Consider the following 57,671-nt stretch of genomic DNA (forward strand, 5'->3'; position numbering starts at 1 on the left):
TTGGTATTGGTGGCTCTTCAATTATATCGCGAGCTTTAGGTAAAAATCATCAAGAAAAAGCACTGCAAACTTTTGGAAACCAAATTAGCATTACCTTATTAGTTACTGTTAGCATGGTTGTTATAGGTTTGGTTTTTATCGACCAGCTTATTCCTGCTTTTGGTGGAAAAGGTGAAATTTTTGAACCTGCCAAAATATACTACCGCATTGTTTTGTACGGCGTCCCTATCTTAGGATTAGCTATGATGGGCAACTCAGTTATTCGAGCTGAAGGAAAACCCAAATTTGCAATGGTTGCTATGATTATTCCATCGGTTGGAAATTTATTGATGGATTATATTTTTATCAATATTTTAGACTTAGGAATGTTTGGTGCGGCTTGGGCTTCAACAGGGTCTTATGTTTTATGTATGGGGTACATATTATGGTTTTTCCTTTCCAAAAATTCAGAATTAAAAGTAAAGTGGGAACATTTTAAACTCAAATTAAATATTTTAAAAGAAATTGGAGCGCTTGGCTTCGTTACGCTTTCTCGACAAGCTGTAGTTAGCTTAACTTACTTGCTTTTAAATAATATTCTATTTGAATTGGGTGGAGAATCTTCGGTAACTACTTACGCAATAATAGCCCGAATGCTCATGTTTGCGTTATTTCCTGTACTTGGTGTTACCCAAGGCTTCTTGCCAATTGCTGGATATAATTATGGTGCCGAACAATATACTCGGGTTCGCGAAAGCATTAACAAAGCCATATGGTATGCAGCGGCAGTCGCTATTGTTGTTTTTATTTGCATTATGACATTTTCAACTGAAATCGTTTCTGTGTTTACCCAAGAAGAAGCCGTGTTAGCTTCTACACCTAGCGCCATGCGATGGGTTTTTGCTGCTGTTCCAATTATTGCACTTCAATTAATTGGTTCAGCATATTTTCAAGCCATCGGAAAAGCCGTACCAGCCTTACTTCTTACCTTAACTCGACAAGGTTTCTTTTTTATTCCGCTCTTGTTAATCCTTCCTAAGTACTTTGGAGAACTTGGTGTTTGGTTATCTTTTCCATTAGCCGATTTAATTTCGACTATTGTTACAGGATATTTTCTGAATAAAGAAATAAAAAATACCTTAATTGAAACTGAAACTACAGAGCAGTTAGAATAGTTTACGATTTTGTACTTTTGCAAAAATTTAAACGCAAACTCATGTTTAACAATACCGAAGATAGTAAAACCAAACTTTCAGAATTTGGAGAATTTGGTTTAATCGATCACCTTACTAAACATTTTGTTATTCAACACAACAGCACCCTTAAATCCATTGGCGATGATGCTGCTGTTTTAGAGCATAAAAATCCAATAGTAGTTACCACAGACTTGTTAGTTGAAGGTATTCATTTCGATTTGAGTTATATGCCGTTGAAGCATTTAGGCTACAAAGCAGTAATGGTGAACTTATCTGATGTGTATGCTATGAATGCTGAAGCCACCCAAATTACCGTTTCTATTTCTTGCTCTAACCGTTTTACTGTTGAAGCTCTTGAAGAATTGTACGCTGGTATTCAACTAGCTGCACAAAACTATAAAGTAGATGTTATAGGTGGAGATACTACTTCGGCTGTAAAAGGAATAAGCATAAGTATTACTGCTATTGGTACAGCTCCAAAGGAAAAAATAACTTACAGAAGTGGAGCAAAACCAAACGATTTGGTTCTAGTTTCTGGAGATTTAGGCAGTGCTTTTATGGGATTGAAAGTTTTAGAGCGTGAAAAAGAAGTATTTAAAGTAAACCCTAACAATCAACCAGATTTAGAAAAATATACTTATTTAGTAGAACGCCAATTGAAGCCCGAAGCCAGAAAAGATATTCCTGAACTTTTGGAACAATTAGAAGTGTTACCAACAGCCATGATCGATATTAGCGATGGTTTGTCTTCAGAATTGATTCATATTTGTAAAAACTCAAGCGTTGGTGCCAATTTATTTGAAGATAAATTACCAATAGATCCAGCTTTAATTTCGGTTTGTGAAGAATTTGAATTAGATAGTACAACCGTAGTTTTAAATGGTGGTGAAGATTACGAGCTACTTTTCACCATTAACCAAAACGATTACGATAAAATTAAAGGCAATCCCAATCTAAGCGTAATTGGACACATTACTGAAGCCAGTGAAGGTATTCATTTAGTTACAAGAGCTAATACAAAATTGCCTATACAAGCTATGGGCTGGAATAGTATGGATAAAGAAAAATAAACTAAGCTTGTTCTGCAATTTCTACATAATCTACTTGGTCTAGTTTTTCTTTTAAAGGTTGAATAAACTCGAAGTAACTCGGCTTCATGTTTTCTTCCATAGGTTCAGCGTCGGGCAAATCTTGTTTATAAGGATCTACTTGCTTACCATTTACCCAAAAACGGTAACAAACATGCGGGCCAGTAGCTAATCCTGTGCTTCCTACATAACCTATTATTTCTCCTTGCTTTACGTAATCGCCTACCTTAACAGCACGTTTAGACATGTGTAAATATTGGGTAGTGTACTTATTGGTGTGTTTTACTTTTACATAATTTCCATTTCCTCTGGTATAGCTTGATTTTATAACCGTACCGTCTGCGGTAGACCAAATTGGCGTTCCTGTTGCTGCTGCATAATCTGTACCTTTGTGTGCTTTCCAGCGTTTTTGAACAGGGTGAAATCGTCTAGGACTGTAGCGCGATGAAATTCTTGAATACTGCAGTGGTGCTTTTAAAAAGAAACTTCGCAGCGTAACCGCTTCTTCATCAAAATAATCATAGCGACCTACTTTAGCATCTACTAGAAAATTAAAAGCATAGAATTCGCGACCTTTATGATTTAAAATCGCAGCATCAATCGATTCTACACCAGCAAAAATACTGTCGTTTATAAATTTCTCGTTGTAAATAATTTTAAATTGATCTCCTTTTTGAAGCCTAAAGAAATCGACACTCCATTGGTAAATATCGGCAAATCGACTTGTAATTTCATAGCTAATTCCAGCTTCATCTATAGCATTAGAAAGTGAACTTGTAATTACACCAGTAGCTATCTTTTGTTTTATAGTAACTGGTTTTTTTCCTTTTTCTGCATAAATACTATCTCCAAAAAACACTTTGGTATAATCTATTGCATTGTGCTCATAAATAAAACCAAGTGTTTTTGCAAGGGAATCTTTACTTTTTAAGAGTGTATACGGCCTTCCTACATTTATGCGTTTAAAATTAAAAATACTATCTGGAATGCTTTCGGTAATTTGATAAACTTTACCAGGCATTACTCCATTTTTATCCATAATATTTCCAAAAAAATCACCATTTTTAACGGTGTCTCTTTCAAAATTAAAATCGCTTAAAGTCATTCCATATTCCTGAACGACAACTGGTTTAAGCTTAGCTTTTTTACTTTTATTTTTAGTGATTAATTCAGCCTTTTCGGTGGGGGTTTTTTCATCTTCACAAGAAGCGAATAAAATAGCCATTAAAAAACTGAATACAAGAAAACTACTTTTCATGTTTTTTATAATTTAAAACATAGCAAAAATACTACATAAATTAAGGACTTAGATTAAAATGCGTTAATTTCTCTATTCATTTTGAAGAAGTGCTGTAAAAGGATAAGCCAGATTCTTGTACGAATCTAAACTTGCAGTAATAGACCCTACAGCCAAATCTGCTTCAATTTTTAGCGGTATTTTGTTTTGGTCTTTGCTAACCCAAATGGTTACGCTTTCTTCTTCTTTAAAAACTCGTTCTGCTTGAACATAGGGCCTAAAAACAAGAGTTTTTACTTTTCCGAAGTCTGTTTCTATAACTTCTTCTCTTAAAAATTTTGCTTTAAAACCAAAGTTTTCTTCATCGAAGAATAAGTTTAATAAAAAGACTTCACCTTCTTTTAAATTATTTTCATCTACAGTGTTTCGAAGGGTGTAGAGAGCGGAAAGCATGTCTTGTGTTTCTTTTTTAATGTAATGGGTAGATTTGGTTTTGCGTTTATAGTCATTTACAATTGCTGAATCTAAATGATGCTGAAACTGAATCATTCGATCTTTACGATGACCACCTTCGTTTGTTTTGCGTATAAATTTTAATGGAAAACCTGATTTTTGGTCTATATAACTTTCAAAATTATCACGTACTCTAAAAAACCAATCTAACATTCCTGTAGATTTTCCGTAGCCGTGAATGCGATAAACTGGCACACCATCTAAACTCGTGCTCGAAATACTTAATGTAGCTTCGGATGTTTTAAACCAACCATATTTTACTTTAAATTTAAGCTCTTCGCCCGATTTGAAAGCCTGTTTATTTTGTGCATTAGACGAAAAACCTATGCTAAATAACAAAAGCAAATTTAAAAAATATAAAAATTGAAATTTCATATAGAATAGGTTAATTACTTAACTCTTCAAAGTAAAATGAAAATATTCAAATAGAAAGTAGTTTTAATTAATATTTGATGTTTCTTTTTTAGTTACCTACAAAATACATTCCGCAAATTTTCAAAAAGTAAAAGCCATGAATGCATTAGTGTTTATCAATGCATTCATGGCATTTACTAGAAGTAAAAAAAATTACAGCGTGCCACGAAGTCCTTGTTCACGCTCTATCGATTCGAACAATGCTTTAAAGTTACCTGCACCGAATCCACGTGCGCCCATACGTTGGATAATTTCGAAAAACAAAGTTGGACGGTCTTGTACTGGTTTGGTAAAAATTTGTAATAAGTAGCCTTCTTCGTCTGCATCGACCATTATACCTAGGCTTTGTAAGGTTTTTAAGTCTTCTCGCAATTCGTGGCTAAACTCTTCTAATCTTCCTGGTATAGCATCGTAGTAGGTTTCTGGTGGAGTAGATAAAAATTCAACACCGCGGTATCTTAAATCGGAAACAGTTTTTACAATATCATCGGTAGCTACAGCAATGTGTTGAACGCCAGATCCTTCATAAAAATCTAAGTATTCTTCAATTTGTGATTTTTTCTTCCCTTCAGCTGGTTCATTGATTGGGAATTTAATTCTACCATTACCATTACTCATTACTTTACTCATTAAAGCAGAATATTCGGTATGGATTTGTTTATCGTCAAACGAAAGGAAATTTACAAAGCCCATTACATCTTCGTACCACTTTACCCAAGTGTTCATTTCGTTCCAACCTACATTACCTACCATATGGTCGATGAATTTCAGTCCAACAGGTTCAGGTTGGTAGGCTGATTTCCATTTTCTAAAACCAGGTAAAAAACTACCGTTGTAATCTTTACGTTCTACAAATAAGTGAACGGTTTCTCCGTAGGTATAAATTCCAGAACGGACTACTTGGCCATGTTCATCTTTTTCTACTGTAGGTTCCATAAAAGATTTGGCTCCGCGTTTGGTAGTTTCTTCCCAAGCTTGTTTGGCATCTTCTACCCAAAGTGCGATTACTTTTACCCCATCACCATGTTTAACTATATGTTGATTAATTGGATTTTTAGAGTTTAATGGTGAAGTTAATACCAGTCGGATTTTGTCTTGTTTTAACACATAGGACACACTGTCTTTACTTCCTGTTTCTAAACCTTTGTAGGCATGCGACCGAAAACCAAAGGCTGATTTATAAAAATGAGCTGCTTGTTTGGCGTTGCCCACGTATAATTCTACATAATCGGTTCCTAACAATGGCAAGAAATCCTGCGCATCTTTAAATATTTTTTCGAGTCCGTAATTTACTGATTCTACTTTTTTCATGATATTTTATTTTAATAGTTGAAAGACATTAGAAAAAAGACTATTCCAGGGTGTTTTGAAAGCTGGAAGTCATTTTATGAAATTCTTCAATTTTATCTTCTATTGGTTTAAATTGTGTTTCTTTTATATATTTTCTTATTAATGCTATTGATAATTGATTTAAAATATATTCTAGTAACAGCGCTTTACATTGTTCTTGAATTTTTGGCTTTGTTAGGTTCTCGACTCAGCTCGAACCTAAAACAAAAACCAAACATGATTACTTTTCAAATCATCAAATTAGCATATTCTTGAATTACAGCCAAGACTTAAAATAATCACCATCGGCAATTTTCATGGCATCTTCGGTTACTTTAAGCGGCCTAAAGGTGTCCACCATTACAGCTAATTCTTCGGTTTCTCTTTTTCCGATACTGCGTTCTGTTGCTCCTGGATGTGGTCCGTGCGGAATGCCGGCTGGATGCAAAGAAATATGTCCAGCTTCAATATCATTTCGGCTCATAAAATCTCCATCTACATAGTACAATACTTCGTCGCTATCAATATTACTGTGGTTGTAGGGAGCAGGAATGCTTTCTGGGTGGTAATCGTATAAACGCGGACAAAAGGAACAAACCACAAAAGCATCGGTTTCAAAAGTTTGATGCACCGGTGGTGGCTGGTGAATTCTGCCTGTAATCGGTTCAAAATCATGAATGGAAAATGCATATGGATAATTGTATCCATCGTAACCCACTACATCAAACGGATGAGTAGCATAAACCAAATCGATTAATTCATCTTGTTTTTTAATTTTCATTAAAAACGCTCCTTTTTCGTTATGGGTTTCTAATTCTTCTGGTCTTCGGATATCGCGTTCACAAAATGGCGAATGTTCTAAGAGTTGGCCAAAATAATTTCGGTAACGTTTGGGTGTGTAAATCGGTCTTCTTGACTCAACAATAAAAAAACGATTATCTTCTCCCTCAAAATCTAATTTATAAATGGTGCCTCGGGGAATGATTAAATAATCGCCATATTTGAAGTTTAAATTTCCAAATTGTGTACGTAATTTTCCTGTTCCACGGTGAACGAAAATCATTTCGTCTGCATCTGCATTTTTGTAAAAATACTTTTCAGTTGAAGCTTTTGGTGCTGCAAGAATAATACTGCAATCCTTATTGATTAACACCGTTTTTCGGCTTTCTAAGTAGTCGGAAATTTGCGGAACTTCAAAACCGCGAAAACGATAAGATTGAATGTTGTTATGGTCGGCAATTTTAGGGGCTACATTTTTTCGATTTCCAATTTCTTTTACCTGTGTTGGTCGATGTTCGTGGTATAGATTAGAAGACATTCCGTCGAAACCAATTGTACCAAATAATTGTTCGTAGTATAAACTACCGTCTGGTTTTTTAAACTGCGTATGTCGCTTGTGTGGTATTTTACCAAGTTTGTGATAGAAAGGCATATTTATTTGCTTTTCTACAAATATCGTGAAAATTAGGGAAACTTTTTGAGATTTTTATTAAAAACGATGCCCTAAACTAATAAACCAAAGAAAGGAATCTACTTCTGGTGAATAACTATATTTTAAATCCAATGGACCAATAAAAGTATCTAAACCATAACCCAATGCGTAACCGCTAAAATTTGGAGTTGTTAACCAGCTTTCTGTAGAATTGAACAAATCATTACCAACATTAGCGTAATTACCACTAAAAATAAGGTAATGTTCTTTATAAAAATTATAGAATACATCAAAACTTCCTTTAATATAGGCATTACCAGAAAGACTAATAAAATCGTAGCCATAAAACGGTCTGAAGTTATTAATAGGCCGATTACCAAAGCCACCCAAAAAGAAATTAAGTCCAGCGAGCGTTTCGTTACCAATGCGCAAGCCCATTTCTGTGCCAATTTTTAATGAAAGTCTGTTGGCAATTGGAAATGCATAATCTATCTGACCTTTAACTATCGAAAATTGAGAAATGGTATTGCTTTTTAAAATCGAAGTTAAATAAATATGCATATCTGTATAAAAGCGAATGCCTTTTGTAGGATAATACCCATGGTCTAAAGTGTCGAAGTTTATATACCCAAAAGCACTTAATAAATTAAACTCTTCAATTACAGTTTCTAACTCATCTTCTTGGTCTTCTGTATTAGCTAAAATAGTTTCTGTTTTTGCTCGAAGCAATTTTTGTTCTAGCCCTAAGCCAAATTGAAATTGATTTAACCATAAGGTTTCTACATAAATTTGATTGGTAAAATCTTGGTTAAGCAATTGTATTTTATTTACATTAAATTCTTCAAATGTATTTCCGATAACATCTTGTACAAACGAAAAATCTACGTTGTTTTCAAAACGGTTAAACCGTGACCGCAAACCAATGCTCCAATATTTTCCTTTATCGATATAATAGTCGAAGTTATACCTAAAATTATCGCCTAAAACAAAATCTATCGAAGCAATATCGTTATTAAACAAAAGTCCTTTTTGGGTAAAATTTACAAGTAAAGCAGATTTGTACAGGTCGTCGTAATGCACACCAAAACGCAATAAACGTTTAACTTTGGACTCGGTTACGTCGAGCTTTAATTTTGTGTTTCCAATTTCATCTTTTTCAATTTGATAATGAATTCGGTCAAAATTTTGAGTAGCCGAAAGATTGTTTAAACCATTATTGAAGTCTTTATAAGAAGTTTGAAGGTTTTCATTTAATTGAATTTTTCCTAAAATATAACTTCTAGGGTAAAGTGTATTGCCGCTAATATTTATATTATTTACTGTAAGCGAATCTTTTGCATGAATAGGTTTTCGATAAGTAGTTGTGTGTTTTTGTTGTTTAGCTATTTTTTGTAGACTTGCTATTTGTTTAGAAGCTGCAAAAACTCCATTTTTAATTATTTCTTCACCTCTATCGAAATCTAATACGGAAAATTCTTTTATATCGGGACGAATAAATACATCTACCAATTCTCTTTTATTTTTCATGGCATTGATCATTCTGAAATTAGATACTTGCGTCATTACATCCAGACCATTTTTCAACTTTTCTCTAGTATACAAACTATCCTGAACATCTACGCCAATAATAAAGTTTGCACCACGTTTTTTTAATTCTTCAACAGGAAAGTTGTTTACCACACCACCATCGGTTAACAATTCTTCTTCTACTTGTATTGGCCTAAATACCGAAGGAATAGCACCACTTGCCGAAATAGCCAAAGGCAATGAACCTTGATCCATTATTATTTCGGCACCGGTTTCTAGGTTAGTAGCTACACAAAAAAAAGGAATGGGTAAATCTTTAAACTCGTTGGTTTCTACATGAGCCGTTAGTTGAGCAAGAAAATTGTAAACATTTTGCCCTTTTGAAAGCCCAGAAGGTAGGCTAGGTTTAAAATTATCGAAATTTAAGCTCAACCCATATTTTTCGTCTTCTTTGCGTTCAAAATATGTTTTGGCGTTTCTGGGCAATTCGTCTCGAATTAATTTATTAAAATCGGTAGCATAAAAAATTGAATCGAGTTGTTTTGGTGAGTAGCCAGCTGCATACAAACCACCGATTATTGCTCCCATACTGGTTCCAGCAATATAATCGATTTGCACTCCTGCTTCTTCAATTACTTGCAAAGCTCCTATATGCGCCAAACCTTTTGCACCACCACCACTAAGTACTACGCCAACTTTTAATTTATCGGTAGTTAACTCCATACTATTTTTGTGTACTGTGTCCTGCTGACCAAACAAAATATGTACAGAAAAAAAGAATAATAAAACAAATTTAAATTTCATTGGCTTTTTGGTAATGTACTTTAATTAATTGAGCCTTAGCTTCACCTACAACAGATGCTATTTCTTTTTTAGAAGCCGATTTAATATTTTTTATAGAACGAAATTCTTTCAGCAAATTTACAGCAGTTTTTTCACCTATCCCTTCAATTTCTTCTAATTCTGTTCCCAATGCATTCTTGCTGCGCTTATCGCGATGAAAGGTAATACCGAAGCGATGAGCTTCGTTTCTGAGGTATTGAATAACTTTTAAAGTTTCAGATTTTTTATCGAGGTACAATGGATATTTATCGCCAGGATAGAACAATTCTTCTAAGCGTTTGGCAATTCCTATGATGGCAATTTTACCGCGCAAATCCAGACGTTCCAATGCTTTTACTCCAGACGAAAGTTGGCCTTTTCCACCATCGACAATTATGAGTTGCGGCAAAGCTTCATCTTCTTCTAATAAACGGCGATAGCGACGAAAAACCACTTCTTCCATAGAAGCAAAATCGTCTGGTCCTTCAACTGTTTTAATATTGAATTTTCGGTAATCTTTTTTGCTAGGTTTCCCATTTTTGAAGACTACACAAGCTGCTACTGGATTGCTTCCTTGAATGTTAGAATTGTCGAAACACTCTATGTGTCTTGGCTCTTGATGTAATCGTAAATCTTGTTTCATTTGTGCCATTAAGCGATTTACGTGCCGGTCTGGATCTACAATTTTCATTTGTTTGAAGCGTTCCATTCTAAAGTATTTTGCATTTCGAATGGACAAATCTACAATGGCTTTTTTATCGCCTAATTTAGGTATAGTTACCTTTATTTCTTCACCAGCTTCAACTGGGAATGGTACGTAAATTTCTTTACTAGGCGAATTGAATCGCTGACGAATTTCAGTAATGCCTAATTCTAATAATTCCTGATCAGATTCATCTAACTTTTTCTTCATTTCAATGGTATGCGAACGAATAATTGCTCCATGTGATAGTTGAAGAAAATTAACGTAGCCATAGCCTTCGTCACTAACTACAGAAAAAACATCTACATTGTTAATTTTTGGGTTAACCACCGTAGATTTTGCCTGGTATTTTTCGAGTACATGAATTTTTTCTTTGATGCGTTGTGCGTCTTCAAATTGCATATTTTCTGCAAGCTCTTGCATTTGCTGCTTAAAATCGTTTAACGAATCTTTAAAATTTCCTTTTACTATTTTCCGAATAGCTTCAATTTGTTTGTTATAACTTTTTTCGGATTGTAAATCTTCACAAGGACCTTCACAATTACCTAAATGGTATTCTAAACATACTTTATATTTTCCAGTTTGAATTTTTTCTTCTGCTAAATCGTACTTGCAGGTACGTAATTTATATAAGCCTTTAATAAGTTCCAAGAGTGTTTTAACGGTTTTAATACTAGGATACGGACCAAAATACTCACTCCCATCTTTAATAACTTTTCGGGTTAAAAAAACCCTCGGAAAACGCTCATTTTTAATACAAAGCCATGGGTAAGTTTTATCGTCTCTAAGCATGACGTTAAAACGGGGTTGCAGTTTTTTAATCAGGTTATTTTCTAACAGCAACGCATCGGTTTCAGAAGCAACAACAATGTGTTTGATTTCTTCTATTTTACTAACCATTACCGCAATACGATGGCTGTCGTGTTGTTTATTGAAGTAAGATGAAACACGTTTTTTTAAATTTTTAGCTTTACCCACATAAAGTATACGCTTATTTTTATCGAAATATTGATATACTCCAGGAGCGTTGGGTAAGGTTTTAATTTGCACTTCAATATTAGGCGTACTCACGTTTTATTATTTTATACCAAAAATACATAAACAAAATGGGGAGCTTACTTAAGCAAAAGCAAAAAAGTGAAGAAATTTGGACAAGCTTAATATATAAAACAAATTGGCGTAGAATTAAATTCTACGCCAATTTCTATAATTTTATTTTCAAAAATTTAGTGGGGCAATTTATTTTTAAGTAATCCGTACACAAAAGTTCCTAACAAAGCTCCACCTATAACAATTAAAATTGGATAGAAGCCTGCTCCCACCAAAACATACATGGGTCCTGGGCAAGCTCCAGCTAGCGCCCAACCTAAGCCAAATAAAATTCCGCCAAACAAATAACGAGAAATACTTTTGTCTTTAGGGGCTAAACTCATGTCTTGACCACCAATAGCTTTTATATTGAATTTTTTAATGAGTGCTACGCCCACAACTCCTATGGCAAGGGCTGAGCCAATTATACCATACATGTGGAAGGAGCCAAACTCAAACATTTCGTAAATTCTAAACCATGAAGCAGCTTCAGATTTATACATTATTATTCCAAAAAAGATACCTATAATTAAATATATAATTGATTTCATTGTATTGTTTTTTTAGTTGAAGATAATAGGATACAAAAAGTGAATCATTACTAAACCTCCAATAAAAAAGCCAATTACAGCTATTAAAGATGGAAGTTGTAGATTACTTAAACCGGAAATAGCATGACCAGAAGTGCATCCGCCAGCATATCTTGCTCCAAATCCTACAAAAAATCCGCCGATTAATAAAATAGCTAAAACTTTAGGATTAGTTAATTGTTCTGCTCCAAATAGTTCGGTAGGCAAGTAAGCCTCTCCGGCAGAATTTATTCCATAAGTTTCTAATTTTTCTGCAATTTCAGGATTAACAGCTACAATATTACTAGATAGATATTGGTTGGCAAGAAAGCCTCCAATTATAGCACCTGCAACAACAATTAAATTCCAACGTTGGCTTTTCCAATCAAATCTAAAAAACTCAGATACTTTTCCTGCCCCACCGATGCTACAAGCAGTTCTTAGATTAGAAGACATCCCAAATTGTTTTCCAACAAATAACAGCACAAACATAGTTAGTGCAATGAGTGGGCCAGATACATACCAAGGCCAAGGTTCCATTATTAAATCCATTCGCAGTTTTTTTTGCAAATTAACAAGATAAACCGCACATGAAGTGTAACTAAAGTTACTTTAATTATTCGCTAAAAAAGATTTGTTTTATTTAGTTTTTAATGCCAAAAAATTTAGATAAAATATCTTCTAACAAACACCATTTGGTAATAGAAGATTGTAACAAATTAGCACCTACAAAAGCGTTAAACCATAACCAATTGATGTTTACGTAAACAGAAAGCAACACGCTAATTAAAATAAAAGTTCCTGCCACGCCACGTACTATTCTATTTTTCATATTCATTTGTTTTTAAAAGTGTATCCTAATTTATAGAAAGAGTTGTTCTCTTATTTTTCTTTACACGAGTTAAAGGTTATTAAGGATACCAGTAAATTTATGTGCAAAATTAAATGCTGATTTTAGTTTTTCGGTAACTAAAGTCACTTACAGAAAACTATAGTAATGTTAACTTTTTTAATATTTGTTGAATCTTGCCTATATTAGTTAACAAATATTTGAATTATGGGTATTAAAAGCTTTCAAGGAAATCATGTAGGAAAAACACAATCGTTTACACAAAATATGAAAGTAGAAAACTGCATGCAAAAAAATATAGTAACTTTTACAGAAGAAATGAGCTTAGTTGAAGCTATGAAAATCATGATTCAGAAAAAAGTTTCGGGTGGACCATTTATAAATGATAAAAATGAAGTAATTGGTGTTATTTCTGAAGGCGATTGTGTAAAGCAAATTTCAGATTCACGATATTACAACATGCCAATGTCAGACGTAAGTGTAGGCAGTAAAATGAGTCGAAATGTGCAAAGCATTAAAACCGACGAGAATGTTTTTGACGTTGCTAATAAATTTCTTCATTTTAAACGAAGACGTTTTCCGGTAATTAAAGATGGTAAATTAGTAGGGCTACTAAGCCAAAAAACTTTAATGAAAGTTGCCTTAGAGTCTACAGGAAACCACTGGAAAAAATAATTTTTAATACCCCAGTTTAGCTCGTACCCTCTGTAAAACTTTGTTAGCAACTAAGCTTGCTTTTTCTGCTCCTAATTGTAAAGCATTATCTACTTCTTCCAGGTTTTGAATGTAATAATTGTACTTTTCTCGTTCTTTTTTAAAGCGTTCTACTATTAATTCGTAAAGTGCTTGTTTAGCATGGCCATAACCAAAATTACCAGCTTCATATTTAGCTTTTAATGCTTCTGTTTGAGTAGGATTTGCAATCAATTTGTACAATGCAAATACGTTGCATGTAGTTGTATCTTTTGGCTCTTCTAAAGGTGTAGAATCGGTTTCAATTTTCATAATGGTTTTGCGAAGCTTCTTGTCACTTTCAAAAATATTGATGGTATTGCCTTTAGATTTACTCATTTTTTCGCCATCAATACCGGGTATAATTTTAGCATCATCGCTAATCTTAGCATCGGGCATAACAAAAGTCTCTCCAAATTTAGAATGAAAACGGTTTGCCACATCGCGCGTAATTTCTAAATGCTGTAGCTGATCTTTTCCAACAGGTACAACCTCAGCGTCATAAAGCAAAATATCGGCCGCCATTAACATAGGGTAAGTAAATAAACCCGAGTTTACATCTTCTAATCGGTCGGCTTTATCTTTAAAAGAATGAGCCAGTGTTAGGCGCTGATAAGGAAAAAAACAATTTAAATACCAAGCCAATTCCGTTACCTGTGGAACATCGCTTTGACGATAAAAAACAGTTTTATTAATGTCAAGTCCGCAAGCCAACCACGTAGCAGCTGTAGAATAAGTGTTGTTTTTTAAAACAGAAGCATCTTTAATTTGGGTTAATGAATGCATATCTGCAATAAACAAAAACGATTCATTATCAGGCTTGTTAGCCATTGTAACTGCCGGTAAGATGGCACCCAATAAATTACCTAAATGCGGAGTTCCTGTACTTTGTACGCCGGTTAAAATTCTTGACATAGTCGATTTTAAATTTTGTTCAAAGATATAAGTTTTTGCTTCTTAAATTCGCTTGTTTTACTAATTTTGACACCTATGATAGTTGTAAATTTTTTAAGTCTTGTTTGGAGAATTTGGTTTTACATCTGGATGCTAATCGTCATTATTATCCTATTCCCACTTTTGTTTATTAGCACATTAAAAGAAAATTGGTATCCCTGTTTTTTTAAGGTTGCTCGTATTTGGGGTATGGCTATGTTATTTGGTATGGGATTTATACCAAAAGTAAAAGCAAAACAAAAAATTGAAAAAGGAAAAAGCTACATGCTAACTGCTAATCATACGAGTATGATGGATATTATGCTAATGCTTTATGTTTCAAAAAACCCATTTGTTTTTGTGGGCAAAAAGGAGTTAGCTAAACTTCCTATTTTTGGTTATTTTTATAAACGCACGTGTATTTTAGTAGACCGGAATTCTGCCCAAAGCAGGAAAGCTGTTTTCGAAGAATGTCAACGCCGCTTAAATCAAGGCACTAGTATTTGTATTTTCCCAGAAGGCGGAGTGCCAGACGATGAGCATATTACCTTAGCTCCATTTAAAGACGGTGCGTTTCGTTTGGCAATAAACCACCAAATACCGATTGTACCCATTTCGTTTATAAACAACAAAAAACACTTCCCTTATAGCATTTTTAAAGGAAAGCCAGGTGTATTAAAAGCTTATATTCATCCCTTCGTTCCTACAAAAAATCTAGAAGTAAACGACAAATTAAAATTGAAAGCTGATATATATCAAAGCATTAAAAGTAAACTTCAATATTAATTTTAAATGTAGTATAATCTTTAATTTATAAGGATAATATTCTATATTTGAAGTACAAACATGGTAAAACACTTCAATTGAAAACCTATTTATTAGCTTTTCTTTATTTTATCGGAACTTTTGGTGTATTAGCACAGCAGCATAAAATTGATAGCTTAAAGTTTCAAATCAATTCAATAAAGATTGATAATAATAAAAAAGTAGATTTATATAATGATTTAGCACATTTGTACACTAAATCTTCGCCAGATAGTATTAAGTTATTTACAGAAAAGTCTATCTCCTTAGCCAAAGAATTAAATTACAAAAATGGTATTGCTGATGCTTTAAAAGTTGAAGCTGTTTATCATTATTACCAAGGCAATATCGATCAGAGTTACAAAAACTTAAACCAATCTATTGCTATTTACAAAGAAGAAGATAACTTAAAAGGCTTAGCCAATGCTTATAATAATTATGGTCTTGTTTTAAATACCTACGGAGCATATAAAGAATCTTCAGAAAAATATAAACAAGCATTAGCAATTAACGAAAAAAGAAAAGATACAATTAGTATAGTTCGTAACTTAGTTAACTTAGGAAATAATGTTTCGAACCGATCTGAATATAAAGAAGCTAAAAGTTACTACGATAGAGCAATGCTGTTAGCTAATAGTACAAAAAATTACGAGCAACAAGCAAACATTTATAATGGCTATGCTATAGTTGCAGAGCGAACTGGTAATTTTGAAGAAGCTAAACAAAACATTTTAAAGGCACAGGAAATTTATGAAAATTTAAAAACTCCATCCTACTTGTTTATTACCTATAACAATATTGCTAACATTAATAGAAAGCAATCTGACTATGCTGAAGCTATTCGTAACTTTCAAAAAGCATTAGAAATTGCTAACAAAATTGAAAATAAACGTTACCAAGGCATCGTATTTAACAATATTGCCAGCTGTTGGTACAACTTAGAAAGCTATGATAAAGCTTTAGAAATGTATAAAGCATCTGCTGCTATTGCAGAACCTATTGATCAGAGAACCTACATGGCAAGCATCTCGAATATTGCTTTAATATATGAAAGAGATGAAGATAATTTACAGCGACTTCAAGATGCACTCAATCTTTACAAAAAAGCAGAAGCTTATTTTATTGAACAAAACTCGAATAGCGACTTAACCAATACGTACAATAACATAGCTAATGTTTACCTAAAACTTAAAGATACACTGGCTAGTAAAAATTATTACGAAGTTGCAAAAAAATTGGGTGAAAAAGTCTCAGCAAAGTATAGTTTAACCGACACCTATGCAAGCTTAGCTGAAATCTATGCGAATAAAAAACAGTGGAATAAGGCCATTGAATTAGCTGAAAAATCTATTCAAACAGCAGAAGAATTAAAAATTTTCAATGAAGTAATTTATGCAGCCAATATATTGGTAGAAGCTCATGAAGCAAGTAAAAATTATGCAGAAGCATTATATTATCAAAAAAAAATAAACGAAGTTTCTACAGAGTTATTCGATAAAGAAAAGAACAGAGAAATTGGTAGGCTAGAGGCAGAAATGGAATTTAAAGTAATTGAAGAAGAAATAAAGCTGGCCAACGAGACTGAAATTTTAAAAAAAGAAGTATCCATAAACAGGCAAAAAAATTTAATTGTTTTATTTAGCGTTATTTTATTAGCCCTAATTATAATTATTGGCTTGCTTATAAAGTTAAAAATCAACGAACAAAAAGCTTATCAAAGTTTGCAAAAAAGCCAAGAAAAAATCGAAAATCAAAATCGTGAATTAAAAAAATTACACGATGAAAAAAACAAACTTTTTTCAATAATTCCACACGATTTACGAGGTCCACTAAAAACATTAAAATCCTTTTTCGAAATGAGTATTCGCAATGAAATTTCTGAAAAAGAATTAAAAACAATGGTGCCAGAAATAGATAAAAATCTTGAACGGATTATAATTTTAACCGATAATTTATTAAACTGGTCTAGCAAATTGATAAAAAATGAACAAAGCACAAAGAAACTTGTAGCTATCCTAGATAAAATTAATGAAGTTGAAACCTTATTCAAAACTTCTTTAGATGATAAGAAAATTCAGTTTATTAAAGTTATCGATGCTAATTTAAAAGTTTGGATTATCGAAAATAATTTAGAATTGATTTTTAGAAACCTTATTTCTAATGCAATTAAATACAGTAAGATAAATGGCAAGATTACAATTACGGCTAAAGAATTAAAAAGCCATACAGAAATTTGTATAGAAGACAACGGTATAGGAATGACCAAAAAACAAGCCCAAAAAGTATTCAATGGTGAATTAAACTCTATTATTGGTACCAATAACGAAAAAGGCTCGGGTATCGGATTGCTATTATGCAAAACTTTTGTTGAAGAAAACAGTGGAGAAATCTGGGTAAAACATACTAAACCAGGAAAAGGGACTACTGTTTGTTTTACCATCCCTAAATAAAGCTTCAAAGCATGTTTTTTGTATAAAAAGACAAGCTAAAAACTACTCAATTTACTGAACAACTTTGTGTGCGGTAAAAATGATCAATTTACTATTTAGTAAAATTTAGTTGTACTTGCAAGGCTTAAAGTCGGGATGAGAGGATTCGAACCTCCGATCTCGCGCCCCCCAGACGCGCACTTTAACCGGACTAAGCTACATCCCGAATAGAAAGCGTAAATTTAATTTTTTTAATTAAATTTTATAAGACTTTTAGCGAAAGTTAATAGATTATATTTAAATGAAGATTAAAATAAAAAATCTTATAAATTGAGAGTCAATTCCGCCTAAAATACTTGGGGTGAAAGCTAAGAAGTATAGGGAGAACATCCCATCTTGCACACCCCAGACGCACACTTTAACCGGACTAAGCTACATCCCAAATAATTTAGTCTATTAGATAGTTTAATCCTTACTTTTAATCTTACATTCCATTCATTTTTCATTTTTAGAAAATAACAGCCCCCTTAACAAAGCTTTCAACAAAGAACTTCTTACTTTTGCAGCTTGTAAAAAAGCAAATTCATGTACAGAAGTCATACCAACGGAGAGTTACGCCAATCACACCTTAACCAAGATGTCACCTTGTCGGGTTGGGTACAGAAATCGAGAGACAAAGGTTTTATTATTTGGGTAGATTTACGCGATCGCTACGGAATTACACAATTGGTCTTCGATGCGGAACGCACTCCTGCAGAAATGATGGAAAAAGCAAGAAAGCTTCAACGTGAGTTTGTTATACAAATACAAGGAAAAGTAATTGAACGCGAATCGAAAAACAATTCAATTCCTACTGGAAACATCGAGGTTTTAGTTGAAAAATTAATTGTACTAAACGAATCGAAAACACCTCCCTTCACCATTGAAAATGAAACCGATGGCGGGGAAGATTTACGTATGAAGTATCGCTACTTAGACATTAGACGAAATCCGGTTAAAGATAAATTGGTATTTAGAAGTAAGGTCAGTATGGAGGTTCGCAAATACTTAAGCAATCAAGATTTTGTGGAAGTAGAAACTCCTTATTTAATAAAATCTACACCCGAAGGCGCACGCGATTTTGTAGTGCCTAGCCGTATGAATGCAGGACAGTTTTACGCACTACCACAATCGCCACAAACCTTCAAACAACTTTTGATGGTTGGCGGAATGGATAAATATTTTCAGATTGTTAAATGCTTTCGCGATGAAGATTTACGCGCAGACAGGCAACCCGAATTTACGCAGATTGACTGTGAAATGGCTTTTGTAGAACAAGAAGATATTTTGCAAACTTTTGAAGGCTTAACCAAACATTTATTGAAAGAAATTAATGGTATTAAAGTGGAAGATTTCCCAAGAATGACCTACGATGATGCTATGCAAACCTACGGAAACGACAAGCCCGACATCCGTTTTGGAATGCAATTTGCCGAATTAAATGAAGTTGCTCAACACAAAGATTTCAACGTATTTAATGAAGCTGAATTGGTAGTTGGTATTGCCATTCCAAGCTGTGCAAGTTACTCGCGAAAGGAATTAGATGCCTTGGTAAAATGGGTGCAAAGACCACAAGTTGGTGCCAAAGGAATGGTCTATGTTAAGTTTAACGAAGATGGTAGCTTTAAATCTACGGTAGATAAATTTTACAACCAAGAAGACTTAGCGCAATGGGCAGAAAAAACGGGAGCGAAACCAGGCGACTTAATCGCTGTACTTTCTGGTGAGAAAAATACAACTCGAGCTCAACTAAGCGCTTTACGAATGGAAATGGGTAATCGCTTAGGCTTACGAAAACCAAGTGAGTTCGCCCCACTTTGGGTAGTCGATTTTCCTTTATTAGAGTGGGATGAAGAAACTAAACGTTACCATGCCATGCATCATCCATTTACTTCACCTAAAGCAGAACAAATTCCATTATTAGCAACCGACCCTGCTGCTGTAAAAGCAAATGCATACGATTTGGTATTAAACGGAAACGAAATCGGTGGTGGTTCTATCCGTATTCACGATAAAGCAACCCAAGCCCAAATGTTTGACTATTTAGGTTTTACTGAAGAAGAAGCCAAAGCACAATTTGGTTTCTTAATGGATGCTTTTCAATATGGAGCTCCACCACACGGCGGAATTGCTTTCGGTTTAGATCGATTAGTCGCTATTTTAGGCGGACAAGAAAGCATACGCGATTTTATTGCTTTTCCAAAAAACAATGCAGGAAGGGACATCATGATCGATGCTCCAGCGGCTATTGATGAAAAACAACTGGCAGAATTGCATTTAGCTAAAGTAGAAAAGAAATAGCTCTCGGTTAACACCCTTTACTTCGACAGGCTCAACACAAATGACAATCGACATTTCCATCAAAGGAAAAGTTTAATAAAGAACGAAATAAAACTGTGTAGAGACTCTTATCAATTTGAGCATCCGAAAATTTTGAAAATTTAATTCAATGGGAATTTACATTTTTTTGATTTTTCTTTCAATTTCTTTTTTATTGCCCCAGCACTTAAGGGTGCTAAAAAGTATCAAAATTGTAGCCATTCACCCTTTAGGGTCGGAGCAAAAATGGCTCTAGATACAATCCTAATTTATTTTCTCCTAAAATAAATTAGCAGCACAGGCAACCTGACAAAACTAACATTATAACTTCTTCCCTTAAAAGAAGACTAGAGATGGGTGTTTTTATGCACTAATTATAAAAGTTGAATAAACAAACCTTCTTCGGTTTTCTCTACTTTAGCAACATCCTTACTGCGCAAACCTTTGGTAGCTTTGTCCCATTTTTTGTTACTTAAACCAGAAGCTTCTTTCACCACATTTAATTCTTGATGAGATGCTTTTTTTAGAATTTCAACTATTATTTTTTCTTCTTCATTAAGCTCTACTTTCTTCTTTTCTGGTCGCATTTGTGGGAAAAACAAGACTTCTTGAATAGCAGGATTATTGGTTAAAAACATAATTAATCGATCCATGCCAATACCTAAACCAGAAGTTGGTGGCATTCCGTATTCCAAAGCACGTAAAAAATCATAATCTATGAATTCCGTAGCTTCGTCGTCTCCTTTTTTAGCCAATTTCAGTTGTTCTTCAAATCGTTCGCGCTGATCGATAGGGTCGTTTAATTCTGAGTACGCATTGGCTATTTCTTTACCACAAACCATTAGTTCAAAACGTTCTGTCAGTTCAGGATTGTCGCGATGTTCTTTACATAGCGGACTCATTTCCTTAGGATAATCAGTAATAAATGTGGGTTGTATAAAATTCCCTTCGCATTTTTCGCCAAAAATCTCGTCGATGAGTTTGCCTTTTCCCATGGTATCATTTACTTCAATATCCATTTCTAAAGCTGCTTTTCGCAATTCGTCTTCGGTTTTTCCCGTAATATCAAAACCAGTAAATTCTTTAATGGCTTCCGTCATGCTAATACGCTTGTAAGGCGCTTTAAAATCTACATCGTGTTCTTTAAAAGTTGTTTTAGTTGTTCCGTTTACCTGCATGGCACAGTGTTCAAGCAGCTGTTCAGTAAACTCCATCATCCAATTGTAATCCTTATAAGCTACGTAAATTTCCATAGCTGTAAATTCAGGATTATGGGTGCGATCCATGCCTTCATTCCTAAAGTTTTTAGAAAACTCGTATACACCATCAAAACCACCAACAATTAATCGTTTTAAATACAATTCGTTAGCAATGCGCAAATACAGCGGAATATCTAAAGCATTGTGGTGTGTTACAAACGGACGAGCAGCTGCACCACCAGGAATGGACTGCAATACGGGAGTTTCTACCTCCATGTATCCTTGTTCATTGAAAAAATTCCGCATAGCGGTAAAAAGCTTGTTCCTTTTTACAAATATTTCTTTCACATGCGGGTTTACGGCTAAATCTGCATAACGTTGGCGATAACGCATTTCTGCATCAGTAAAACCGTCGTATTCGTTTCCTTCTCTATCTTTTTTTGGTAAAGGCAAAGGCTTCAAAGACTTACTAAGTAACTTAAAATTTTTCACTAAAACGGTTTTTTCGCCTACTTGAGTTGTAAATAATTCACCTTCAACACCAATAAAATCACCAATATCAAGTAATTTTTTGTATACATCATTGTACAAAGTTTTGTCTTCTCCTGTACAAATTTCATCGCGATTAAAATAGACCTGAATTCTTCCAGCTGCATCTTGAACTTCAGCAAAAGAAGCTTTTCCCTGAATTCTTCTAGACATTATTCGTCCTGCTATAATTACTTTTTTACCTTCTTCAAATTCAGCTTTTAACTGCTTACTTGTATGTTTTACAGGAAATAAATCTGCTGGATAGGGATTAATTCCTAAATTTCTTAATTCGTTTAATTTGTTACGGCGAACTTGTTCTTGTTCCGATAATTGCATAGCGCTTAATTTTGAAGCTGCAAAGATACATTTTTAACACTTGAATTTAAAGTATGTAGTAAAGCTTAGCATACTTTTTAAAAATATCTATAAAGTCGGTTTAAATTAAATTGATTGCCAATACTTAAAACCAATTGTTATTTTTAGGTGTCGCATAAATACTCCCTAAAATCTACAGCGGCATTATACCCTGATTAATAGTTTACGATATTATACTTACAAATTGGTATAATTTGTATTTTAGCTGGATGAATAAATTTCTTTTTATCTTTTTTTTAATTACTTCCATAACTTTTGGGCAATCCTTTAGTTTGGGTGAAAATTACTTGGACCAAGGTGAATATGAAAAAGCGAAAAGCATTTTTAAAAACCTGTACGAAAAGCAACCCCGCTCCCAAAAATATTTACTAGCTTATACTGAAGCATTAAAGGAATTAGAAGAATTAGAAAAAGCGGAAGAAGTTTTTTTGAATTATTTAAACACAACCAATAACTACCCAAATATAGACATCGAACTTGGTCGGATTTACGAGTTGCAAGAAAAAAATGAATTGGCACAAAAATCGTATCAAAAAGCAATTGCTTCTATTTATGATAATCCAAATTATGCCTATGCCGTAGGAAGAACTTTTCAAGATTACAATTTACTGGACCAAGCTATTGTGGTTTATGAAAAAGCAAACGAACTGCAACCAAGAATAAATTACAAAGTTCAATTGGCTCGAATTTATGGTGAACAAGGTAAATTGGAGCAAATGTTTCAAAATTACATTTACTTAATCTTAGAAAGTCCTAACTATTTTAATGTGGTGAGTAGAAACTTTAACGAATACATTACCGAAAATGCACAAAATGAAGCCAATACAGTCTTCAGAAAATTACTGCTAAAAGAGCTTCAAAAAGAACCCAATGTATTATACAATCAACTACTAAGCTGGCTTTTTATGCAGCAAGGAGACTTTAGCAAAGCATTTGCGCAAGAAAAAGCAATTTACAAACGCAGCCAAAGTCAAAATTTTCAACGCCTTATTGAATTAGCCGATGAAGCTGGAAATGCAAGTCAAAACACAGAAACATCGCAACTAATTTTAAATTATGTTATAGAAGAAGCAAAAGACCGACGCAACCAACTTCGTGCAGTGCAATTGCTTATGAAACAAAAAGTTGCTTTTGCTAAACCCACAGAAAATCTAAACATAAAAGCTGATTTTGAAAAGTATTTAGACACGTATGGATATACTCCGAATACAGCCGAATTGCAATTGGTTTATGCTGAATTTTTAGCTTTTAGATTGCAAGAGAAAGAAGAAGCAAAACAGCTTATTAATCAACTTTCTGAGCAAGCCATCAATACTTTTACCCAAGCCAATGCCAAGATGTTATTAGCTGATATTTTTGTACTAGAAGAACAATTTAATCAAGCTTTGGTGTATTATTCTCAAGTAGAAAAATTGGTTAAAAACACCAATTTAGCACAAGAAGCAAAATTTAAAGTCGCAAAAACAAGCTATTTTAAAGGTGATTTTGAATGGGCAGTTACGCAACTAGACGTACTTAAAAACGCAACTTCGCAGCTAATTGCTAACGATGCCATGGCTTTAGCTAGAAATATAAAAGACAATTCGTACCAAGATTCCATTCAAACTGCATTACAAAAAATAGCTAAAGCAGATTTGTTGACTTTTCAAGAAGAAAGCGAAAATGCTATTGTATTACTAAATGAAATTTTAAATGAATTTAAAGGTGAACCCATCGAAGATGAAGCGCTTTACAGAAAAGCAAATTTATTAAGCAAACTAGGAAATTTTCAAGCTGCAGCTGATGCCTACGAGCAAATTATTGAAAATTTTCCTTTCGATATTTTAGCTGATGATGCTTTGTTTGCGCTTAGTAAATTATATGAAAACCAATTGGCACTCCCAGAAAAAGCCAAAACACAATACGAAAAAATTATTTTTGAACATCCCGACAGCATTTATTTTGTAGATGCGCAAAAGGCTTTCAGAAAATTACGTGGCGATGCAATTAATTAATAGGCACAAGCTTTAAATTTCATTCCTACGCGAAACTTCCCTACTTTCGCAAAAAATATAAACTTTGAATTACGTTTCTGTTGAAAATGTTGCCAAATCCTATGGAATGCTTCAATTATTTGAAGGTGTTTCTTTTGGAATTAACCAAGGCCAAAAAGTAGGTTTTGTAGCTAAAAATGGTTCTGGTAAAACCACCTTACTAAAAATTTTAGCTGGAAAAGAAACTGCCGATGCAGGCGAAGTAAATTACCGTAAATCTTTAAAAGTAGGTTTTCTAGATCAAGAACCCGATTTAGCATCTAATTTAACCGTAGAAGAAACCATTTTTGCTTCAGATAACGAAGTCTTACAAGTTATTAATAATTACGAAAAAGCACTACAAAATCCTGAAGACACGGAAGCTTATCAAGCAGCATTCGAACAAATGGATGCTCTACAAGCTTGGGATTTTGAAACCCAATACCAACAAATACTATTCAAATTAAAACTATCAGACCTCAACAAAAAAGTAGGCGATTTGTCGGGTGGTCAAAAAAAACGCTTAGCACTTGCTAACTTAATCTTAGGCAAACCCGACCTGTTAATTTTAGATGAACCTACCAACCACTTAGATTTAGAAATGATTGAGTGGTTGGAAGCTTTTTTCGCTTCAGAAAACCTTACTTTATTTATGGTAACACACGATCGGTACTTTTTAGAGCGTGTTTGCAACCATATTATTGAATTAGACGAAGGTATAATTTACAATTACAAAGGAAACTATTCGTACTACCTAGAAAAACGCGAACAACGTTTAGAAACCGAAGCTGTAGAAACAGGAAAAGCCAAGCAACTTTATAAAAAAGAATTGACTTGGATGCGACGCCAACCAAAGGCACGAACTACCAAATCGAAATCTAGAGTTAGCGGTTTCGACGAAATTAAAGAACGAGCCCACAAACGCCGAAATAGCCATGAAGTTGAACTGGAAATTAACATGGAGCGCATGGGAACTAAGGTGGTAGAGTTGCATCAAATTGGAAAATCTTTCGATAATAAACAACTCTTCGATCAATTTTCGTACAACTTTAAACGTGCCGAACGCATTGGTATAATTGGCAAAAACGGAACAGGTAAATCTACTTTTTTACATATACTTACCGGTAACTTAGTACCCGATTCTGGTAAAGTTGTGCATGGCGAAACCATAAAATTTGGGTATTATACACAAGGTGGAATTAAAGCTAAAGAAGGACAAAAAGTAATCGATGTAATTCGCGAATTTGGCGAATACATTCCGCTTCAAAAAGGAAGAAAAATTTCTGCACAACAATTGCTCGAACGCTTTTTATTCGACCGAAAAAAACAATACGATTTTGTTGAAAAACTAAGTGGTGGCGAACGTAAACGACTCTATTTATGTACCGTTTTAATACAAAACCCTAACTTTTTAATTCTCGATGAACCAACCAACGATTTAGACATTGTAACTTTAAATGTGCTAGAAAACTTTTTGTTAGACTTCCCAGGCTGTTTAATTGTAGTTTCTCACGACCGTTATTTCATGGATAAAATTGTAGATCATTTATTTGTGTTTGGCGAAGGTGAAACTGGAATTGCAGACTTCCCAGGTAATTATTCAGATTACCGAGAATACAAAGCAGAATTAGATGCAGCGCCAAAAGAAAAAAAGGAAATTACCAAGCCAACTGAAGCTAAGGTAATTGAAAAAACAACTTCTTCTAAATCGAATGCTTTAAGTTACAACGAGCAGAAAGAATTTAAAAAATTAGAACGAGAAATAGTTGAATTAGAGAAGAAAAAAGAAAACTTACAACAAAGCTTTTTAAAAGATTTAGATGCCGAAGAAATTAAAAAAAATTCAATTCAACTAGAAGAAACGGAACATCAAATCGAAAAGAAAACCGAGCGTTGGTTCGAACTTTCAGCTCAATTAGAAGATTAATTTAAAAGTAAATATCTTGTATAAGTAGTTGCCAATGACACGAAAAAAAAATCAGTTCTATCATTAAACGATTGTTTTGAAGGACAAATTTTCGTAAATTAAAAAAGTGGAAAAAAAGAAAGTAACGAACTTGATTTCTTAGTTAAAAAACTAACAAATTCGATTGAAAATGTTGTTACTGGCGACAGTTTTTAAATGGTAGTTACGCTAGCATCAAAAAGTGATTTAAGAGCTATAATGAAAAAGAATGGTTGGCTTTTCAATAGGAAAATTGAACATAAAAAACCTGAATCAGAAGTTTATAAATTAACGATTGTTGGAAATCCAAATGTAATAAAAGGATTAATGTGTGTTGAAATTAAACGAGAACACGTTTATATGCATTTGGTAGAGAATGCACCTTTTAATCGTGGTAAAGTAAAAATGTATGCAGGGGTTACTGGGAATTTGATAGCTTTTGCGTGCCGACTTTCCTTTCAGCGTGGGCACGACGGAAATGTGTCCTTTTTGTCAAAAACTGATTTAATTGAACATTACGAAAAAACACTTGTAGCGTTTCATTTTGGTGGCCGAATAATGATAATAGAAACTAAATCAGCAATCAAACTAATAAATAGATATTTTAAAAACTTGGAATTATGAAAAAGAATAGAAATGAAACAGATATTATAGGTGGACAAGGCTCATTAACAAAAAAAGAAGAATTAGCCTTAAAAGAATATTTCTCAAAGAAAAAGAAAAATATTTCCGAAAGGAGAACGAATAAGCGAACTGAAAAGAAAAGTCAAGACTTAACAGCATAGCGAAAAGTAATACTTGCAACAGCGCAAAACAAAAACCTGCCATCCAAAAAACGCAGTTAGGCAGGACGAGACTTTTATGTATTTTTGAAAATGTAAAACCTTAAAAAAAATTCGTGTATTTTAAGTTGTCACTTATTTATATGCGCCCAACGTAACTATGTGGTTTCAAATAAAAGCATACATCTGGTTTTTGTTGACTTCTAAAAATCAACATGGCATTCATTCGCCATTTGTTTACCAATTAATTACAAAATGTTTTTACGACAAGTCGCACTACCCTATTTACCATAAGTGGAAAGCAGTTCAACAAACGTATTTTAAGTCAAAAAAAACTTTTAATATGTATGATGCAGGTGCTGGTTCGCGTGTTTTTAAAAACACACAAAGAAAAGTTTCAGCAGTTGCAAAAAATGCAGGTATCACCTACAAACGTGCAAAATTATTATACCGAATTTCGAAATATCTTCACATTAAAAAAGCCTTAGAACTAGGAACATCTCTAGGTTTAGGCAGTATTGCTTTAGGTTTAAACAACCAACTAGAATTAACTACGGTTGAAGCTTGCTCCACTACTTCACAATTTGCAAAATCTGCTGCCGAAAGCTTAAAATTAAAAAATATTCAGTTTAGTAATGAAGCTTTCGAAAGCTATTTAGAGAATCTTTCAATTCACACCAAATTCGATTTAATTTTCATCGATGGGAATCATCAAAAGGAAGCAACACTTACTTATTTTAGTAAATTGCTGCCGCATACCCATAACGATTCCATTGTAATTTTAGACGATATTCACTGGAGCAAAGGCATGCAAGATGCTTGGAAAGAAATAAAACAAAACCCACAAGTACGAGTAAGCATAGATACTTTTTTTTGGGGCATGATTTTCTTCAGAAAAGAACAAGAAAAAGAGCATTTTAAAATTCGTGTTTAATCCCTATAAATTAAGAAAAAATGAAATTAGATTATATTGTATTAGAAAATATTCGCTGTTATTCCTACCACGGTTGTTTGCCACAAGAAACTAAAATTGGTAGTGATTATCGGGTAGATTTAAAAGTGGAAGCCGACTTGAGTATTTCTGCTCAAAGCGACGATTTAAAAGACACTGTAGATTATGTACACCTTAACAAAATTGTAATAGAAGAAATGAATATTCCTTCCAAATTACTAGAACATGTTGCCGAACGCATTGCCAATCGTATTTTAAATGAACTTGTAAGCGTTCAACATTTAAGAGTAGAAGTAGCTAAAATTAATCCCCCATTAGGTGGCGATGTGCAATCTGTGAAAATTGGTTTGCAAAAAAGCAGATAATTTTAGTAAAGCAATTAGTAGAATAAACTAAAAAATCCCGCTTTAATCAGCGGGATTTTTAATATCATGTAATCTAATTTAATAAATTTTAGTCTTCTAATATTGTTCTAGAAATTACAATCTTTTGAATTTCTGAAGTTCCTTCGTAAATCTGTGTAATTTTTGCGTCACGCATTAAACGCTCAACATGGTATTCTTTTACATAACCATTCCCACCGTGAACTTGTACAGCTTCAGTAGTCACATCCATAGCAACTTGCGAAGCATACAATTTAGCCATGGCACCAGATAAATCGTAATTGTCGCCATTATCTTTATCTACAGCTGCCTTCATAACTAAATGTCTAGCTGCTTCAATACTGGTATGCATATCGGCTAATTTAAAAGCAATAGCTTGGTGGTTTTTAATTTCGGTTCCAAAGGCTTTTCTAGTTTTGGCATATTCTAGTGCTAATTCGTAGGCACCAGCTGCAATTCCTAAAGCTTGAGCTGCAATACCAATTCTCCCACCAGAAAGTGTTTTCATGGCAAATTTAAAACCAAAACCATCTTCTCCTATTCTGTTTTCTTTAGGCACTTTAACATCGTTAAAAATCAACGAATGGGTGTCACTCCCTCGGATTCCCATTTTATCTTCCTTGGGGCCAATTTCGAAACCTTCCCAGCCTTTTTCGACAATAAAAGCATTAATTCCGCGGTGTTTTTTTTCACGATCGGTTTGAGCAATTATCAGGTAATAGTCGGCAGAATTTCCGTTCGTAATCCAGTTTTTGGTTCCATTTAAAATATAATGATCGCCTTGATCTATGGCAGTAGTTTTTTGCGAAGTTGCATCACTTCCAGCTTCGGGTTCACTTAAACAAAAAGCTCCTATGGATTCTCCTGAAGTTAATTTAGTTAAATATTTTTCTTTTTGTTCTTTCGATCCGTAAGTATCTAAACCCCAACAAACCAAAGAATTGTTTACCGATACTACAACAGAAGCAGATGCATCAACTTTAGAAAGCTCTTCCATGGCGATTACGTAAGCAACCGTATCCATACCACCACCACCATATTCAGGACTAGCCATCATTCCCATAAAACCAAGCTCTCCTAACTGCTTAATTTGCTCCTTAGGAAATTCTTGCTTATTATCACGTTCAATTACACCAGGTAAAAGTTCATTTTTCGCAAAATCACGAGCCGCTTGGCGAATCATTTCGTGTTCTTCAGTTAATTTAAAATCCATATCTAATTTCTTAATCCTTAATTTTAAAGCACAAATATACTTTAAACTGCTTAATTTTCAGTGATTTTTAGCTATTTTTACGAATTATTCAATCGATATAGTGAATAGGTATAAAATATCATGAAATCAATAAAAACTTTCTCAGTGCTTGGTGTAATGTCTGGAACTTCGCTAGATGGAATAGATTTTTGTTGGGTGAAATTTTCTAATACAAACAATTGGCAGTTTGAAATTGTAGAAGCTCAAACCATACCCTATTCAATTAAATGGAAAGAAAAATTAAATCAGGCTCACCGGCTAACTTCAAATAACTTAGCCCGATTAAATGAAGAATACAGTCTTTTTTTAAGTGAAGCTATAGCGCATTTTATAGCTAAAAAAAACATTATTAATTTAGACTTTGTAGCTTCACATGGACATACCATTTTGCATCAGCCTAAAAATGGAATTACACTTCAAATTGGAAATTTACAGCAAATTACTAACAAATTAAATCTACCAGTAATATGCGATTTTAGAGTGCAAGATGTGCAACTTGGTGGTCAAGGTGCTCCATTAGTACCCATTGGAGATCGTTTGCTTTTTGGTGAATATGACTCTTGTGTTAATTTGGGTGGTTTTGCTAATATTTCTTTCGAAGAAAACAAGCAACGCATTGCTTACGATATTTGTCCTGTTAATATAGTACTGAATTATTTTGCTGAAAAATTAGGCGTTAATTTTGATGAAGATGGTGCAATTGCAAAAGCCAATAAACACGATGATGCTTTATTAGAAGATTTAAATAGGCGAACCTATTATGCAGAAAAAAGTCCAAAATCTTTAGGAAAAGAATGGGTTGAAGATGAATTTTTACCGATAATTGAAACCTATAAACTATCTCCAGAAGTAATAATTGCAACACTTACGCATCATGCTGCCTACCAAATAGCAAAAAACCTAAAACCAAACCAAAAGGTTTTAGTAACAGGCGGCGGAGCGTTCAATTCACATTTAATTCGACTGCTTCAATCGCAAACTTTGGCTAAAATAATCTTACCAGATAACAAGATTATTAACTACAAAGAAGCTTTAATTTTCGCATTTTTAGGTGTATTACGTAAGCTAAATCAGCCAAATGTTTTGGCTAGCGTAACAGGAGCTTCAAAAAACCATTCTTCAGGAATTATTCATTTACCAGTTTAACTCACTGAAATTAAATACTTAGTATTTTAAAAAATACTATTTTCTTTTTAGCAGAAAGCTTAAATAAACTTCTTTCATTACTTATATTTGTCTGCATTATTAAGAAAATTTTTACATGAAAGATTTACTCAATACCTACGAAAATAAAACTCCAGAGATTATCTTTAATTGGAATGATAGCGAAACCGAAGCAGAAGGCTGGGTAGTAATTAACTCACTTCGTGGTGGTGCAGCTGGTGGCGGAACCCGAATGCGCAAAGGTTTAGACATGAATGAAGTGCTTTCGTTAGCCAAAACTATGGAAGTAAAATTTACAATTTCTGGCCCAGCCATTGGTGGAGCAAAATCGGGTATAAACTTCGACCCAAACGACCCCAGAAAAAAAGGAGTTTTAGAACGTTGGTATAAAGCCGTTTCTCCACTTTTAAAAAGTTATTACGGCACCGGCGGTGACTTAAATGTAGATGAAATTCATGAAGTAATTCCTATAACAGAAGAATGTGGAGTATGGCATCCACAAGAAGGTGTTTTTAATGGACACTTTCAACCTTCTGAAGCCGATAAAATTAACCGAATCGGGCAATTGCGAAACGGGGTAATTAAAGTTTTAGAAAACTCAACATATTCGCCAGATGTGTACAAGAAATATACCGTAGCCGACATGATTACCGGTTTTGGTGTAGCCGAATCGATAAAGCATTATTACTCAATTTATGGTGGAGACCTTACCCAAAAAAGAGCCATTGTTCAAGGCTTTGGCAATGTAGGTTCGGCAGCAGCCTTTTACCTAGCTAAAATGGGAGTTAAAATTGTTGGTATTATTGATAGTGTTGGCGGATTAATTAATCAGGATGGTTTTTCGTTTGAAGACATAAGAGAACTTTATCTCAATAAAGATGGAAATAAACTGAAAGCAGAAAACATGCTAAGCTTTGATGATGTAAATGAACAAATTTGGAAACTAGAAGCAGAAATATTTGCTCCCTGTGCCGCTTCTCGATTAATTACAAAATCGCAAGTTGACCAGATGCTAGATAGCAGTTTAGAAGTAATCTCTTCTGGGGCAAATGTTCCCTTTGCTGATAAGGAAATATTTTTTGGCCCAATCATGGAATATACAGATGAACGAGTTAGCTTAATACCAGATTTTATAAGCAATTGCGGCATGGCTCGCGTATTTGCTTATTTTATGGAACGCAAAGTACAAATGACGGATGAAGCCATTTTTAACGATACTTCTATTACCATAAAAAATGCATTGCAAAATGTATTTGACCACAGCAACGATAAACAAAACTTAAGCGCAACTGCTTTTGAAATTTCACTAAAACAACTTTTATAACATGAGCATGACCGCACTCCTACTCGTTATTTTTGTAATTGGTTATTTAGCAATTACTCTAGAGCATCCTCTTAAATTAGATAAGGCAGTGCCGGCTTTGCTAATGGGAACATTAATGTGGGCTTTATTGTCTATAGGCTTTAATTTTTCATGGTTTGATATCATTAATTACCAAGGCGAAGTATTTAGCCTTTCTGATGGTTTTAATGAAGAACAAGCCTATGGTTTTAAAAAGAATCTTATGCATCATTTTAGTAAAATTGGTGAAATTCTTTTTTTCTTAATCGGAGCAATGACTATTGTTGAAATTATCGATTTGCATCGAGGTTTTTCTATTATTAAAAAAGTTATTAAACCCAAATCTAAACAACGTTTACTTTGGATATTAGGTATTTTAGCTTTTATACTTTCTGCAATTATAGATAACTTAACAGCTACTATTATACTTATTACATTGCTTAGAAAAATTTTAGCAAAACACCAATATAGAGTTTGGTATGCTGCTATGATTATTATTGCAGCTAACGCAGGTGGAGCTTGGTCGCCTATAGGAGATGTAACAACAACCATGCTATGGATTGGCGGAAAAGTAACCGCCCTAAAGTTATCTGAATATTTAATTGTTCCATCTCTAATATGTTTTGTGGTTCCCTTTTTAATTGCTGGATATTTAAAACCATTTCGTGGAAAAGCAATTCGAAAAGAATTAATTGCAGACGAAGAAGCACAACGTATTTTAAGTAGTAAAAAAATGCTATGGACAGGCTTGGGTGCTATTGCTTTTGTGCCGATTTTTAAAGCAATTACAGGCTTACCACCTTACTTGGGAATGATGTTTAGCTTAGGTGTAGTCTGGTTAGTTTCAGAATATGTAAAGCCAGAAAAAGATTTACCAAGAACACAAAAACATGTCTATTCAACACATAAAGCACTTTCAAAAATAGAATTTTCTAGTATTCTTTTTTTCTTAGGAATTTTATTAGCTGTAGGTGTGCTAGAAAGTGTGGTTTGGGGTAACATTAATGGTACTGAAGTTGGCGCTTTACGCTATGCGGCAGAATCGATCTCTCAAACCATACCCAATATGGATATTGTTGTACTACTGCTTGGTGCTTTATCAGCACTCATAGATAATGTGCCTATGGTTGCAGCATCAATGGGAATGTACACTTACGAAGTTGACCATCCCGTTTGGCACTTTATTGCATATTCTGCTGGAACTGGCGGGAGTTTATTGGTTATTGGTTCGGCAGCTGGAGTTGCAGCTATGGGAATGGAAAAAATTGACTTTGTTTGGTATTTAAAAAAAATAACCTGGCTTGCTTTAGTTGGCTTTCTTGCTGGAGCTGCTGTTTTTATACTCATTGAAAAGTTTTTCTACACTTAATGAAAGCTTCACAAAATTTATTAATTACTTTAGCGTTTAAATTACGTTATAACTCAATACAACTATGTTAACATATATATTTCAAGATGTTGCCAATACAGCTGAAGAAGTAACCGAAGAAAAAATTGTATTATTCGATTTGCTTTTTAAAAGTGGAACAGGTGGTGCTATTGTAATTAGCATTTTGTGTGTGCTTTTATTTGCAGCCATGTACATTTACTTTGAACGTCTTTTTGCTGTCCGAGCTGCTTCAAAAACCGATAAAAATTTCATGGCGCAAATTCGCGATGCAGTAACTGGCGGAAATATTGAGTCGGCTAAAGTACGATGTGCTCAAGAAAATTCTCCTGTAGCCAGACTTACGGCTAAAGGAATATCTAGAATTGGCAGTCCGCTAGAAGACATCAATACTGCCATAGAAAATGCAGGTCGCTTAGAAGTTTATAAACTCGAAAAAAATGTGGCTATTTTGGCTACCATTGCTGGTGCTGCCCCTATGATTGGTTTTTTAGGTACTGTTATTGGTATGGTTTTAGCTTTTCATGAATTAGCAACTAGTAGCGGTCAAGCCGAAATGGGATTACTTGCCGAAGGAATTTATACAGCTATGACCACTACAGTTTGTGGTTTAGTGGTCGGTATTATTGCTTATATGGGTTATAACCATTTAGTTGTAAAAACCGACAAAGTAGTTCACCAAATGGAAACTACCGCTGTAGATTTCCTAGATTTATTAAACGAACCTACCTAAGATGAATTTACGCGGAAGAAATAAAGTAAGCCCAGAATTTAGCATGTCTTCTATGACAGACATTGTGTTTCTATTACTGGTTTTTTTCATGCTTACTTCTCCAGTTATTACACCTGAAGCTTTAGATTTAATTTTACCTAAGGCCAAAGGGAAATCGACGAATCAACAAAATCTTTCAGTAAGTATAACTGAAGCTTTAGATTTTTATGTAAACGACGAAAAGATAAATAAAAACCAACTAGAATCGGTTTTAAAGGCCAAACTAAAAGGAATTGAAGAACCAACCATTATCTTAAGAGCAGCCGAAACTGTGCCAATTGAAAGTGCAGTAAATGTAATGGATATTGCCAATAAAAATCGCTTTAAAGTAATTTTAGCGGTAAAACCAAACTAAAATGCCATTTTTAGAAACCAAACATCAAAAAAAATCTTTTATCATCACCAGCATTTTGTACGTGTTGATCTTTATATTTTTGTTTTTAGTTGGTTTAAAATATCTAAATCCTCCACCAGAAAGCGGAATTGCAGTAAATTTTGGAACTACAGATTATGGATCGGGAGATGTACAACCTACCGAACCCGTTAAAACAACCCCACAACAAAATATACCTGAACCTACTCCACAAGAAACCACAACTTCAACTTCTGAATTGGAAGACGATGTAGCAACCCAAGATATTGAAGATGCTCCTGTTATTGAAGATAAAGAAGAAACGCAAATAGAAAAAGAAAAACCTGTTGAAGAAACTCCAGAGAAAGAGCAACAAGAAGAAGTAGAAGAAATCCCCGAAGAAGAACCTGTAGAAGAAGTTCCAGAAAAGGAACCCGACCCACAACCCAACAAAGACGTTACCGATGCGATGGATAGTATGCTTAATGGTAACGAACAAGATGGAGCCGATGCCGAAGGAGAAGGTGACGACGACAAAGCAGGCGACAAAGGCGATCCCGATGGCGATCCTAATGCAAAATCTTATTACGGAACGGGAACAGGAATTGATGGCGATGGAAATTATCGCTTGGGAGGTAGAAAAGCACTTGCTAAAACAAAATATGTACAAGATTGCAACGAAACAGGTGAAGTTGTCGTTGAAATTGAAGTCAACCAAAATGGTGAAGTTGTTAGAGCAAAGGCTGGTGTTAAAGGAACAACCAATACCAGTAGATGTTTACTAGAACCAGCCGAAAGAGCGGCAAGAAACACGAAATTTAATAAAGACCTAAATGCTCCATCCAGACAAATAGGCTACATAACCTACGTGTTTAGGCTATCTGAATAAAACTTATGAATTACGAAGAGTGCATTAATTGGTTATTTAACCAATTACCCATGTATCAGCGCCAAGGCAAAGCAGCTTATAAAGCCAATTTAAACAATACCATAGCTTTCGCTGAGTATTTAAATTATCCTGAAAAAAAATTTAAATCCATACATGTTGGTGGTACAAATGGCAAAGGTTCTATAAGCCATAATTTAGCTTCAATTTTTCAGGAAGCAGGCTATAAGGTTGGATTATACACATCACCACACTTAATTGATTTTCGCGAACGCATCAAAATTAATGGCCAATTAATTCCCCAACAAAATGTAATTCAATTTGTCGAAAACAACCGTGAGTTTATGCAAAAACAAGAACTTTCGTTTTTTGAAATGACAGTTGGCATGGCATTTTCTTATTTTGCTGAACAAAAAGTAGATATCGCTATCATTGAAGTTGGATTGGGTGGAAGATTAGACTCTACTAATATTATTGAACCAGAACTTTCGGTAATAACCAATATTTCTTTCGACCACACGGCTTTTTTAGGAAATACCTTAGCTAAAATTGCTGGTGAAAAAGCTGGAATTATTAAAAAAAACACCCCTGTAGTTATCGGAGAATTTAATTCGGAAACTTTTTCTGTCTTTAAAGCAAAAGCCGAAATAGAAAATGCACAACTACATTTAGTGAATGAAAAGGAAGCTATCCCTAAAGATTTAAACTTGGTAAAGTTTCAACAGAAAAATTTACGCACGCTACAAACAGCCATAGATTTGTTGAAAACTAAATTCAATATAAGCAAAAATAACATTGAAAAAGGAATTGCCAATGTAAGAGAAAACACCGGTTTATTAGGCCGTTGGCAAATTATACAACAAAATCCGAAAGTGATTTGTGATACAGGACACAACGAAGCTGGAATTACATTAATAGCAGAAGAATTAGCTAAAGAAAATTTCATAAAATTACATGTTGTTTTTGGAATGGTAAACGACAAAGATGTAAACCGCAGCTTACAATTACTTCCTAAGTCGGCTAATTATTATTTTTGCGAACCAAAAATTCCTAGAGCACAATCTCACTTAAAACTTTTAAGTGAAGGGCAGCAAATTGGTCTAAACTGCAAATCCTTTCGTTCTGTTGAAGAAGCCTATCAAAATGCATGTACAGCTTCAACAAAGCAAGATTTAATTTTTGTGGGAGGTAGCACTTTTGTGGTAGCCGATTTTCTTCAGTATTTAAAGAAGGAAAATTTATAAAAAATCATCTTACTACATCCAACAAGTAATTTAGTATTTACATCGGACATGCAAATTTACATCTTAAGATAAAAATCCTTAGTAAGCGCAACATAATCTTCTGTGTAGTGATGTCTCGCAAACTCGATGGTTAAATCTTCTTCCTGTAATTGGCTTTTCTGAAAAGAAAATTCCATTAAACAGCGTTTTACCGGCGTATCTGGATTCCCTTTTACGTAACAAATTCGGTTTAATCGTAATTTATTTTCTTTCGCAATTGCTATAAATTCTAAATGAAACTCTGCTGGAATAATACAAGAAAAAACACCATTTTCACTTAATAAGTTGGCCACACCTGCAAGCAAATCTTCAAATGCTAAGGTTTCTGTAAAACGTGCATTTGTTCTTGGGTTTTGCACGCCTGTATTCCTTTTGTGGTTAAAAAATGGAGGATTCGAAATTATGCTTTCATAAAGTTCGTCAACTTCAACAACAAACTCTTGAAAGCTGGCGTGATAACAAAAAAGCCGAGCTCCCCAAGAGCTGTTTTCAAAATTAGTTACACATTCTTCAAAAGCGGCATCGTTTAACTCAATTGCATCAATAGTTTCTGCTAAACTCCGTTGAGCCATTTGCAAGGCAATAATTCCCGTGCCTGCTCCTACATCTAAAATAGAATTGGGTTGATGTTTTAGCGAAGCCCAAGCACCAAGCAAAACAGCATCTGTCCCTATTTTCATAGCAGATTGATCTTGTTGTACGGTGAAATGTTTAAATCTAAAAGTTGAAGACAAGGTGTTTTTTAGCAAACTTAGTAAATTTGTAGAAAGCTTAGTCGATTAGTGATTTGAAATCCCATCAAAAAAAATTGATAAAAGCTAAATGAAAATGTACTTTTGTGTAAAACTAACTATCTTGAAAATTATTGAAAAAGAAGTAGAAGAATGGATGGTGCTATACACCAAGCCCAATGCTTCTCGAAATTTAACCAAGCAACTTCATGCTGCAAATATTGAAGCATACTGTCCTACACGAACAGAAATTAGGCAGTGGAGCGACCGAAAAAAGAAAGTACAAGTTCCTGTTTTACCATCTATGATACTGGTAAAGTTAAAGGAATCTGAACGAAGTCTTGTTTTTGAATTTAGTGGTGCCATTCGGTATTTATTTTGGCAAAGAAAACCAGCAAAAGTAAGCGAAGAAGAAATAAAGGCTCTTAGAGATTCTTTAGAGAAACCCAACGTAGTAAACACAGAAATTGAAACATTAAAGCCTGGACAGGATATCGATTTAAGTGAGTTAGGGTTTGAAGGCCAAAAAGGAAAAATTAAATATGTGTCTGGTAATAAATGCTGGGTAATATTAGAAAAACTAGGCTTTGTGGTAAAAGTTACGCTTGCCGAAGACTAATTTTAATTTGCTGCGGTCTGGTTTCATTAGAATTTTAAGGTTTAGCTCGGGTTTTAATTTTAACTTTGCTAGAGCTTTCAAAATTATAACATGAAATACTACATTATTGCTGGTGAAGCTTCTGGAGATTTACATGCGGCCAACCTTATTAAAGCGCTTCGTAAAAAAGATACGCAAGCAGAAATACGAGCTTGGGGTGGGGATTTAATGGAAGCTGCTGGAGCAAAACTTGTAAAACATTATCGCGATCTAGCTTTTATGGGGTTTTGGGAAGTAATTACTAACCTAAAAACTATTTTACAAAACATCAAGTTTTGTAAGCAAGATATTGCTTCATTTAATCCAGATGCAATTATATTTATAGATTATCCAGGATTTAATATGCGCATTGCCAAGTGGGCAAAAATCAAAGGAATAACTACACATTATTACATTTCTCCACAAATTTGGGCGTGGAAAGAAAACCGCATTAAGTCTATTAAATGTGATGTAGACCACATGTATGTAATTCTGCCTTTTGAAAAAGATTTTTATGAAAAAAAACATCAATTTCCTGTTCATTTTGTGGGGCATCCTTTATTAGATGCCGTTGAAAATAGGCCTAGTGTAAATGAAGCGAAATTTAGAAAAAAACACAAATTAAGCGAGTTACCGATTATTGCGCTTTTGCCCGGAAGCAGAAAACAAGAAATTGCAAAAATGTTACAAAGCATGTTGGCCATGCTTAAATATTTTCCAAGCTATCAATTTGTTATAGCTGGAGCACCAAGTCAAGGTGATGAGTTTTATATGCAATTTATAAAAAACACTCAAGTAGTTTTAGTAAAAAATGAAACTTACGATTTATTAAGTATTTCGCATGCTGCCTTAGTTACATCGGGGACAGCTACTTTAGAAACGGCTTTGTTTCAGGTGCCCGAAGTAGTTTGTTATAAAGGAAATTTTATTTCTTACCACATTGCCAAACGCATTGTTCAATTAAAATATATTTCTTTGGTTAATTTAATTATGGGCCGAGAAGTAGTAACTGAGCTAATTCAAAATAACTTTAACGAAAAACGACTTCAACAGGAATTAAAAGTCATTTTGGAAACCGAAAACAGAAATCGAATCTTAAAAGATTATTATTTACTTCAAAAAAAATTGGGTGGTCTAGGTGCAAGTGAACGAACAGCAGACTTAATTTTGGCTACAACTAAAAATTAAAGCTCGAGTTTATTTTTAAGCTCTTGTTTCTCTTCTTCTTGCATTATTATTTAAACCAGTTTGACCCTTAGCAATCTACTAATTTTATGTATTAAGATAGCAACCAAACACGTTTTTTTCACTTGCATTTCCTTTAAAGCTAGCTTTTGAATTTAGTACTGCTAAAAAAGTTTCTGCCACCAAGACATTAGCGGTGTTTCAGTTATTAACCCGACTTATGGCAAAGTTGAACAAATAGTCTGAATATTTGTCAACCCAATTTATAGGATTTAACTTTGTTCTTGCTTTCGTCATATACCAAAAGTACAAATATTTTGATGCAGTCGAAGTAAAATGTAAATCGTTACACCATGAAGAAATTACTTATAGTAGGAATGCTTTGGCCCGAACCTACATCTTCTGCAGCCGGAAGTAGAATGCTTCAGCTCATCGATGTGTTTTTAGATTGGGGTTTTGAAGTTTGCTTTGCGTCTGCAGCACAAAAAACACTGCACAGTGAAGCTTTATCTAAACGAAAAATTAAAGAAACCAGAATTAAAATAAACGATGCTAGTTTTGATCAATTTATAGAAAACTTACAACCAACGTATGTATTATTCGACCGTTTTATAATGGAAGAACAGTTAGGTTGGCGCGTTCGCGAAATTTGTCCAGATGCTATTACGGTACTAGACACAGAAGACTTACACTTTTTACGTAAAGCTAGACAAGAAGCAAAAAAGCAAAACATCAATTTTAAGCCTAATTTACTTTTTACTGAAAGTGCGAAACGCGAAATTGCTTCTATATTACGTTGTGACCTAAGTTTATTAATATCTGAAGCTGAAATGCGTATATTAATGCTTCATTTTAATATTAAGCCAACGCAATTGTTTTACTTGCCTTTTTTGGTAAATAAGGATGAAATTCCGCAGTTAAGTAATTTACAATCCTTTTCAAACAGAGCACATTTTTTAAGTATTGGAAATTTTTTACATCCTCCAAATTGGGATCAAGTATTGTATTTAAAAGAGCAAATTTGGCCCTTAATTAAACAAGAGCTTCCCGATGCAGAATTACACATTTACGGAGCTTATGCCAAACAAAAAGTAGAACAGCTCCACAATACTAAGCAAGGTTTTTTAGTAAAAGGAAGAGCAGAAAATGCCTTAGAGGTTATTCAAAATGCAAAAGTTCTTTTAGCGCCACTTCGTTTTGGTGCAGGTTTAAAAGGAAAATTGCTAGATGCCTTATTAACTGGTACACCAAGTATAACCACAAGCATTGGCGTAGAAGGAATGCCTGGCGATTTACCTTGGGCTGGAGAAATTGCCAATACACCAAATGAAATTGCTAAACAAGCGATTTTGTTGTATAAATTAGAAAAACGCTGGAATAAAGCACAACGAAATGCCATTGATATTTTAGAAAAACGATTTTCTAAAAACACATTTATAAGGCATTTTGAAGCTAAATTACATTACATTGAAGATAGTTTAGCCAAGCATAGGCAGCAACACTTCTTTGGTCAAATTTTACAGCACAATCAATTACAAAGCACAAAATATATGTCGCTTTGGATAGAAGAAAAAAACAAGCCACGCTAAATTAGCGTGGCTTGTTTTGGTTTGAGCTTCAGTTCTAGTGTATAATATGTTGTTTAAAGTTCGAGCGGAGTCGAGAACCAGTTAGATCCCGACTTCGCTCGATGCTAAAAATTATAAAATACATTAGCTTCAAATTATCCTTTGGGGTCTAAAATATCGTTAATACGTGCAATTGCATCTTCAATATGGTACCTGGACATTTTATCTGTAGTTCGGTTTAAACCACGTTGTAAATCTCTTTTTAGTTGTTTTAATTCTGCTCTAACTAAAGGGCGGATATCACTTTTTTCTACATCAATATTACTTTGGTTAATGTATCTTTGGTAACGAGCCGGAACGCTATTTTGTTTTTCAGTCATTAAATAATGCATTCTTGAAATATAGACACGTTGTAAATTTCTTCTAATTCTAGAAATTTCTTCACCACTTCTTAATTCGCCAAATAATCCCTGGCGTAAGTCTAGCATCATTTCATCTATAGCATAAGCTTCGTTTCCATTAAGCTCTTCATTTTCCATCATTCGGGCAAATCGACCAAAATCTAATATATTATTTAATGTTCTTTCTTGGTATCCGCGGATGCGTTCCAAGTAACCGTCAAATTCAAATTTATTTAATATTTCAGCATCAATCATCCATTCTGGAGTGGTAAACAATTGATCTTGTAAGAAATTCATTGCCTTTTTTTGATGTGTTTTCTCTACATGTACATAATTTGCTTTTTCTTGGTCGTAGGTATAGTAGTATTCGTAAACACCACCAATATTAGCAGTTACGTGTCCCATATAGCGATTAAATTGACCTAAACTTTGTTTATACAACTCTTCTAAGTCATCATAATTTTTTCCACTTTCTTCGGTCCATTTAATTAGGTTTGGAACAATTCTTTTTAGGTTTTTTATTCCATATTCTGAAGCAAGCATAGCATCGTCTCCTAAATCTTCAGTTTGTGCAGAGGGATCGATAATACCACCACTTTGTTGTTTCCCAAAACGGTAAACGGGGTCATCTGCTTTTGCTACAATCCATTGATCTAAAATTTCTTTTTCTTCTTTTGGAGTTTTATCTAAAATTGGTTTGTAACCCCACATGATGGCATATTTATCGTAAGGTCCTATTTCTGGCATTAAAGCAACATCGCCATCTTCTGGTTGTGCTATATAATTAAAACGTGCATAGTCCATAATAGATGGAGCTGTTCCCATTTTTTTAGTAAATTCTGGATCTCTTAATTTTTCGACCGGATAAGCAGAAGAGCTTGCCATGTTATGTGGTAAACCTAAGGTATGACCAACTTCGTGCGAAGAAACAAAGCGAATTAATCTTCCCATTACTTCATCTTCAAATTCTACACCTTGCGCTTGTGGATTAATGGCTGCAGTTTGCACAAAAAACCAGTTTCTTAACAGTGTCATTACATTATGATACCAATTAATATCAGATTCAATAATTTCTCCACTTCTCGGGTCACTTACGTGAGGTCCGTTGGCATTAGGGATGGGTGATGCTAAATAACGAACTACCGAGTAGCGTGCATCTTCTGGGCTCCAATCTGGATCTTCTTCTACTGTTGGTGGATCTTTTGCAATAATTGCATTTTTAAATCCAGCAGCTTCAAAAGCTACTTGCCAGTCTTCAATACCTTGTTTAATGTATGGTATCCATTTTTTGGGTGTGGCACGATCTACATAATAAACAATTTGTTTCTTTGGTTCCACCAATTCACCGTTATTAAACTTTTCAATGTCTTCATCTTTTACTTCCAATCTCCAACGATCTAAATATCGAACAGATTCTGATTTTTGAGCGTCTAAGCCATAGTCTACTTGTCCTGTGGTAAACCAACCTACGCGCTGATCAAAATATCTTCTTCGGTAAGGTTCTTTGTCTAATAAAATCATAGAATTACTAAACTCTAAAGAAATAGACCCTGTACTTGAATTGGAAGGCGGTTCGCCTGCATTGTAGGTTTTTACATGGCGAACTTCAATGTTTTTTGGATATGAACGAATGGTATCGATGTACGAACGAGAATCGTCTAAGCGAGAAACTTTATATTGTTTTCTTCTCCGATCTTGAAAACCGATGGCTTTTACATCTTTTTGAAATAAATCAGTAACATCTACTACCGTGTTGTTATTTATTGAATCATTTTTTCTGGCTTTTACATCAAAAGAATATAAGATTGGTTCAAAATTAGAATTTACAACTGCTTCATGTACAGGTAGTGAATCTGCAGCAACTACATTGTACGAAACTACTTTTACATGAACTTTATCTCCTTTTTGTACCCAGCGCAATACTTGTTCGTTTTGTTTACCGCCACCAAAACCAATGCCACTAGCTGTTTTAGCTATTCGAGTTACCATTAACATTTCTCGGTTAAATAAACTATCTGGTATTTCGAAAAAGTATTTATCATCTACTAAATGAACGGTGAATAAACCTTCGTCTGATTTAGCTTCTTTTGTAATTACTTTTGAATAGGGCTGAACTCCTCCTTTTTTACTTTTTTTACCTTGGGCCTGGGCTGAACTGGGCTTTCCTTTTTTAGCTTGAAAAATACTACACGAAGAAATCGAAAGTACAAGTATAAAAGCAAAACTCAGGTAAAATAATTTTTTTAGCATGGTTTTAGTTTTAATTAAACAAAATTCTTGAATACCTGTTAGACTTATGAATATAGAAAAGGTTTAATAAACTTGGGATACTAACTCATCCTTATTTAAACATGGTTGTACAGCAGAACATAGAAGCTTAGTTTCGTTTATAATTGAAACAAGTCCTTTTTTTAATCGGACACTAAAGATTTTAAAAGGGTTTTATTTAGTTTGTTGATTTTCTTTCAGTAAATCGCGTATTTCTGCTAAAAGCTCTATGTTTTTTGGTGTAGCTTCAACAGGATTACTTTCGTCTTCTGCTTTATTTCTTAACCTATTGAAAAATTTAATAACTAAAAAAATAGAAATTCCAACAATAATAAAATCGAATAATGATTCTAGGAATAAACCATAATTAATAGCTACGACTTCTTTTGAAGTACCATCTGGATTAACTTCTGCTTCTTGCAAAATAATTTGATAACTAGAAAAATTAATTTTACCTGTTACATAACCTAAAGGAGGCATAATTATGTCCTTTACTAAAGAAGTTACTATTTTACTAAATGCTGCACCTATAATAATTCCGATTGCCATATCGAACATGTTTCCTTTAATGGCAAATTCTTTGAATTCTTTTAGAAACTTCATTCTTAAAAAATTTTATAGTTAAACTTCAACTACATCAGTAGCTACTTTAATTTCCTTATATGTAGGGTTATCACTTTTATCTTTAATACGTTCAATTATTAAATCTACTGCTTGTTCACCAATTTTAGTAGCATTTTGATTGATGTAACTCAAAGGTGGATAAGCCAGTTTTGATGTTTTAGAATTAGCAAAACCAATACAAGTAATTTGGTTAACCAATTCTGGTTTAAAACTCTTTAGTAAACTCTGAAACATAATAGCTGAATTATTATCTACTGCAATAGCGGCATCAAAATGATTAGATTTAATAAATTTTTCGATGGTTTTATGAGCAGTTTCAATATTGGTTAAATTCAATTCAAATTCGGGTTGAATTTGAATATTATGTTTGTGTAATGCTTCATGGAAACCCTTTTTACGATCTGAGCTAATATTTAAGTTCTCAATATTGCTTAAATATACAATCTTAGATTTTCCTTTTTTAATGAGCCATTCTGTAGCACTGAAAACTGCTTTTTGGTCGTCTATACTTACTTTATCAGTTTGAATATTGTTGTCTACCCGATCGAACATTACAAATTTTATACGTTCGTTTTTTGCTGCTTCTAAGTGTGTAAAATTATTGGTTTGAATGGTTTGGGAAGCTGGTGAAATTATAAACCCATCAATTCTTCCTTGTTTTAAAAGTTGAATAGCGTTAATTTCTGTTTGTGTTGTTTCATTTGAAATACATACCAAAGTATCATAACCTTTTGCGTTGGCTTGTTTTTGGATTCCGTAGAGCACTTCAGCAAAAAAAGGATTAAGAATATCTGGAATAACTACACCTAGTGTATTGGTTACATTACTTTTTAATCCTAGTGCAAGCTTATTTGGTTTATAATTTAAGGTTTCAGCAAGTTCTTTAACTCGCTTTTTAGTTTCTTCTCCAATATCGTCAGCATCGCTTAAAGCTTTAGAAACAGTTGAAACTGAAACATTAAGAAGTTTAGCAAGTTGTTTGAGTGTTGTCATAAAAAAAGAGTATGTTCAAAAATAATTCAAACATACTCTTTAATCACTAAAATTTAGTTTATTTTTTTATTAACTTAATAGTTTTAGTTTGATCGAATTCGTTAGAAATTCTTGCAAAATAAATTCCAGTTGGTAAATTGTTTGCTTCAATTTGTGCTTCATTACCTGAAACATTTACTTCATTTACTAAACGACCAACGGTATTATAAATTTGAATTTTACTGATATTCTCGCTAGTTTGAATATTCCAAACGTCGTTAGTTGGGTTAGGAAAAGTTGTAAATTCAGCTTTAGTGAATTTATCATTATTCAATGTTTGGTTGTGCAGATAAATATTATCAACATATGCAACACCACCAATATTAGATGTTATTAAAAACTGAGCAAATGCTGATCTATCTGCGCCGTTAACTAAATTAAAGGCGGATAAAGGTACATCTAGCTGTATCCATTCTCCAGATGGTTGACCAATTAATTCATTGTTTAGGTCGTAAGCATTTGTCTCTCCTGCACCTCCTAAATGATTTGACCATTTTGGATTAAACACCTTATTTACTAAATCAGGATTAGCTACCCAATAATCCATATGGAAATGAGTCATTCCTGTAGCGTCAAAAGCATTATCAGCGAAATCAACACCTAAAAAACCACCAAAAGTAATTTTTTTAGTAGCGTTACCTTCAATCACAACATCTTCAATTTCTGCAGAATCCCAAGGAGCTGACCATGTAGTTACAGTAATATTGCTGTATTGATCACTAAATAATGAAATAACATCTTCTGAAGCTCTATTTGGTGGTGTTGGAGCAGCAACAGATGGTTCTGGATCTGGATCTGGAACGCTAGTAGAACTAGTTACATTATCTAAATATAATGTAAAATCTTGTGGAGCATTAAACCCACTATCGTCAGATGCCCAGTTAGGGAAAAAAACTAACTTTTCATAAATACCATCTGCTATTGAAGTACCATCTAATGACTCGTTAAAAGTAAATGTAATTGTTTGCCATTGGTTAGGAGTTGTGTAAGATTGTGATGCAGCAGAATTAGGTCCTCCAATCTCAACTTTAGCAAGTAAAGTAAAAGCTTGAGTTGAATATACATCAACAGACATTGTTTTATCGTCAGTTAATTCAACAAAATTAGAAGCTTGTTCTATTTCTGCACCTTGCCATGGATTTCCACCCGTTACACTTACCAATTTAAAAGAATTTCCATTAGTTCCAACTGGAGCAGCTTCTACAGCAACGCTTCCTAAACCTTCAAACCCAGCAAATGTAAATGAACTTGCTGATTCAAAATCTTGAACTACAGTTTGTTGAGAAAACCCAACCGCTGCAATCATCATAAATAGTAAAGTAATTTGTCTCATAATTTTTTATTTTTAATTATTTAATAAATGTAAGAAAATATTAAGTTGAATGAAAAAAACCAGCAATACAAATAATATACAACTGGTTTTTATCGTTTTTTTACTACATCGTTATAGATTTGTTGACTCTTTGAAGTTTAACCAATAAAAGCTATTTACAGGTGTATTGTTAATGTATAGGTTATTTTTTAGAACTATACAGCTTGTCTAATATTTCAACTTTTCGTTTTTATCCCAAATACCCCAATAAGCACCAACTTCTCCTTCATCTCCAATTTTCCATGATTCATCGAAAGATGAAAAATAAAAACTTTCTACACCAGCTTGTTTACACCAATTTTGTGTATTAATAAAATATTTCATGAAATTCTCGTCTGATGCTTGTGCACCACCTAAACTTTCTCCTTTACTTGGCCAACCTGTTTCTGTAATAATTACCTTTTTACCTCGGGCTGCATTTAGGGCTTGACCAAACATCTGTTGCATGTGGGTTAGTGAATAATCGATGTGGCAACTTTCCCAAAAAGGGTAACAATTTGCTAAAATAACATCGCATAAATCAGTTAAATCTGGATGTTTAGAAAATTCATAATATGCATCGACATATCCAACAGGTATTTTTTTAGGAATGGCCGCTCTAACTTCTCGAATATAAGATTTTAAATCTTCTAAAGGTATATCATTTCTGTATAAAACTTCATTACCAACGGCTGCAATATCTACTAAACCTTTATTTGCAAGTTGTATAAGGGCATCTACTTCTTGTCTGTTTTTTTTGGGGTCATCACCAATCCAGGCTCCAACCAGTGTTTTCATACCTTCTTCTTTAGCAGCTTGGGGAACAAATTCGTTGCCTTCAATACAAGAAAAAGAACGCACCCACTTGGAGTAGGGTTTTAAAATTTTAATTCGTCTTCTAACTTGTTCGATTGTAATGTGGTCTCCAGGTTGCTGACCATCTTCATACATACTAAAACAAATGCCATGCATTCCTGTTGAAAGTAATTTGTTATAAATTTCTTTTAAGTCTTTAAAAGAAGTCTCTGCAGGAAAAAAGTCTTGATGTGGTAAAGAAGAGAGAAAATTCTCCTGTTTGGCTGTTAGTAATTGTTCTTTTCTGTAAGACATAGGTTAAAATTTTAATTGTTCATTTTCGTTCCAAATTCCCCAACGTTGCCCAACATCTCCTTCATGATGAATTTTCCAGGATTCGTCAAAGGAAGAGAAATAAAACAGCTGGATGTTTTCTTTATTTGCCCAATGGTTAACATTAATAAAATATTTCATAGCATTTATATTGGATGGGTCGGCATTTTCAGTACTCTCTCCATCGCTAGGCCAACCAGTTTCTGAAATAATTACAGGTTTTCCTTGTGCTTGCTTTTTAATTAATTTGTACATATACCTTAGATAAGCTGAAGAAACATCTATATGAGCTCCTTCCCAAAATGGGTAACAATTTATTAAAATTAAATCTGATGCTTCAATTAATGAAGGATATTGATCAAAAATATAGTATGAATCTACGTATGCAACTGGAATACCTTCAGGAATAAGACTTTTTACACGTTCGAGATAAGTTATAACTTCTTCAACTGAAAGTTCACCACGTAGCAAGACTTCGTTACCTACCACAGCTACATCGACCATACCAGTTTTAGCTAATGATACCAATTCTTTAATTTCAGCTTCGTTTTTCTCTACATCATTACTAATCCAAGCACCTACTACCGTTTGCAAGTTGTTTTCTTTTGCAATTTTTGGGATGTATTCGTTTCCTTTTGTACAGGAGAAAGAACGTACCCATTGGGTATAAGGTTTAATTATACGCATTCTTCTGCTAATCTGTTCTTCTGTAAGCTCATCGCTTAAATCTTGTCCTTCTTCATAGGGGCTAAAACAAATACCATGTAGGCCATTTTTTAAAGTGGAAGCAAATAGCATTTTGATTTCCTTAGGAGATTTACTAGCGTAGTCTAAATCATACTTTAATTCTGGTTGAAGATTAAGTTCTTCAAAAGAAAAGTTTTTATGATTTAAATACCCACTAGATGAAATAACTTTAGGTTTAACTTTTCTACGTTTTAGCACTTTACCAATTTCGGCCACCCGGTCTTCATCTAAATTGTAACCCCACATAACTATAAAGGCTATGGCTGCTGTACCAGCTGGAACAATAATATCTGCAATTCGAAGATTATACATGGTTTCGATGGTTTGAATTTCTGCATCAGGAACAAAACCAACCATACTCAAAATAACTCCACTAAGCACTAAGGCAATAGATTGGCCAAGTTTTACCATTAACCAATAAATTGCTCCAAATGTTCCCTCTTTTCGTGGTAGACCGTTTTCTAATTCATCTAAATCGCATACGTCTGCTGTCATAGACATCATAAGGGTAAATAATCCACCCATACCAAAAGCAAAAAGTGGAATAGGCAAGAAAATAAGCCAAGGCACTCCATCATCTACATTAATGGCAAACCAACTAGCGCCTATGCTTTCAAAAAAAGGATTTAAGAAGTTAAAAACAGTTCCAAGTCCTTGTGTTAAAGATTGACCTAAGGCTGTTTCGTTAAATTGAGCGTTGAGTTCTACATCAAACCCCCACCATTTAAGAACATAACCAAGGATGGATAGAAATGTTGATAATAAAAATGCATTTCGTTTTCCTATTTTTGTAGCAATTTTAGAAATAATTGGGATAACAACAAATGCTGTAATAATTGCATTGATGGTGTTGAACCAAGCAGGCCAAGTTCCGGCCATTTCGTAACTTCCGTTATACATGTAAAACACAATGATAAAAACCCCAAAAGCCGCTACCAATTGAAACCCATTAAATACTAAAAAAGTAGCACCACAAAGTTTCATAAATGGCTTATTTTTTGAAACTTGTACAATGCCTTCCCACAATTTTTTCAAGTTTTTAGCCAGAGTTTTGAAACTAATTCGTTCTCTATCTTCCATATCGCCTGCATCCATTCCTTTGCAGAAAAGAGAAGGTAATACTCCAAAAAGAATGGTCATACTTCCTACAATAAGCGCCATAGTTCTTACTCCTTCAGGTTTAGTACTAAATGTATTCGAATCTGGAATAATTACATAAAGCCAAGGAACAATTATCCATGCAATTTGCCCCATAGTATTAGAAAATGCCATTAAGCGAGTTCGTTCATGATAATCAGATGTCATTTCGTAACCTAAACCAACAAGTGGAGTAGCAAACATCGTGTTACCAATTAAAAATAATAATTGAAGGGTCATTACATGCCAAATAATGTAAGATTGAGATGCATTATCATCCAATTGCCACATTAAAAAGAAAAGTATACCGCTTATAATTGAACCAAAAAAAATGTAAGGTCTTCTTCGCCCCCATCTCGACTTGGTATTATCAGTTATAAAACCCATTATAGGGTCTGTGAAAGCATCGAATATTCTAGGTAAACCGCCTAACAAACCAGCCCACAAAGGATCTACACCCCAAGCAGTTAGTAGAAAAAACTGAATAAAAACACCTAGCGTGCCAGGTAGTACATTTAATATAAAATGTCCTGCACCAAAAGCAGCCTTTTGTCCTACGGGTACTTTTGCTTGGTCGGGGGTGTTCTTATTAGACATGATTTACATTTTTAGTTAATAATTTTTATAGTTTGAATAGCCTGTGGACTAATAGAAATTGTTTTTGTTGCTTCACCTAGTTGAAGATTAAATATTTTTTCTTCTTCAGACGGGTTAAATACAATTACCACATGATGTCCATCAGGATTAGTAGCTGCAGTAACTTGTAATTCTTTATCGGTTGATTCGAAATCAATACGTTTAGCACCAGGACGAACATATTTGCTAAAATGTGCCATTGTATAATACAATGGTGTAAAGTATACTTCATCTTGGTCAGGATCTACAATTACAGGAGCAACACACCAATTTTTAAACCAATTAGGTCCGCCTTGTCGATCTAGCACCATGTTCCAGTCTACCCATCCGTCTACCATATTATTCATACAACCTATAATGTCTCTAGCATAACGGTAAACAGGTCTATATTTAGGATGTAAGTATTTTTGGTCTTCTGAAGCCCAATCCCAGCCCCAATCCGTTGCTTCTTTTCTCCAGTACCAATCGTCCTCTTGCCAAACAGGAACCTGAGCATCTATGCAGGCTTCTGTTTCTATTAAATATTTATCGGGAGCTTTGTTGTGTGCATATTGTAAGTCTTCTGCAAAAATTTTATACGTACTTTCGTACCAATGTACAGCTATTCCATCAAAATATTTTGCATTGGCTTCATTTTTATACATGACATCTACCCATTCTTTAATCCCAGCTCTATTCTGATCGTAACCTAAAATAACCAAATCGCCTTTGCCATCTTGTTCAAGTTTAGGGCCTAAATAATCTCTTACAAATTCAGTCATTTCTTTGGGTGTATAATGCATACTTTCCCAATTATTCCCATTACCATGTGGTTCATTTTCTACGGTAAAGCCCCAAAGATCAATTCCTTCTGCTTTATATGCATCTACATATTTTGAAAAGAAAAGCGCCCAAGTATCGTAATATTCAGGTTTAAGCTTGCCGCCAACCCATTCGTTATTAGTTTTCATCCATGGTGGAGCTGTCCAAGGTGATGCAAATAGTTTGAATCCTTCATTAGAAGCCTTCATGGCGTCTTTAATCATTGGGATTAAATCTGATTTATCTTCTTCTACTGAGAAATGTTCTAAATTGGTATCGCCTTCTACTGGGGCATACGAATATTGACTTAATGAAAAATCGCACGAATTCATGTGGGTTCTCATTAAAGAATATCGTGCTCCAGTTTCAGCAAAATACGCATCGATAATTTTTTTTCTGTTTTCGGGGCTAAGCTGATTTAGCAAGTAAGCTGAAGATTCGGTAAAAGCACCTCCAAAACCTGTAAAAGTCTGGAAGGTTTTTTGAGGATTTAAAGTAACTTTAGTTTGAGCTTCAGACTGGCTAAATATTTTTATTTCAGTTAGTTGATTTCCACTTCTTGATGTTTCAACTACTTCAACTTTTAATTTAGCTTTGGAGTTGTCTTTAGCTTCTTCGCAAGAACTAGCAATCATAATAATTAATAAGTTTAGTATTAAAATATAAAACCGTCTCATAGATACTTTTTTTCATGATTAATTTTAATGATTTACCGTAATTTCATTTTTAACTGGAGGCATAGATACATCCAGAAGAAGATCCGTCATTTTACCTTTGTATGTTTTCGTTATTTCGTTACCATCTCGGGTTAAGCCTTCAAATACTTTATGATCTACCGCATCCCAAAGGGCGTATTTTGCTTTTCCTTCGACCGTAAAAAGCCCAAAAAAGTTTTCTGAACCAGTTGGATTATGTGCATCTTTCCATGGCTCGTCGAAAGCTTCAAAATAGAAACACTTAATTTTATTTTGAGTAGCCCATTCTCTTATTTTGTGGTAATACAATGCTTGTTTATACTCATCGGTAGCTTTTGATCCATGTTCTCCATAAAAACCACTAGATACACTTGCCCATCCAGTTTCGCCGATATGAACTGGTTTTTTAAGGCCTTGAGATTGCATATAACTGACCACGCTATCGTATTGAGATATAGCATAACTTAAGGAACGATTCATTACTTTATCGAGTTTTTCAGTGTTACTCAGTTTTTTTTCTTTAGATAAAATACCCCAAAATACCGGGTTATAATGGGTATCGTGCATAGGATAAGTGTGGATAGACAAGTAATCTACACTATTAATTAATTCGTTAAGTTCTGGAGTATGATATTCGGCTGCTCCACCACCCCAAGAGGCAAAGTTATCTGAACTAGTAATCCATACATCTTGGTTTATTTTTCCTTCCTTTTTTAAATTTTGAAGGTATTTAACCCACTTTAGTATAATATGTGGTTGAACAAAATATGCTGTTGCCCATTTTACCATAGCTTCATTACCAACAGCAATTATTTTAACAATATCTGGATAAGTATTGGCCAGCTCTACAGCACGCATAATTTCAGCCTGGTTATACTCACTTTCTTCATTATGATTAAGAGGCATTTCGGTCCATGCATTTTTGCAATCTATCCAAGCACCTAACATCACGTACATTTCAAAATTAACGTCTTCTTTTTTTAATTCGTCTATTGCTTTAAGTACATTGGCTGCATGCGGCAAACGCACATTATACGTTCTTAAAATACGAATCCCCATGGCATGCATTATTTTTAAATCGTCTTTTAATTGATTTAATGTGGGTTGGGTATTACGTGTTTTTGTACGATATCCTCCATAAGAAATAGCTAAATAATCAGGTTTATTTAGTATTTCTTTGGCACTTAAATTATGAGTGTTTTGCATGGGTTTTTGCTCTTTTTGAGATGGTTGACATGAAGCCAATACAACTAAACTAATTGTTAAAAAAATTTGAAATATTGACTTCATGGTTTCTTATTTTAAAAGTGAAGTATCAACTTGAACAACTACTTGTTTTACCTTTCCTGTTCTATTAAAAATCTCTATACTTATTTTATTTGGTAAGTATTGACCATCTAAACGATTTTTAGTGGCATCGCTAAATTCAATTTCAAGGGTATTATGGTCTCCCATTTTATAAATTATTGGAACTTGACAAAAAGTAAAACCTAAAGAATTAGATTGTATTTTTAAAGCGTGTTTTTCTTGGTTAACGTCTACAAATCTAAACACATGTTCTTCTTCTAAAAATTCAGTTTTTCTGAGTAGATGTGGCGTAAATTGGAGCTGTCCATTTTTAATGCTTACACCTAATTCTCCAAACCTGCTTAAAATATCTTCTTTAACTTGCCCAGTCATACCAGGTTGCTGCGCTCCTTTTCCTTGCGGTGTGTGCGAGTATGGATCGGTTGGAAATGCACCATACAATTTAGGAGATTTATGTACACCTATGCCTTCATTAATTTCGTAATAATGTTCTAATAATCCACCTACTATTTCTGGCAATTCGTTAGTTTTAATAGCTTGTAAACAGGTTTCTAAAACCGCTAATTGCAGTTTTGAAACCATATGCCAATAAATAGAACCTAAACCTTCGTAGCCATAAAATGTTCCTGAACGACCAGTAAATGATTTATGATTAAAAACGTCTTCATAAATTTGAAGTACTTTTGACAATTCTTCTTCAACTAAATCTTGATGCTGATTTAAGTTTTGTAAAGCTTCTTTTAACTTTTTGGCATTGTTGAAATTTCCATTGAAATGATATTGGTTATCTACATCTTTTTCAATAATATTTTTGTTGCCTTCTTCAACTAATTTTTGAAGTAATTTTGAAGAATTTATTGCTGCTGCTGAAACATTATTTCTATTTAAGAAGCCTTTTAGTTGTTTATTAGGATAAAGTAAATAACTGTATTGATCTGGTCTAAACAATGCACTTTTCTTTAAGGCATCGAGTAAGGCCAAAGATTGTTGCGCATTTAAATAACCTGAACTTAATACAGCTACTTGACCTTCTAGCATTTCATCCAGATAATCTATACTAACTTCATTTTTAGTAATCGTCATTAAATTGTAAGCGTGATACAGATTATCTTCACGTTTGTTCGCTTCAATAGATTGTTCTAAGTAAACTAAACTGGTGTTAATAAAATCGATTAAGTCTTTTACTGAAATTTCTGTTTTCTTACCTGAAAAACCTTTTTGGTAAACACTAGTTCTAAATAAGCTAGCAGCTTCACCTAATTCGTCTAATACTTGTTTACGTTGCTCATCATTAAAGCTAGATTGCGTTAAGGCGAAAAACTTATTGAAGGTTTTATGCATTGCAGCAAACATTCCAGCTAATTCTTCAGAAACAGCATACGCCTTATCGCTATCTAATTTTACAATTAATTTTTTGAAAAAATCTAAAAACCTTCTCAGATAGGACAATGTAACCATCGAGACACCGTTTCCTACTAAAGCATTATTAGCATCGTTCCATTCGGGGCGTTGTGTATTCATCCAAATTCCGGCTTCTGGAATTAAATTTGATAATTTAGCCAAACTAGTTGCTAAAATTTTCTCGACGAAATTTACATGGATTGTATTTTCTTTTTGGTCGGTTAACAAAGCACCATCAGCCCCTATTTTATTACGCTTATCACGAATTTTTGCATCGTTCTCATGATCGAAATCTATAGTATCTTTAGGGTCGTTAACAATATCTTGATAAGGCTTAATTCGGTATGGAACATTGGCGTACACAAACATAGATTCACTAAAAAGTTGAACTAGTTTTCCTGGCTCATAGTCTTCATAAAACTCTAAGAACTTGAGTAAATAAATTATTTGATGATCGCCCCAATACCCAATATATGACCAAGGATCGTCTGGCTCGATGGTTTCCCAATCAAATCCATCTTTGGTTACGCGGTATGGGTTGTAGCCGTCGAAGGTAGATGCATTTAAAAATTTAAAAATCATCCCTTCAATAAAGGCTGGATACGAATGAGCAAGGCTTTCCCAATTCTGAAAAATGTCTCGCCAATTGCCTTCATAATCTAATACTTTTGTTCCGTCGTCTGCTTTTGTATTTATAGAAAATTGGTTCCAAGGTCGACTTGGATCGCCATGTCGACGGCTAAATTTTAATGGTAAATATTCGGTTGCTAAACGTGTAAAATCTTCGTTAGCAATTTTTTCTGAAAGTGTTTGCAATTGACTTACAGAAAATACTTCAGGTAAACTTTTTACTTCTCCTTCAACTTTTAAAGCTAGTGGCGCATTGGCTTTACTTAGGTATTGCTTAAAATCCCAGGCTTCAATTTGGTAATTGTTATCAAAAATTCCACCACGCATAATGTTAAACATGGTGTTAGAATAATGACGAATATCTCTTAAATTATCGTTTGATCGTTGCAAACCATCGGCAGCTGCATTGAGTTTAATTAATTTTTCGGTACCAAGTTTTATATCTGCTTCAATAAGCTGTTGAAGATTGCTTTTATGTAAATCTTTTTGAAGTTGAATTACTTTAGCGTGGTTATAATTTACATCGGCAACTATAAACCAAGTTTGTTCTGCTTTTGCATTTAATTGAAGCTTTTTATGAAGGAAATAGGCTCCTTTTTCAGCTTTAACATCGGTTTCTGGGGTAATGCTTTGCCCTGTTCTAAATTTTTCTAATTGTAAAGAAGATAATAAATGAATGGGATTTTCTAAACCAAAATGCCAAACTACATTAGCTTTTAAGGCTTCGCTAGGTTCTGCTTTGTCTACTGGTACTGCACTAAGCGCAAATATTCCTAATCCTGTTTTTGGGTCAAGTTCACTGCGTTTATAAGCATCAACCAGATTACTACTTTGTGTTTGTAAATCGCTTACAACTCCAGCGGGTAAGACATTTTGTAAACCGTCGAGTAGTTCAACTTCAACTAAAGAAGGACTCAAATTTTCAAGTTTTGCTTCTTTTACAAAACCATATTCGTCACTTGTAGACCAACGATATGTAAATTTTAAATTTAAAGTGTGGTTTATTTCTTCAAAAAGAATTTTATCTCCATAAATATTCTTGTAAAGATTTCTAGTAATTTCGTATTGTTCTAGAAAACGGTTTGAGAATGGTTCCCAAAATTTAATTTCATTTTCTAGACGTGCTTTAATTATGGTTTTGCTTCCGGTGTAATGAGCAGATTCGGTTATTTTATCGTCGGTATAGTAAGGGAACAATGCGTATTCTGCATTTCTTCTTCCTGCGGTAAGTCCGCCATTACTTGAAATAAACATCCAGTGGTTAGAATCGCTCACAATGCTCATAAAAAACGGACGCATAACGTCGTTATTATTAATTTTAAGAAACTTTTCGCCGTTTAGTCTTACTTGTTCTAATTCACTTTCTTTTGCCATATGCTGATTGTTGGGTCGCTCTTTAATCATTCTTTATTAATTACTTCTATTCCTTTTTTATTTGCAAAAAGCGGTAATTAAAGTTACCGCTTATTTTTTAATTATTTGTTTAATTTTATTTTTCGTAAATTCTTACATAATCAACTTCTAGTGTTTGTGGAAAAACTGTTTGTGGAGAAGGTGAACCAACAAAAGTACCGCCAACTGCCATGTTGATTAACATAAAAAATGGTTTATTAAACACCCACTCTCCACTAACGTCTTCTGGGGTAATGCGGTTGTATAAAAAATCATCTACATAATAATTAATGTAATTTTCGCCCCACTCAATTCCAAAAACATGAAAATCGGTATCGAAACGATCATTTTTTAAATCGTAGGTTTTTGTAACAGCATTTCCAGCAGAATATCCTGGACCGTGCACACTTCCGTGAACGATGGTAGGATCTTGACCACGGTATTCCATAATATCTATTTCTCCTGTTTGTGGCCAACTTACTTCGTCTATATTTTCACCAAGCATCCAAAATGCTGGCCATAAACCGCGACCCCAAGGCATCTTCATGCGAGCTTCAATACGACCGTATTGTTTGTTGTATTTATCTTTTGTTAAAATTCTAGCCGAAGAATAACCAGAGCCTTCAAAAGATTCTTGTTTTGCTGTAATGATTAACTTTCCGTCTTCAACTTTTATATTTTCAGGTCTATCGGTATAGTATTGAAGCTCTTGGTTTCCCCAACCATCTACACCTGTACCAATTTCATAATCCCACACGTTCATATCTAGCGCATTGCCTTCAAATTCATCTTCAAAAACTAAGTTTTCGAATGTGGTTATCGTTTGGGTTTCGTCGGTATCGCAGCTGTTAAAGCTGAATGCTAATATGCATACACACAGTATTTTTTTTGATAATGTGATTATCTTCTTCATCTTCTTCTTTTTTATATTGTTAGAGTATAGTCAAAGGATTATATTTTAGATTTTATGCTACGTTATTCATCTGCGTAATAATAAATGTTATCTACATAAATGTCAGATATTGTACCATCAGAGACAAAAAACAATAATCCTATTTGAGAAGTGTCTGTCAGACCTGGAAAACTATTTAATGGTAAATCGAAGCTTTCCCATTGAAATGATGAAAGTTGATTTGCTAATAAAATTATTGAGCTAGAAGATTCATTGTTTCCAACGCTGTTAATTAATTGAATTCTTAAAAAGTCTGAAGAATTCATTTGTTCGTTTACATTAATATCTAAGTGTAAATGAGTCATAGCTGTTGCGTCTATTGGAGAGACTTCATTAAAAGTACCTATTCCAACAAAGTTAAGGTCAGTATAATTTATAATTCCATCGCCATCAACAATTATATCTGCACCACCTGGTCCTGTTCCG

General features: G+C 33.9%; 46 protein-coding genes and 1 tRNA gene (2 of these 47 running past the window's edge). 22 read left to right on the plus strand and 25 right to left on the minus strand.

Going from position 1 to position 57,671, the window contains the following annotated elements:
• Positions 1 to 1,154, plus strand: partial view of an MATE family efflux transporter gene (locus IEV63_RS00720; RefSeq protein WP_188404837.1) — the 3' portion only. The gene continues 214 nt to the left of window position 1, outside the view; 1,154 of the gene's 1,368 nt are visible here — the last part of the coding sequence; its start codon lies beyond the left edge, outside the window; its stop codon occupies positions 1,152 to 1,154.
• Between the two features lie 41 nt (positions 1,155 to 1,195).
• Positions 1,196 to 2,245, plus strand: a complete 1,050-nt coding sequence (gene thiL, locus IEV63_RS00725; protein ID WP_188404838.1) for a thiamine-phosphate kinase — start codon at positions 1,196 to 1,198, stop codon at positions 2,243 to 2,245.
• A gap of 1 nt (position 2,246) precedes the next feature.
• Here the strand turns inward: thiL and IEV63_RS00730 are convergent, their stop codons facing one another.
• From IEV63_RS00730 to IEV63_RS00770, 9 genes are all read right to left on the minus strand, one after another.
• Positions 2,247 to 3,521: a M23 family metallopeptidase gene (locus IEV63_RS00730; RefSeq protein WP_188404839.1), complete on the minus strand. Its 1,275-nt coding sequence runs from the start codon at positions 3,519 to 3,521 to the stop codon at positions 2,247 to 2,249.
• Positions 3,522 to 3,593: 72 nt separating this feature from the next.
• Positions 3,594 to 4,388: a DUF3108 domain-containing protein gene (locus tag IEV63_RS00735; RefSeq protein ID WP_188404840.1), complete on the minus strand. Its 795-nt coding sequence runs from the start codon at positions 4,386 to 4,388 to the stop codon at positions 3,594 to 3,596.
• Between the two features lie 192 nt (positions 4,389 to 4,580).
• Complete coding sequence (gene hppD, locus IEV63_RS00740; protein ID WP_188404928.1) at positions 4,581 to 5,741, minus strand: 4-hydroxyphenylpyruvate dioxygenase; 1,161 nt, start codon at positions 5,739 to 5,741, stop codon at positions 4,581 to 4,583.
• 292 nt (positions 5,742 to 6,033) lie between these two features.
• A complete protein-coding gene (locus tag IEV63_RS00745) occupies positions 6,034 to 7,188 on the minus strand; it encodes a homogentisate 1,2-dioxygenase (protein WP_188404841.1) in 1,155 nt (384 codons plus the stop codon).
• A gap of 57 nt (positions 7,189 to 7,245) precedes the next feature.
• On the minus strand, positions 7,246 to 9,519 hold the full coding sequence (locus IEV63_RS00750; RefSeq protein ID WP_188404842.1) for a patatin-like phospholipase family protein: 2,274 nt from the start codon (positions 9,517 to 9,519) through the stop codon (positions 7,246 to 7,248).
• Positions 9,509 to 11,311 (minus strand): excinuclease ABC subunit UvrC, encoded by a 1,803-nt coding sequence (gene uvrC, locus IEV63_RS00755; RefSeq protein ID WP_188404843.1) that lies wholly within the window; start codon positions 11,309 to 11,311, stop codon positions 9,509 to 9,511. Before uvrC ends, IEV63_RS00750 begins: the two co-directional genes overlap by 11 nt.
• A 155-nt stretch (positions 11,312 to 11,466) precedes the next feature.
• Positions 11,467 to 11,880 (minus strand): DUF6691 family protein, encoded by a 414-nt coding sequence (locus IEV63_RS00760; protein ID WP_188404844.1) that lies wholly within the window; start codon positions 11,878 to 11,880, stop codon positions 11,467 to 11,469.
• Between the two features lie 12 nt (positions 11,881 to 11,892).
• Positions 11,893 to 12,450: a YeeE/YedE family protein gene (locus tag IEV63_RS00765; RefSeq protein ID WP_188404845.1), complete on the minus strand. Its 558-nt coding sequence runs from the start codon at positions 12,448 to 12,450 to the stop codon at positions 11,893 to 11,895.
• A gap of 91 nt (positions 12,451 to 12,541) precedes the next feature.
• A complete protein-coding gene (locus IEV63_RS00770) occupies positions 12,542 to 12,730 on the minus strand; it encodes a YgaP family membrane protein (RefSeq protein WP_188404846.1) in 189 nt (62 codons plus the stop codon).
• A 225-nt stretch (positions 12,731 to 12,955) separates the two neighbouring features.
• Between IEV63_RS00770 and IEV63_RS00775 the strand changes: the two genes are divergently transcribed.
• The gene (locus IEV63_RS00775) at positions 12,956 to 13,423 is read left to right on the plus strand and encodes a CBS domain-containing protein (protein WP_188404847.1); all 468 of its coding nucleotides are present in this window, start codon (positions 12,956 to 12,958) and stop codon (positions 13,421 to 13,423) included.
• A gap of 3 nt (positions 13,424 to 13,426) precedes the next feature.
• Here IEV63_RS00775 and trpS read toward each other — a convergent pair whose 3' ends face one another.
• Positions 13,427 to 14,395 carry a tryptophan--tRNA ligase gene (trpS, locus tag IEV63_RS00780; RefSeq protein ID WP_188404848.1) on the minus strand — a complete coding sequence of 323 codons (969 nt, stop codon included), beginning with the start codon at positions 14,393 to 14,395 and terminating at the stop codon, positions 13,427 to 13,429.
• A 75-nt stretch (positions 14,396 to 14,470) separates the two neighbouring features.
• Between trpS and IEV63_RS00785 the strand changes: the two genes are divergently transcribed.
• Both IEV63_RS00785 and IEV63_RS00790 read left to right on the plus strand, forming a co-directional pair.
• Positions 14,471 to 15,199, plus strand: coding sequence for a lysophospholipid acyltransferase family protein (locus IEV63_RS00785; RefSeq protein WP_188404849.1), 729 nt, complete (start codon positions 14,471 to 14,473; stop codon positions 15,197 to 15,199).
• Positions 15,200 to 15,246: 47 nt separating this feature from the next.
• Positions 15,247 to 17,667 carry a tetratricopeptide repeat-containing sensor histidine kinase gene (locus tag IEV63_RS00790; protein ID WP_188404850.1) on the plus strand — a complete coding sequence of 807 codons (2,421 nt, stop codon included), beginning with the start codon at positions 15,247 to 15,249 and terminating at the stop codon, positions 17,665 to 17,667.
• A gap of 130 nt (positions 17,668 to 17,797) precedes the next feature.
• Here IEV63_RS00790 and IEV63_RS00795 read toward each other — a convergent pair.
• Positions 17,798 to 17,872: transfer RNA gene (locus tag IEV63_RS00795), tRNA-Pro, on the minus strand.
• Between the two features lie 359 nt (positions 17,873 to 18,231).
• Between IEV63_RS00795 and aspS the strand changes: the two genes are divergently transcribed.
• Positions 18,232 to 19,986 carry an aspartate--tRNA ligase gene (aspS, locus tag IEV63_RS00800; protein ID WP_188404851.1) on the plus strand — a complete coding sequence of 585 codons (1,755 nt, stop codon included), beginning with the start codon at positions 18,232 to 18,234 and terminating at the stop codon, positions 19,984 to 19,986.
• Between the two features lie 392 nt (positions 19,987 to 20,378).
• Here aspS and lysS read toward each other — a convergent pair whose 3' ends face one another.
• The gene (lysS, locus tag IEV63_RS00805) at positions 20,379 to 22,070 is read right to left on the minus strand and encodes a lysine--tRNA ligase (RefSeq protein ID WP_188404852.1); all 1,692 of its coding nucleotides are present in this window, start codon (positions 22,068 to 22,070) and stop codon (positions 20,379 to 20,381) included.
• A gap of 248 nt (positions 22,071 to 22,318) precedes the next feature.
• Between lysS and IEV63_RS00810 the strand changes: the two genes are divergently transcribed.
• The 6 genes from IEV63_RS00810 to folB all read left to right on the plus strand — a co-directional run bounded on the left by IEV63_RS00810 (position 22,319) and on the right by folB (position 28,165).
• Positions 22,319 to 24,103: a tetratricopeptide repeat protein gene (locus tag IEV63_RS00810; RefSeq protein ID WP_188404853.1), complete on the plus strand. Its 1,785-nt coding sequence runs from the start codon at positions 22,319 to 22,321 to the stop codon at positions 24,101 to 24,103.
• Positions 24,104 to 24,167: 64 nt separating this feature from the next.
• Complete coding sequence (locus IEV63_RS00815; RefSeq protein WP_188404854.1) at positions 24,168 to 26,048, plus strand: ABC-F family ATP-binding cassette domain-containing protein; 1,881 nt, start codon at positions 24,168 to 24,170, stop codon at positions 26,046 to 26,048.
• A 237-nt stretch (positions 26,049 to 26,285) separates the two neighbouring features.
• Complete coding sequence (locus IEV63_RS00820; RefSeq protein WP_229737140.1) at positions 26,286 to 26,690, plus strand: hypothetical protein; 405 nt, start codon at positions 26,286 to 26,288, stop codon at positions 26,688 to 26,690.
• Positions 26,687 to 26,851 carry a hypothetical protein gene (locus IEV63_RS00825; protein ID WP_188404855.1) on the plus strand — a complete coding sequence of 55 codons (165 nt, stop codon included), beginning with the start codon at positions 26,687 to 26,689 and terminating at the stop codon, positions 26,849 to 26,851. Before IEV63_RS00820 ends, IEV63_RS00825 begins: the two co-directional genes overlap by 4 nt.
• A 157-nt stretch (positions 26,852 to 27,008) precedes the next feature.
• Positions 27,009 to 27,782 carry an O-methyltransferase gene (locus tag IEV63_RS00830; RefSeq protein WP_188404856.1) on the plus strand — a complete coding sequence of 258 codons (774 nt, stop codon included), beginning with the start codon at positions 27,009 to 27,011 and terminating at the stop codon, positions 27,780 to 27,782.
• A gap of 20 nt (positions 27,783 to 27,802) precedes the next feature.
• Entirely contained in the window at positions 27,803 to 28,165 is a 363-nt protein-coding gene (gene folB, locus IEV63_RS00835; protein ID WP_188404857.1) for a dihydroneopterin aldolase, read from the plus strand.
• A gap of 88 nt (positions 28,166 to 28,253) precedes the next feature.
• Here folB and IEV63_RS00840 read toward each other — a convergent pair whose 3' ends face one another.
• Positions 28,254 to 29,396 carry an acyl-CoA dehydrogenase family protein gene (locus IEV63_RS00840; protein ID WP_188404858.1) on the minus strand — a complete coding sequence of 381 codons (1,143 nt, stop codon included), beginning with the start codon at positions 29,394 to 29,396 and terminating at the stop codon, positions 28,254 to 28,256.
• A gap of 120 nt (positions 29,397 to 29,516) precedes the next feature.
• Between IEV63_RS00840 and IEV63_RS00845 the strand changes: the two genes are divergently transcribed.
• From IEV63_RS00845 to IEV63_RS00875, 7 genes are all read left to right on the plus strand, one after another.
• Entirely contained in the window at positions 29,517 to 30,581 is a 1,065-nt protein-coding gene (locus IEV63_RS00845) for an anhydro-N-acetylmuramic acid kinase (RefSeq protein ID WP_188404859.1), read from the plus strand.
• 115 nt (positions 30,582 to 30,696) lie between these two features.
• Positions 30,697 to 31,923: a Glu/Leu/Phe/Val dehydrogenase dimerization domain-containing protein gene (locus tag IEV63_RS00850; protein WP_188404860.1), complete on the plus strand. Its 1,227-nt coding sequence runs from the start codon at positions 30,697 to 30,699 to the stop codon at positions 31,921 to 31,923.
• A 7-nt stretch (positions 31,924 to 31,930) separates the two neighbouring features.
• The gene (nhaD, locus tag IEV63_RS00855; RefSeq protein ID WP_188404929.1) at positions 31,931 to 33,310 is read left to right on the plus strand and encodes a sodium:proton antiporter NhaD; all 1,380 of its coding nucleotides are present in this window, start codon (positions 31,931 to 31,933) and stop codon (positions 33,308 to 33,310) included.
• Positions 33,311 to 33,374: 64 nt separating this feature from the next.
• Positions 33,375 to 34,061, plus strand: coding sequence for a MotA/TolQ/ExbB proton channel family protein (locus IEV63_RS00860; RefSeq protein WP_188404861.1), 687 nt, complete (start codon positions 33,375 to 33,377; stop codon positions 34,059 to 34,061).
• A 1-nt stretch (position 34,062) separates the two neighbouring features.
• Positions 34,063 to 34,455, plus strand: coding sequence for an ExbD/TolR family protein (locus tag IEV63_RS00865; RefSeq protein WP_188404862.1), 393 nt, complete (start codon positions 34,063 to 34,065; stop codon positions 34,453 to 34,455).
• A 1-nt stretch (position 34,456) separates the two neighbouring features.
• A complete protein-coding gene (locus IEV63_RS00870; protein ID WP_188404863.1) occupies positions 34,457 to 35,341 on the plus strand; it encodes an energy transducer TonB in 885 nt (294 codons plus the stop codon).
• A gap of 5 nt (positions 35,342 to 35,346) precedes the next feature.
• Complete coding sequence (locus tag IEV63_RS00875) at positions 35,347 to 36,582, plus strand: bifunctional folylpolyglutamate synthase/dihydrofolate synthase (protein WP_188404864.1); 1,236 nt, start codon at positions 35,347 to 35,349, stop codon at positions 36,580 to 36,582.
• 56 nt (positions 36,583 to 36,638) lie between these two features.
• Here the strand turns inward: IEV63_RS00875 and IEV63_RS00880 are convergent, their stop codons facing one another.
• The gene (locus IEV63_RS00880) at positions 36,639 to 37,370 is read right to left on the minus strand and encodes a tRNA1(Val) (adenine(37)-N6)-methyltransferase (RefSeq protein WP_229737141.1); all 732 of its coding nucleotides are present in this window, start codon (positions 37,368 to 37,370) and stop codon (positions 36,639 to 36,641) included.
• A 106-nt stretch (positions 37,371 to 37,476) separates the two neighbouring features.
• Here IEV63_RS00880 and IEV63_RS00885 point away from each other — a divergent pair, with 106 nt between their 5' ends.
• The 3 genes from IEV63_RS00885 to IEV63_RS00895 all read left to right on the plus strand — a co-directional run bounded on the left by IEV63_RS00885 (position 37,477) and on the right by IEV63_RS00895 (position 40,763).
• Positions 37,477 to 37,971, plus strand: a complete 495-nt coding sequence (locus tag IEV63_RS00885) for a UpxY family transcription antiterminator (RefSeq protein ID WP_229737142.1) — start codon at positions 37,477 to 37,479, stop codon at positions 37,969 to 37,971.
• 90 nt (positions 37,972 to 38,061) lie between these two features.
• Positions 38,062 to 39,177, plus strand: coding sequence for a lipid-A-disaccharide synthase (gene lpxB / locus IEV63_RS00890; protein WP_188404865.1), 1,116 nt, complete (start codon positions 38,062 to 38,064; stop codon positions 39,175 to 39,177).
• A 350-nt stretch (positions 39,178 to 39,527) separates the two neighbouring features.
• Complete coding sequence (locus tag IEV63_RS00895) at positions 39,528 to 40,763, plus strand: glycosyltransferase (RefSeq protein WP_188404866.1); 1,236 nt, start codon at positions 39,528 to 39,530, stop codon at positions 40,761 to 40,763.
• Between the two features lie 134 nt (positions 40,764 to 40,897).
• Here IEV63_RS00895 and IEV63_RS00900 read toward each other — a convergent pair whose 3' ends face one another.
• From IEV63_RS00900 to IEV63_RS00950, 11 genes are all read right to left on the minus strand, one after another.
• Positions 40,898 to 43,393, minus strand: a complete 2,496-nt coding sequence (locus IEV63_RS00900) for a zinc-dependent metalloprotease (protein WP_188404867.1) — start codon at positions 43,391 to 43,393, stop codon at positions 40,898 to 40,900.
• 192 nt (positions 43,394 to 43,585) lie between these two features.
• Positions 43,586 to 44,014 (minus strand): large-conductance mechanosensitive channel protein MscL, encoded by a 429-nt coding sequence (mscL, locus tag IEV63_RS00905; protein WP_188404868.1) that lies wholly within the window; start codon positions 44,012 to 44,014, stop codon positions 43,586 to 43,588.
• An 18-nt stretch (positions 44,015 to 44,032) separates the two neighbouring features.
• Complete coding sequence (locus IEV63_RS00910) at positions 44,033 to 45,028, minus strand: LacI family DNA-binding transcriptional regulator (RefSeq protein ID WP_188404869.1); 996 nt, start codon at positions 45,026 to 45,028, stop codon at positions 44,033 to 44,035.
• A gap of 58 nt (positions 45,029 to 45,086) precedes the next feature.
• Positions 45,087 to 46,400 (minus strand): T9SS type A sorting domain-containing protein, encoded by a 1,314-nt coding sequence (locus IEV63_RS00915; protein WP_188404870.1) that lies wholly within the window; start codon positions 46,398 to 46,400, stop codon positions 45,087 to 45,089.
• A 207-nt stretch (positions 46,401 to 46,607) separates the two neighbouring features.
• Complete coding sequence (locus IEV63_RS00920; protein ID WP_188404871.1) at positions 46,608 to 47,528, minus strand: glycoside hydrolase family 17 protein; 921 nt, start codon at positions 47,526 to 47,528, stop codon at positions 46,608 to 46,610.
• 3 nt (positions 47,529 to 47,531) lie between these two features.
• Positions 47,532 to 50,027 (minus strand): MFS transporter, encoded by a 2,496-nt coding sequence (locus IEV63_RS00925; protein WP_188404872.1) that lies wholly within the window; start codon positions 50,025 to 50,027, stop codon positions 47,532 to 47,534.
• A gap of 11 nt (positions 50,028 to 50,038) precedes the next feature.
• Positions 50,039 to 51,544, minus strand: a complete 1,506-nt coding sequence (locus IEV63_RS00930) for a glycoside hydrolase family 30 protein (RefSeq protein ID WP_188404873.1) — start codon at positions 51,542 to 51,544, stop codon at positions 50,039 to 50,041.
• 24 nt (positions 51,545 to 51,568) lie between these two features.
• Positions 51,569 to 52,852, minus strand: a complete 1,284-nt coding sequence (locus tag IEV63_RS00935) for a glycoside hydrolase family 17 protein (protein WP_188404874.1) — start codon at positions 52,850 to 52,852, stop codon at positions 51,569 to 51,571.
• Between the two features lie 6 nt (positions 52,853 to 52,858).
• Complete coding sequence (locus IEV63_RS00940) at positions 52,859 to 56,305, minus strand: 1,3-beta-D-glucan phosphorylase, GH149 family (protein ID WP_188404875.1); 3,447 nt, start codon at positions 56,303 to 56,305, stop codon at positions 52,859 to 52,861.
• 85 nt (positions 56,306 to 56,390) lie between these two features.
• Positions 56,391 to 57,206, minus strand: coding sequence for a glycoside hydrolase family 16 protein (locus tag IEV63_RS00945; protein ID WP_188404876.1), 816 nt, complete (start codon positions 57,204 to 57,206; stop codon positions 56,391 to 56,393).
• Positions 57,207 to 57,268: 62 nt separating this feature from the next.
• Positions 57,269 to 57,671, minus strand: the 3' end of a protein-coding gene (locus IEV63_RS00950; RefSeq protein WP_188404877.1) for an Ig-like domain-containing protein. It continues 1,025 nt past the right edge of the window; the window shows 403 of its 1,428 coding nt (coding positions 1,026–1,428); the start codon falls outside the window, past its right edge; it ends in the stop codon at positions 57,269 to 57,271.

It is taken from the genome of Psychroflexus salis (genome assembly GCF_014640175.1).
GTDB lineage: Bacteria > Bacteroidota > Bacteroidia > Flavobacteriales > Flavobacteriaceae > Psychroflexus > Psychroflexus salis.

Coding starts and splice junctions, on each gene's coding strand:
- IEV63_RS00850 (WP_188404860.1), top strand. CDS start 30,697: ATGAAAGATTTACTCAATACCTACGAAAATAAAACTCCAGAGATTATC.
- IEV63_RS00785 (WP_188404849.1), top strand. CDS start 14,471: ATGATAGTTGTAAATTTTTTAAGTCTTGTTTGGAGAATTTGGTTTTAC.
- nhaD (WP_188404929.1), top strand. CDS start 31,931: ATGACCGCACTCCTACTCGTTATTTTTGTAATTGGTTATTTAGCAATT.
- IEV63_RS00765 (WP_188404845.1), bottom strand. CDS start 12,450: ATGGATTTAATAATGGAACCTTGGCCTTGGTATGTATCTGGCCCACTC.
- IEV63_RS00865 (WP_188404862.1), top strand. CDS start 34,063: ATGAATTTACGCGGAAGAAATAAAGTAAGCCCAGAATTTAGCATGTCT.
- thiL (WP_188404838.1), top strand. CDS start 1,196: ATGTTTAACAATACCGAAGATAGTAAAACCAAACTTTCAGAATTTGGA.
- lpxB (WP_188404865.1), top strand. CDS start 38,062: ATGAAATACTACATTATTGCTGGTGAAGCTTCTGGAGATTTACATGCG.
- IEV63_RS00870 (WP_188404863.1), top strand. CDS start 34,457: ATGCCATTTTTAGAAACCAAACATCAAAAAAAATCTTTTATCATCACC.
- IEV63_RS00770 (WP_188404846.1), bottom strand. CDS start 12,730: ATGAAAAATAGAATAGTACGTGGCGTGGCAGGAACTTTTATTTTAATT.
- IEV63_RS00735 (WP_188404840.1), bottom strand. CDS start 4,388: ATGAAATTTCAATTTTTATATTTTTTAAATTTGCTTTTGTTATTTAGC.
- IEV63_RS00745 (WP_188404841.1), bottom strand. CDS start 7,188: ATGCCTTTCTATCACAAACTTGGTAAAATACCACACAAGCGACATACG.
- IEV63_RS00845 (WP_188404859.1), top strand. CDS start 29,517: ATGAAATCAATAAAAACTTTCTCAGTGCTTGGTGTAATGTCTGGAACT.
- folB (WP_188404857.1), top strand. CDS start 27,803: ATGAAATTAGATTATATTGTATTAGAAAATATTCGCTGTTATTCCTAC.
- IEV63_RS00920 (WP_188404871.1), bottom strand. CDS start 47,528: ATGTCTTACAGAAAAGAACAATTACTAACAGCCAAACAGGAGAATTTT.
- trpS (WP_188404848.1), bottom strand. CDS start 14,395: ATGTCAAGAATTTTAACCGGCGTACAAAGTACAGGAACTCCGCATTTA.
- IEV63_RS00945 (WP_188404876.1), bottom strand. CDS start 57,206: ATGAAGAAGATAATCACATTATCAAAAAAAATACTGTGTGTATGCATA.
- IEV63_RS00750 (WP_188404842.1), bottom strand. CDS start 9,519: ATGAAATTTAAATTTGTTTTATTATTCTTTTTTTCTGTACATATTTTG.
- IEV63_RS00895 (WP_188404866.1), top strand. CDS start 39,528: ATGAAGAAATTACTTATAGTAGGAATGCTTTGGCCCGAACCTACATCT.
- IEV63_RS00915 (WP_188404870.1), bottom strand. CDS start 46,400: ATGAGACAAATTACTTTACTATTTATGATGATTGCAGCGGTTGGGTTT.
- IEV63_RS00860 (WP_188404861.1), top strand. CDS start 33,375: ATGTTAACATATATATTTCAAGATGTTGCCAATACAGCTGAAGAAGTA.
- IEV63_RS00730 (WP_188404839.1), bottom strand. CDS start 3,521: ATGAAAAGTAGTTTTCTTGTATTCAGTTTTTTAATGGCTATTTTATTC.
- aspS (WP_188404851.1), top strand. CDS start 18,232: ATGTACAGAAGTCATACCAACGGAGAGTTACGCCAATCACACCTTAAC.
- IEV63_RS00760 (WP_188404844.1), bottom strand. CDS start 11,880: ATGAAATCAATTATATATTTAATTATAGGTATCTTTTTTGGAATAATA.
- mscL (WP_188404868.1), bottom strand. CDS start 44,014: ATGAAGTTTCTAAAAGAATTCAAAGAATTTGCCATTAAAGGAAACATG.
- IEV63_RS00875 (WP_188404864.1), top strand. CDS start 35,347: ATGAATTACGAAGAGTGCATTAATTGGTTATTTAACCAATTACCCATG.
- IEV63_RS00775 (WP_188404847.1), top strand. CDS start 12,956: ATGGGTATTAAAAGCTTTCAAGGAAATCATGTAGGAAAAACACAATCG.
- IEV63_RS00810 (WP_188404853.1), top strand. CDS start 22,319: ATGAATAAATTTCTTTTTATCTTTTTTTTAATTACTTCCATAACTTTT.
- IEV63_RS00910 (WP_188404869.1), bottom strand. CDS start 45,028: ATGACAACACTCAAACAACTTGCTAAACTTCTTAATGTTTCAGTTTCA.
- IEV63_RS00820 (WP_229737140.1), top strand. CDS start 26,286: ATGAAAAAGAATGGTTGGCTTTTCAATAGGAAAATTGAACATAAAAAA.
- IEV63_RS00840 (WP_188404858.1), bottom strand. CDS start 29,396: ATGGATTTTAAATTAACTGAAGAACACGAAATGATTCGCCAAGCGGCT.
- lysS (WP_188404852.1), bottom strand. CDS start 22,070: ATGCAATTATCGGAACAAGAACAAGTTCGCCGTAACAAATTAAACGAA.
- IEV63_RS00830 (WP_188404856.1), top strand. CDS start 27,009: ATGTGGTTTCAAATAAAAGCATACATCTGGTTTTTGTTGACTTCTAAA.
- IEV63_RS00825 (WP_188404855.1), top strand. CDS start 26,687: ATGAAAAAGAATAGAAATGAAACAGATATTATAGGTGGACAAGGCTCA.
- IEV63_RS00935 (WP_188404874.1), bottom strand. CDS start 52,852: ATGAAGTCAATATTTCAAATTTTTTTAACAATTAGTTTAGTTGTATTG.
- IEV63_RS00925 (WP_188404872.1), bottom strand. CDS start 50,027: ATGTCTAATAAGAACACCCCCGACCAAGCAAAAGTACCCGTAGGACAA.
- IEV63_RS00940 (WP_188404875.1), bottom strand. CDS start 56,305: ATGATTAAAGAGCGACCCAACAATCAGCATATGGCAAAAGAAAGTGAA.
- IEV63_RS00900 (WP_188404867.1), bottom strand. CDS start 43,393: ATGCTAAAAAAATTATTTTACCTGAGTTTTGCTTTTATACTTGTACTT.
- IEV63_RS00930 (WP_188404873.1), bottom strand. CDS start 51,544: ATGAGACGGTTTTATATTTTAATACTAAACTTATTAATTATTATGATT.